This window comes from Schinkia azotoformans LMG 9581, from assembly GCF_000307855.1.
GTDB classification, from domain to species: Bacteria; Bacillota; Bacilli; order Bacillales; family Bacillaceae_J; genus Schinkia; species Schinkia azotoformans.
In genome coordinates this window covers 1-41,227 of record NZ_AJLR01000117.1, presented here as the reverse complement: position 1 = coordinate 41,227, position 41,227 = coordinate 1, and the positions used below count along the sequence as shown (strand labels likewise).

Genomic DNA, 41,227 nt, shown 5'->3' with positions numbered 1-41,227 from the left:
CGGAAGTTAAGCTCTTCAGCGCCGATGGTAGTTGGGGGCTGTCCCCCTGTGAGAGTAGGACGTTGCCAAGCAAACAAAAAGAGTAGCTGAGATGCTGCTCTTTTTTATATTCCTCAAAACCATCCTTTCCTTTTAAACCAAAAAAACATTAATAACGCAATGATACCCATCAATCCTAAAGATATAAAATATCCATATTTCATAGTCAACTCCGGCATATATTCAAAATTCATTCCATATATACCAGCAATAAAGGTTAATGGTGCAAAAATGGAGGTTATAATAGTAAGGATCTTCATAACCTGATTCGCTTGGTGAGAGTTCATAGATATATAACTATCACGAATATCCATTGTAATTTCACGATTTGAGTCCACCATCTCTGACAATTTTAATAAATGATCGTAGATATCAGAGAAGTAAGGTACCTTTCTTTTGATTCCTTCTAAATGCTGTGAGTTTAGCATTCGATATAACAGATCTCGCATCGGGTTGACTGTATGCCTCAAAGTTAATAATTGGTGGCGGATATCGAAAAGTTCATCTAATAAAATATCCATTGATTTATTTTCAGTATTATCTTCAATTTCATTTAGAACATCCTCAATTTTATAAATAATCGGGAAGTATTGGTCCACAATTTTATCCAACACTTCATAAAAACAGTGATACTGATCCCAATCTTTAATAATATCTGTTGAAATAAGCCTATTCCATACTTGGTTGATTTGATTAAAATTTTGATAGTGAAAAGATACTACGAAGTTGCTGCCGACAAAAAAGTTAATTTCCTCTTTTGTGAAATCATCTGGATTAATAACATGGGTTACAAAAAATGTGAAGTCATCATAATAATCTAACTTAGGGCGTTGTAGTCTATGAACACAATCCTCAATCGCTAATGGATGAAAGTGAAAATAATTGTGAAGCTCATCTATCTCTTCATGAGTAGGCATATTGAAATCGATCCAACACCATTTATATAATGTTATATCCAACTCATCGAGATTTGTATAAGTCACCTTTTTAGAGTCATGTGTAACTGCGATTACCTGTATCATTCTATACTCCCTGCATTGTTGGTATTATTCTTTTATCACTTATAGTATTAATTTGCCCTAAGTTGCAATAATTAAAGCAATTCATTCCAACTGATATTTTTATGAATGTTCCTGACCATTTTTCCGCAAAATAGTATCGATTTAAATAAATGTTTAATTAAAACGCGGGAGGGTTTCTCTTATGGTAAAAAGAAATGAAAAAACATCAAATATAGTTAATCAAAAGGCATTGTTAAATGACAAAGTACAAAAAGCAAGAGAAAATAATTTCAAGGGTGACCATATTAGAATGGATACTCTTGTCGGGGGTCAGGGGCAATAGGTTGTAATATATGTGTATCAGGGGTCTCTAAAGTCATGAAAAATTGACTTTTAGATGCCCCTTTTAATTGATTAGGCATTATTTTTTATGTCCTTTCGTTCTCCCTGTTTTATTACAATAATCTATTAATATAGTAAAAAATAATTTGACCTTTCACCCTTTAAAGGTTTAATGTAAAAAATAAATACACTTTGCGAGGGAGATTTGAAATGAAGCATCATTTTGATACAGAAGCTGTACATTTATCTGAAAATAAGTATGTCTCAAGTGCTAGTAAAGTTAATCCCATTTACCAAACCTCTGCCTTTGCCTTTTCAGACTTAGAAGAGCTAGAAGGCTTTTATCAAGGTGAAAGTAAATATTTATACACTCGTACTGGGAATCCAAATACAGATGAACTTGCAGCGGCGGTTGCGAATTTGGAGGGCGCACCTGCTGGGGTAGCGACATCATCAGGTTTATCTGCTATTATGGCCGGTGTTTTAGCTGTTGTAAAAGCAGGAGACCATATTGTCGCAACAAATGATATCTATGGTGGTACATACCAATTGCTTTCAGGGGAACTTAAAGACTTTGGGATTGACGTTTCATTTGTGAATTTTGAAAATGAGGAAGAAATTAAGAAGGCCATCCAGCCCAATACAAAGCTAATTTATACAGAGTCTGTAACCAATCCATTATTAAGGGTTGAAAATATCGGCCAACTTGTACAAATAGCTAAAGAAAACAATCTTTATTCAATGATTGATAATACTTTTGCGACACCCTATTTATTGAACCCATATGCACAAGGTGTTGATATCGTGGCCCATAGTGCGACAAAGTACATTGGCGGTCATAGCGATGTTTCAGCAGGGGTTGTTGTCGGTCATAGTGATTTAATTGCAGAAGCAAGAGCAAAGGTTGTTAATCTTGGCCTTAACTTAAGCCCGTTTGAATCTTGGCTCGGAACCCGTGGTCTGAAAACATTAAGCCTACGGATGGAACGTCATGTTAAAAATGCCCAGAAACTAGCAGACGGTCTAAAGAATCATCAGGGTGTAAGAAAAGTTTACTACCCTGAATTCGTATCAGAAAAAGGGAACGGCGCCATCGTTACAATTGATATTACAGGAAAATGTGATATTTCTAAGTTCTTCAAATCACTTTCTTGGGTAAAAATTGTACCAACATTGGCTGGAGTGGAGACAACCGTATCTTATCCAGTAGGTACCTCACATCGCAATTTATCTAATGAACTGCGAGAAGAGCTAGGCATTACTGAAGGCGTTGTCCGTATTTCAGTAGGTATTGAGGATCCAGAGGATATTCTTGCAGCATTTATCGAAGCATTGGACAAATCTTATTTTGTAAAATAATAGACAGTATGCGAAAATAGAATAGGTTACTGAAAAAATCCTTGGGAGCCATTCCTAAGGGTTTTTTTGGGACAGAGGGTCGGGAACTGTGGCCCACAGAAGTGTTCAATTTGGAGGGAATAAATTTGTCTGTTCAAGATGAATTTTCATTTATAAATAGCATTACACCTAAAAAATATAAGCAGCCCCATTTAGTTGCGGGGGTCGGTGATGATGCCGCTCTATATTCTGGAAATAATGATGTTGAAGAAATCGTTTGTATGGATACAATGATAGAAGAAGTGCATTTTAATCGGCAGACAATGAAGCCATTCCATATTGGTTATAAGGCGCTTGCCAGTAATATAAGTGATATAGCGGCAATGGGCGGTGTGCCGAATTTTTATTTAGTATCGATTGCGATACCGAAGCACTGGCCCGATACTGGACTTTTAGAAATATATAAAGGGATGGAGGCGCTGGCCGACCGTTACCAAATGGATTTAATCGGTGGGGACACGGTTTCATCGAAGCATAGCCTTGTTATTACTGTGACGGTAATAGGACGGGTACTTAAAGGAAGACATCTTTTGCGAAAAAATGCAAAAGCGAATGATATTGTTTTTGCCACAGGAAGTTTAGGAGATTCAATGGCAGGCTTGGAGCTTTTGCTAAAAAGCGGAGTCGATTTTAATTTTTCAAAGGATGAACAGGCATTAATCACAAGACATCAGCTTCCAGAGCCAAGAGTAGAGATCGGGCAAATTCTTGCTAAGTTTCCTCGGGTGGCCTTGAATGATGTTAGTGATGGAATCGCCAGCGAATTGAATGAAATCGCATCAGCAAGCGATGTTACAATTGTGATCGAGGCAGAGAAACTTCCGAAAAGCAGCCAAATTACAAGCTTTAGTGAAGATCAACAGCTTCACTGGATGTTAAATGGCGGGGAAGACTATGAATTGGTCGGAACGGTTTCGGAGGAAGATTGGATTGAGATCAAAAAAGAATGCGAGCAGAAAAATTATTCTATAACTAAAATTGGGTATGTAACGAACGGACCTGCAAAAGTATTGATAAAACAAGGCGACCAAATGAATCTATTACAAATGCTTGGCTTTAATCATTTCAAATAAATAGGGTGATCGTTTAAATGGAGTTTATTTATGATAGCAATTCCGCTGAACAAACAATGGATTTTGCTGAAAAATTAGCACAAAGGCTTGATAAAGGGACAGTAATCACGTTAGAAGGAGACCTTGGTGCTGGTAAAACGACGTTTACTAAAGGATTGGCGCAAGGTTTAGGGGTAACTCGAACCGTAAATAGCCCGACATTCACAATTATTAAGGAGTATATGGACGGGAAATTACCTTTATATCATATGGATGTGTATCGGTTAGAGGAAAGTGACGAGGATTTAGGGTTTGATGAATATTTTCATGGTGGTGGTATTTCTGTGGTAGAGTGGGCCCATTTTATTGAAGATATGCTCCCAGCTGAAATTTTAAAAATAAAAATTAACTATGTAAATGATACCGGTAGAAAAATAATCCTCGAACCTGTTGGGAATAGGTATATAGATTTATGTAAGGAGTTTTTTTCAAATGAAAGCATTAGCAATTGATACATCAAACCAGATCATGGGTGTAGCCGTAATTGATGGGACCACGATTCTTGGCGAATATATTACAAATCTTAGCAAAAATCACTCTGTAAGGCTTATGCCGGCAATCAGTGATTTAATGAAGGAAGTTGGAGTCGAGCCGAAGCAATTAGAGCGCATTATTGTTGCGCATGGACCCGGTTCCTATACAGGGGTAAGGATCGGTGTTACAATCGCGAAAACTTTAGCATGGACTTTAAAAATTCCGATTGTAGGAGTTTCCAGCCTTGAAGTATTGGCCCGGAATGGTCAGCATTTTAACGGAGTTGTATCACCTTTATTTGATGCCCGAAGAGGTCAAGTATATACGGGTCTTTATAAGATGAAGGGCGATAAGTTTCAATCAATAAATGAGGATCAAATTATTATGCTCAAAGATTGGGTTGCTGAATTGAAACAGCAAGATGAGAAAGTATTGTTTGTAGGGAATGATGTCCCTATTCATGAATCTGTTATTAAGGAAGTATTGCAGGATCAGGCGATCATTGCTTCTCCTTCTTTGTTCAACCCGCGGCCGTCTGAACTTGCGATCATTGGAATTGAGAAAGAGCCGCAAGAGGTCCATGCATTTGCTCCTAACTATATCCGCTTAGCTGAGGCAGAAGCAAAATGGATCGAAGCGCAAAAACAAGGATAAATCGGAAACGGGGCACGGGGGCGGGTTCTGCGTCTTAGCTGGGACAGAGTTCCCGACCCTATGTCCCACCGCCGCCCCCGTGACCAAGACAACGAGAATTTTAATACAAGGAGCAACACCGATGGAGGATATTGTTCAATTCCGTTTAATGACAGTGGAAGATGTTGAGCAAGTTTATAATATTGAAATCAGTTCTTTTACCTTGCCGTGGAGCAAGGAAGCATTTTACAACGAAATGGCAACCAATCAATATGCAAAGTATATAGTGATGGAGTTGGACAATCGAGTAATTGGCTACTGCGGTATGTGGGTTATTATTGATGAAGGGCATATCACAAATATTGCTGTATTACCGGAATACAGAGGAAGAAAATTAGGTGACGCCTTATTAAAGCAAGTCATTGAATTTAGTCGTGCTTTAGGCTTAAGAGTTGTAACATTGGAGGTTCGAGTTTCTAATATAGTAGCTCAAAAGCTTTATAAGAAATATGGCTTCCAAGCAGGTGGCATTCGCAAAAATTATTATACGGATAATTATGAAGATGCATTAGTAATGTGGGTGAATTTATATGAAAGATAAAGATCAAATTATATTAGCAATCGAATCAAGCTGTGACGAAACAGCAGTGGCAATCATAAAGAATGGCAGGGAAATTCTTGCGAATGTCGTTGCTTCGCAAATAGAGAGCCATAAACGTTTTGGCGGGGTAGTTCCGGAAATTGCCTCTAGACATCATGTTGAACAAATCACGATAGTTCTAGAGGAGGCTATGAATCAAGCTGCAATTACATATGACGATATCGCTGCTATAGCTGTAACGGAAGGACCTGGTTTAGTAGGGGCTTTATTAATAGGTGTGAACGCTGCAAAGGCGTTGGCTTTTGCCCATAATATTCCGCTCGTACCAGTTCATCATATTGCAGGGCATATTTATGCCAACCGTCTCGTGAAGGAAATGACATTTCCACTCCTAGCATTAGTTGTTTCCGGTGGTCACACGGAGCTTGTTTATATGAAGGGGCATGGCTCTTATGAAGTCATTGGGGAAACGAGAGATGACGCGGCCGGGGAAGCGTATGACAAAGTAGCACGTCAGCTCAATCTTCCATATCCAGGAGGTCCTCATATCGACCGTCTTGCACATGAAGGCAATCCTACCATCGACCTTCCACGAGCATGGTTAGAAAAGGATTCATTTGATTTTAGCTTTAGTGGGTTAAAATCTGCCGTCATTAATATCCTTCATAATGCAAGCCAACGCGGTGAAGAAATAAGGCCTGAAGATCTTGCTGCAAGCTTTCAGGCTAGTGTTATTGAAGTGGTTGTTACGAAGACAAAGTATGCTGCGGAAAAATATAATGTAAAACAAGTCCTTCTAGCTGGCGGTGTCGCCGCAAATAAAGGACTGCGGGCTGCACTTGAAAAAGAATTCGAAAAGACAGATATTGATCTCGTGATTCCACCATTATATTTATGCACGGATAACGCGGCGATGATCGCAGCAGCCGGCAGTATTGAATTTGAAAAAGGCAAAAGAGCAGGGCTGGATTTGAACGGAATTCCAGGGCTGGAATTGCAATAGGAACAAGGTAGGAACAAGATAGGAACACGGGGGATGACTCTCGTGTTCCATATTTTTTACTATGAATTCTTAGATATTTGGTTTATGATAGAAATAACAATTAATTACAAATTATGCCTATCTTTTCTCGATATTTGTCGAGAATTGTAGCATAATAGATTTAAGTACCATTTTATTGATATGTTTATTGTAAGCGGTTTCTGTTAATTTTAGCTATTCGAATTCTTATCAAAAAAAAGAAAGGATTAATTTATGAATATACAGGAAATTATTGATCTTGACTTTTTGCAAAAAGTACAGGATTCATTTGCGAAAGCAACAGGACTTGCAGCAATAACAGTAGACTTTCGCGGGAATCCAGTAACGGAATATAGCAATTTTTCATTATTTTGCAAGAAAATTCGTGAAGATCAACAACTTTACGATAAATGCCTGAAATGCGATGCATATGGTGGATTAGAGGCAGTAAGAAGAGAGAATTTTTTTATGTACCGGTGTCATACTGGATTGGTAGACATTGCTGTCCCCATTATTATCAAAGGGCAATTCATCGGTTCTATGCTTGTTGGTCAGGTAAAATTGAATGAAACGGAAAATGATAGACTTGATTACATAATAAAAGAGTCTTCCAATTGGAAGGAAAATAAAGAAATAGTTGCTGATTTTGACCAAATTCCTATTATCTCCATCGAAAAAATCACTGCAGCGGCAAAAATGATGTTTTATGTTATTAATAATATGGTCGAAAAAGATGTTATTCAATACGTACAGGAAGAGTTAAGAGCGAAAGATCAAGAGCTTATCAATCAACTGAAAATCCAGGCTGATTTGGAGAGGTCATTGTATGCTAAGCAAAAGCAATTCTTTAAACTAATGGTTAATCCAAATTTATTTTTTAATGTTATGAATACAATGTCTTGTTTGGCAGTTCTGGAGAAGGCATCCAGAACACAAGATGTCATCTTAACTTTTTCTGAAATGATGAAATACTTATTAACTAATGATAATACCTTTGTGACAGTTGAGGATGAAATTTCCTATATTTATATGTATGTGAAATTGCAGAAATTAAGATTTGAAGATCGAGTACAAGTGATGATAGATATTCCAAAGGAACTTAGATCTATTAAAATTCCAGCAATGATTTTACAATCTATTTTAGATAATGCGTATATACATGGCATAGAGCCAAAGGATGGAAAAGGATCGATCCAAATAAAAGGTTACATACTTGATGATGATTTTATATGCGAGGTGATAGATGACGGTATAGGTATGACCGCAACTGCAATTGCAAGTATAATGGATAAAAGTGGTGGAACGGAACGAGAAAGCCATTCTAAGGGAATTGGTTTGCACCATGTAAATTTCATTCTGACCTCAAATTATGGCAATGAATATAAACTAAAGATTACCCAGAATGATGCAGGTGGTACAACAGTAAGGTTTAGAGTGCCAAAATAATATTGTTTGGGGGACTCCGAGTGTACAACATTTTGCTAATAGATGACGAAATTATCGTAAGAGAAGCCCTGAAGGTTATCTTAAAAGATATGGAAAATGTTGAGGTGGTTGGAGAAGCTGCTTCCGTCGAAGAAGCTTTGGCCCTTATTGAATCCAATTCTCCAGACATGACCTTCCTTGATATCAAAATTCCTGGGACGGATATTGTATATCTGATAAAATTTATGAAGCGTTTAAAGCCAAAAAATAAAGTTATATTATTAACCGATTACGGCTCTTCTGATTTTGTCTTTAAGGCATTAGAAATGGGTGCAGATGGATACCTTCTGAAGCCGTATCCCCAGAAGGATATATATAAGATTGTAAATCTGTATTTGTCTCAGGTTAGTTCACATACTGAAAACTTAGAGCAAATCGTTGAGCCGTTTATTGACTATATTTATAAAGAAGATTTTAAGAATTCGAAAGAGCAGTTGAAAGCTATTACAGAGCAGCTGACTTTAGTATGTGCAAATAATAGTCATGCGCTCTGTCCTGTTACTAACAGTATTATCAAGGGTTTGGGAACTATTTGTCGTGAAAAACAGTTATTGTTTTCAAAAAGGTTGGAATGGAAGGAAAAAATCCAACATATTAATGCCAATACGTTTGAAAGTACCATGTTATGCATTTTAGAAGATATTTTTAAAACGATGAAAGACACCGAGTCTATTAAAGAGATTAAAGTGATTCAATCGGTACTTAATTACATTGAAAAGAATTTTCAAAAAGGAGTTACATTAGAAGAAGCGGCGGAATTCGTCCACTTAAGCCCTTTCTATCTTAGTAAACTATTTAAAAAAGAATTAAAAATCAACTTTGTCAATTATGTAACGGAACGGAAAATTCAAAAAGCAAAAGACCTTCTTGAATCAACGGATATGCCTGTATTAAACATTGCCTTGGAACTCAATTATCAAGAGGCAAATTACTTTAGTAAAGTATTCAAAAAAATAGTTGGTGTGACTCCGACAGATTATAGAAAAGAAAAAAAGGATAATCCAAATTCCACCGCTCATTTATTAAAAAGAAATAATTATATCCCTAATGGAAATTGGTATGTGTAGAATTGAAATTCCACCTGAATCGAATCGAGCCAGGTGGAATTTTTTTGTCCATTTTTAACAGCTGGACAAAAATTTACCTGTAAAAGACAAAAAGTTATCAGTTTATATACCAAATCTTTGCCTTTATAAGCCAAAATCCTATTGCGAAAAGATTCTGAAAATGATCTAAGATTATTATTGTGGGCATGTTTGAGAAGAAGGTTCACTTAAAAAATTTTATCTGGAGGTTTTTTTATGATTAAAGAGGCATTGGGAATGGTGGAGACAAAAGGCTTAATCGGTGCTATTGAAGCAGCAGATGCAATGGTTAAAGCAGCAAATGTTACACTTATCGGCTATCAAAAAATTGGGTCTGGGTTAATTACCGTTATGGTACGCGGCGATGTCGGCGCAGTCAAGGCAGCGACTGATGCAGGTGCCGCTGCTGCACAAAAAGTCGGAGAGGTCATTTCTATTCATGTTATTCCAAGACCGCACTCAGAAGTGGAAGGGATTTTACCAAAGATCATTCAGGAATAAAAAATTGGAGGTGTTAATACATGGAAGAAAAATTAATTGAAAAAATCATGGAAGAAGTTATCAAAAAGGTTGGTGCTCCAAATATAGAAGTAGCTCGTAAGGAAAAGAAACTCTGTGGTTTAACTGAGTTTGTCGGCACTGGACGCGGAGACACAATTGGCCTTGTGATCGCCAATGTAGATTCAAGTGTTCATGAAGCAATGAAGCTTGACAAGAAATACCGTTCTATTGGTATTATTGGCGGTCGTACAGGGGCTGGTCCACAAATTATGGCAGCAGATGAAGCAGTAAAAGCCACAAATACTGAAATTTTAGCGATTGAATTGCCACGTGATACAAAGGGTGGAGCCGGTCACGGAAGTTTAATTATTTTTGGAGCGGAAGATGTGGCTGATGCCCGACGTGCCGTTGAAGTGGCGCTTAAAGAATTAGAGCGCACATTCGGTGATGTATATGGAAACGAAGCAGGTCATCTTGAATTCCAATATACCGCCCGTGCGAGCCAAGCATGCGAAAAAGCCTTTAATGCAGAACTTGGTAAATCATTCGGTCTACTCGTGGGTGCACCTGCTGCAATCGGCGTTGTCCTTGCGGATACAGCAGTAAAGGCTGCGAATGTAGATGTTATTAGCTATAGCTCACCTGCTAGTGGAACCAGTTTTACAAACGAAGTGATTTTGACATTTAGCGGTGATTCAGGTGCTGTTCGTCAAGCTCTTATAGCAGCTAGAGAAGTAGGAATCAAGTTGTTAGGTACTCTCGGAAGTGAACCTGTGACAGATACAGTTCCTTACATTTAACTTAAGGAGGTAAATCCATGAAATCCAAACGTTTTCAGGTATTAGCAGAGCGGCCAGTGAACCAAGATGGTTTTGTAGCTGAGTGGCCGGAGGTTGGCTTAATGGCGATGGATGGTCCATATGATCCTAAGCCAAGTATAAAGATTGAAAATGGCGTCATTGTTGAATTAGACGGCAAAACGAGGGATGAATTTGATTTCATCGACCGTTTCATCGCTGATTACGCTATTAATATTGAAAAAACTGAAGAAGCAATGGCGATTGATTCCGTACAATTTGCAAGAATGTTAGTAGATATTAACGTGCCAAGAGAAAAAATTGTTCCACTCACCACAGCAATGACCCCGGCAAAGCTATGTGAAGTTGTTGCCGATATGAATGTGGTTGAGTTAATGATGGCACTGCAAAAAATGAGAGCAAGAAAAACGCCTTCAAATCAATGCCATGTTACGAACGTTAAAGATAATCCTGTTCAGATTGCGGCAGATGCGGCAGAAGCTGCCTTGCGTGGTTTTGATGAACAAGAAACAACGGTTGGTATTGTTCGGTATGCTCCTTTTAATGCGCTCGGACTATTAGTTGGCTCGCAAACGGGGCGTGGTGGAATTTTAACACAATGTTCTGTGGAGGAAGCTACCGAACTTGAAATGGGGATGAGAGGACTTACCAGCTACGCCGAAACTGTTTCAGTATATGGAACTGAGCCCGTCTTCGTTGATGGTGATGATACTCCCTATTCAAAGACTTTCTTAGCATCGGCTTATGCATCCCGTGGATTGAAAATGCGCTTTACATCAGGAACTGGTTCAGAAGTGCAAATGGGCTACGCAGAAGGTAAATCTATGCTTTATTTAGAAGCTCGTTGTGTCTATATTGCCAAAGGTGCCGGTTCTCAAGGGCTGCAAAACGGTTCTATCAGCTGTATTGGTGTTCCGGGTGGCGTTCCATCTGGTATTCGTGCGGTGCTTGCAGAAAACTTGTTTACAACGATGCTCGATATGGAAGTTGCTTCTGGTAACGACCAAACCTTCTCTCATTCTGATATCAGAAGAACGGCGCGGACACTGATGCAAATGCTGCCTGGTACAGATTTTATTTTCTCAGGATATAGTTCAGTACCGAACTATGACAATATGTTTGCCGGCGCTAACTTCGATGCAGAAGATTTTGATGATTATAACGTACTACAGCGAGATTTGAAAGTAGATGGCGGCTTACGACCAGTTTCTGAAGAGGAAGTCGTTGCGGTCAGAAATAAAGCGGCAAGAGCAGTTCAATCAGTCTTTGAAGGTTTAGGGCTTCCAACGATCACAGATGAAGAAGTAGAAGCTGCAACATATGCCCATGGAAGCAAGGATATGCCGGACCGTAATATAGTAGAAGACTTAAGAGCAGTAGACAGTATGATGAAACGTGGAGTAACGGGTCTCGATGTTGTGAAGGCATTGAGCAAAGGTGGTTTTGAGGATGTTGCCGAAAACGTCTTGAATATGTTAAAGCAACGTGTTTCTGGCGACTATCTGCATACATCCGCCATCATTAACAAAGACTGGAACGTTATCAGTGCAGTTAATGATCTAAACGATTACCGAGGTCCTGGAACCGGCTATCGCATTAGTGAAGAAAGATGGGAGGAAATCAAGAATATTCCTCGTGCAATCAGACCAGAGGATGTGAACTAACTTTATTCAGCAGAAGTCTCCCACTTCCATAAGTGGCGAGATAATGTAAATTAGTATTTAAATTCAGTAGGGGTACGAACCCCGGCTGAATAAAGTTAAAGCCTCCGGCGGATGCTACAGATTTTTAAAGGTAGTTTTTCGAGCAAGCTCGAAAAAATCTGGGCACAAATACGCCAAGGCGCATTTGATCAAGGAAGGGGTTTAATCTATATGGCTATTAATGAAAAACTAATTCGTGAAGTCATTGAAGAAGTATTATTGAGCTTAAAAGTCGAAAATCAACAACCCGAAATCATTGCCGGTCCAAAACCATCATCTGTAATAAATGCTATCCAAGGATTAGAACTAACGGAAACTGGCATTGCTACAGTAGGAGCAAGAAAAGATGAGGTTGTTGTTGCCCTTGCTCCTGCTTTTGGAATACACCAGACAAAAACGATTGTTAAAGTACCCCACAATGAAGTTCTAAAAGAAGTAATCGCAGGAATTGAAGAAGAAGGCTTAACTGCACGTGTTATTAGAGTGTACCATACATCTGATGTTGGCTTTGTTGCCCACCAAGCAGCCAAGATAAGCGGCTCAGGAATTGGGATTGGTATTCAATCAAAAGGAACAACGGTTATTCATCAAAAGGATTTGCAACCATTAGCTAATTTAGAGCTTTTCCCGCAGGCGCCGTTATTAGATTCAGATACATTCCGGGCGATTGGGAAAAATGCGGCTAAATATGCAAAAGGTGAATCTCCAAACCCAGTTCCGACAAAAAATGATCAAATGGCACGTCCGAAATATCAAGCAATTGCAGCGCTGCTACATATTAAGGAAACAGAGCATGTAGACCGAAATAAGAAACCAGTAGAATTACAGGTTAAATTCAATTAAGCGGAGGTGAACAGTATGAATCAACAACTCATCGAACAAATCGTAAAAGAAGTAATGGCATCAATGACTACTGGCATAGAGAGAAAAATAGCTGCACCACCTAAAACAACGACATGTGCAACAGTAGAGGCTAAGAAGGATTATCCATTAGGTGAAAAAAGACCGGACCTCATTAAAACACCTACCAATAAAAAGTTAGCAGACATCACTTTAAAAGGAGTTTTAGATGGTTCTGTAACCGCTGAGGATGTGCGGATTGCTCCGGAAACATTAATGCTGCAAGCACAAATAGCAGATTCCATGGGAAGGCATCCATTAGCACAAAATTTCCGCAGAGCAGCGGAACTTATCGCTGTGCCGGATGCCCGCATTCTTGAAATCTATAACGCTTTAAGACCCTACCGTTCTACTAAAGAAGAGCTGGAAGCAATTGCTGATGAATTAGAAAAAAAATATAACGCAAAAATGAATGCTGACTTAGTACGTCAAGCTACAGAAGTATACGAACAAAGAGATAGATTAAAAAAGGAATAATAAATTTTTTGTGATTTCAGGAGGCAAAATCAATGAAATTGGTAGCAGGAGTGGATATTGGAAATGCCACGACAGAAGTTGCGATCGCGAATGTAACGGATGATTATCGAGTTACATTTTTAGCCAGTGACTTTGTGAGCACTACAGGGATTAAAGGTACCCGGCAAAATATCCATGGCGTCCTTGTTGCTATTAAACAAGCTCTCAACAAAATTAATCGACAAATTGAAAATTTAGATCTTATTCGTATAAATGAAGCAGCGCCTGTAATTGGGGATGTGGCAATGGAAACAATCACGGAAACCATCATTACCGAGTCAACGATGATTGGCCACAATCCTACTACACCAGGGGGCATGGGTCTAGGCATTGGAACAACCATTAATATTGTTGAATTAGAGAACGCCGATAATGAAGAAGATTATATTGTCCTAATTGATAGCAGCATTGATTTTACTACAGCCGCAGAATTAATTAATGGCGCCTTGGACAAAGGGATTAATATAAATGGTGCTATTGTGCAAAAAGATGATGGCGTGCTTATTAATAATAGAATTAAAACGAAAATTCCAATTGTTGATGAAGTAAATCTTTTGGAGAAGGTACCAATTGGAATGAAAGCAGCCATTGAAGTAGCACCACCGGGTGGTGTTGTAGAGATTCTTGCTAATCCTTATGGAATAGCTACTGTTTTTGAATTATCCAGTGACGAAACAAAAATGATTGTCCCCATTGCCAGGGCACTCATTGGAAATCGTTCGGCTGTTGTTATAAAGACACCTAAAGGAGATGTCAAGGCTAGAAGCATCCCTGCAGGTAAGATTCATGTTATTGGGAAAAGAAGAGTAACAGTTGATGTAGATGAAGGTGCCGAAAAAATGATGCATGCAATGACTAATGCTGCACCAATTGAGGATATCAAAGGTGAGGCAGGAACAAATGCCGGCGGTATGCTTGAACGGGTTAGACAGGTTATGTCTGAGTTAACAAAGCAACAGCCCGATGATATAAAAATCCAGGATCTGTTAGCCGTTAATACCTTTATTCCGCAAAAGGTTAAAGGCGGTCTGGCTGAAGAGTTTTCTATGGAAAACGCAGTTGGAATCGCAGCGATGGTTAAGGCTGATAAATTACAAATGCAAATGATTGCGGATGAACTTCGTTCAAGGATCAATGTCAAAGTAGAGGTTGGCGGCGTTGAGGCTGATATGGCTATTCGTGGTGCTCTTTCCACTCCTGGAACAAATGTGCCAATCGCCATTGTAGACATGGGGGCAGGCTCCACAGATGCATCCATTATCACTAAATCAGGCAAAACGACATCTGTCCATTTGGCCGGTGCAGGGGATATGGTAACAATGCTGATCAACTCCGAATTAGGTCTTGATGACATTGCTTTAGCAGAAGATATCAAAAAATATCCATTGGCAAAAGTTGAAAGCCTATTCCATATTCGTCATGAGGATGGAACGGTGCAATTCTTTGAAAGGCCGCTCGAACCCCATGTGTTTGCCAGAGTTGTGATATTGAAGGAAGGTACCATGATTCCGATACCAGGTCAGCATTCGGTCGAAAAGGTGAAGATTGTTAGACGCGGGTCGAAGGAGAAGGTTTTTGTTACAAATGCACTTCGGGCACTGACTATGGTGGCTCCAACCGGCAATATTCGGGAAATGGAATTTGTTGTGTTAGTTGGCGGATCTGCGTTGGACTTTGAAATTCCGCAACTGGTCACAGATGCTTTGTCACAATATAGCATCGTTGCCGGCAGAGGGAATATAAGAGGGACAGAGGGTCCACGAAATGCGGTTGCAACAGGATTAATTTTAGCTCTAGGCGAAGGGGGAGGACTCCAGTGAAAATAAACAGTGGAAATGAGACGCAGGCAATTCATGTTTATTTTAATGAACAGCTGAATGACCCTTTCCTATTTCAATCATTACTGAATGGAGTCGAAGAAGAAGGGGTCCCCTCTTTTGTAAAGGAAAAGCTTGAAAAATCAGCGTTGGAATTGAGTTATCAAGCTGCTTTAGAATCCACCTTGGGTGTTGGAATCGGCATTGGTGAGGATAGCCAAGTCATTCTTCATTATACAAAGCTGGCCAAAAGCCAACCGCTTTTTAATATAAATCTCAAGGAAACATACAAGCAAAGGGTTTTAGGAGCCAATGCTGCAAGACTGGTAAAAGGAATTCCATTTAAGTCATTTGAAGAAGCCAAAGAAGAAATAAACGAACGTATTCATATACAGGAAGAGGCAATAACAAAAGAAGATATAGCTACTATTGTCGCTATAGTTGTTAAACTGCTCCAGGAAATGAAATAGAGGGGGTGAACGATTCGTGCAAGCATTAGGAATGATTGAAACGGTTGGTTTAGCAGCAGCAATTGAAGCTGCAGACACTGCGGTGAAATCAGCCAACGTTGCTCTAGTTGGATATGAACTGACCAAGGGTGGAGGAATGGTAACAGTTAAGTTCGAAGGTGATGTTGGTGCTGTGAAAGCCGCTGTTGAAGCAGGGGTAATCGCTGCGGAGAGGATTGGAAAGGTCTTTAGCAAACATATCATCCCCAGACCAGGCAATGGGGTCGATAAGGTTGTTTATTCAAACGAAACAGTCGGCCAAGGTAATCCATATAAAGAACATAAGCCAAATACGGTTGAACATTCCACTTCGTTGGGGCTGGCTGAAGTAAAGGGGGTACCCTCACTGGAAGATACCGCATCTGATTTTAATGCTGAAGTTCCTGAAGAAGCTCTATTAACTGATAAGCAAATCATGGAAGAGAATCAGAGTTTCCTTGAGGATGCCGGTGAAGCGGATGAAGAGCGAAATGGTTTAATAGAAGTATGCAATATTTGTAATGATCCTAAATGTCCGCGAAGAAAAGGGGACTTAAAGTCAACTTGTATTCATTATAAAAAACTAAGGAGGAATGCCCAATGAATGATGCACTAGGAATGATAGAAACGAAAGGATTAGTAGCTGCGATTGAGGGAGCTGATGCTATGACTAAAGCTGCAAATGTAACCCTAATCGGCTATCAACAAATTGGCTCGGGTCTTATTACTGTGATGGTAAGAGGCGATGTGGGTGCTGTAAAAGCAGCTGTAGATGCCGGTGCTGCTGCTGCCGAAAGAGTCGGCAAAGTTGTATCTGTTCATGTAATTGCTAGACCGCATTCAGATGTTGAAAGAATACTCCCATCTATATCTGAAAAATAGTTAGTAAACAGGGAGGACTTAAAATGTATGACCAGGCTACACAAGAAAAGATTATTAAGGAAGTTCTGACCAGGCTGCTAGTGTTTGAAGAACAACCCTATGTACCTATCGGAGTCTCCAATCGCCATATTCATTTAAGTCAACAAGACTTAGAAACTCTTTTTGGAAAAGGCTATCAGTTAACGAAAATGAAAGAGTTGATGCAACCGGGACAATTCGCAGCAGAGGAAACAGTTACGATTGTTGGTCCTAAAGGTGAAATAAAAAATGTCAGGATATTGGGACCCGTTCGAAAAAACACCCAAGTGGAGGTATCCTTAACAGACGGCTATAAGCTTGGTGTTCGGGCTCCGATTAGGGAGTCTGGAAGAACTGTTGGTACACCAGGTATTCTTTTAAAGGGACCAATAGGTGACGTGGAATTAAAAGAAGGAGTCATTGGGGCGCTTCGTCATATCCATGTACCGCCAGAATTTGCGCGGAAATTCCAACTGAAAGATAAGGATATGGTAGAAGTAGAAGTGGGGAGAGAAAGAAAAACCATTTTTAGCAACGTTTTAATCCGTGTTTCGGACAAATACAAATTGGAAATGCATGTCGATACGGACGAAGCAAATGCAGCCGGTATTAGTAATGGGGAATTAGGGAAAATACGGAAGGGCCAAGATGAACAATGTCCATAGATGCGGAGAAAATCAACAACTATATTAATAGCTTTGCAAAACTAATAAATGAGCAGCAGGCAAAGAAATATAACGGGGATTTAAAAGTTGGCGTTGACCTTGGAACGGCCAATATTGTTCTATCTGTTATAGACGAAGAGGGCAACCCGGTCGCCGGAGCTTCTTATCCTGCATCTGTTGTCAAGGATGGACTCGTTGTCGATTATGTGGGCGCAGTGAAAATCGTGAAAGAGCTTAAAAATCGAGTAGAGGATTTGCTTGATACGACACTGACCCATGCTGCAACAGCTGTGCCACCCGGAACAATTGGAGGCAACATGAAGGCGATTTCTAATGTAGTGGAAGCCGCTGAGCTGGAAGTTACGAATGTAATTGATGAACCTACTGCTGCAGCAACGGTACTAGGTGTCACTGACGGAGCTGTGGTTGATGTTGGTGGAGGGACAACGGGCATAAGTATTTTAAAGAATGGAGAAGTCATCTATACAGCCGACGAGCCTACGGGAGGAACTCATATGAGCTTAGTGGTGGCTGGTCATTATAAGGTTTCTTTTGCTGAGGGAGATGCATTAAAAATGGACCCAGCCAGACAGGGTGAAGTTTTTTCCATTATTAAACCTGTTGTTGAAAAAATGGCTTCGATTGTCAAAAGACATACTCGAGACTTTGATGTAGATAAAATCTATGTGGTAGGGGGAGCAAGTTGCTTTGATGAATTTGAAGACGTTTTTTTCAAAGAAATTGGCATTGAAACGATAAAGCCTGCACATCCTCTCCTTATCACTCCGTTAGGCATTGCACTAAACAGTTTGAAATGAGGTGAAAGATTTGAACGCTGAGGAATGGCTGAACAGCATAGTGGAAGAAGTGCTTAAGCGTTTGCAGAAAAGAATGAAAAGGGCAACCGTCCTTTTTACAGGCGGAGCTATTGGCTTTCCCGAGGCTTTGCAGCAAATAAAGCTATTGCAGGACAATGGCTGGGACTTAAACATTTTGCTATCCAATAGCGCTGAGTATGTTCTTACACCTCATTTGATAAAGGAACAGCTTGGAACTTCTAGAGTGTATGTTGAAAAAGAAATAAAGGAATTAAGTTCATTTTACGAGGGAGTCAGTGCCTTCATTGTACCCACATTAACGTTAAATACGGCGGTAAAGATAGCATTGGGCATCGCTGATACGATGGCGACCAATCTTGCTTCGAACATGATTATGCAGGGGATTCCGTTCATTGCAGCAAAGGATTCCTGTGATTTGCAAAATCCAATCAGATCGGATTTAGGATTAAATAAAGCACCAAAGGCATATTTAGATAAAATGGGTGAACACCTTCGAACTTTGGAAAGCTACGGCGTAAAGCTAGTAGACGCAAAAAATTTATACCAAGCTGTTCAGATGAATGTCTTTACTTTCTCCAATCAAAAAAATCAAGCACCGGAATCGAATAAGCAAATCTATGAAGATAAGAAAAAAGTTCTTACAAGAAATGATATTGTCGAAGCAAGGCAGAAGGAAATGATTTTAAAAATTCCATCTACAACCATATTAAGTCCTCTTGCTCTTGAGGCAGCTAGGGAGCTTAGAGTAAAGATCATTCGAGAATAATGGGGCTGGTGATAAAGATGTACATCGGAATAGTTGTTGGTAGTGTCGTCGCTACGCGAAAAAGTGATGAACTGGTAGGGAAAAAGCTTCTTATTGTACAAAAGGTGAATCCAAAAGATGAGAGCCTCGGAACACTTGAAGTTGCTGTGGACTCTGTTGGTGCAGGAAAAGGGGAATATGTTCTTGTAACACAAGGAGAACCGGCAATGTATGTATTCGAAACCTCTACTTCCTGCATAGATGCCGCCATTATTGGCATTGTTGACTCAATGGAAGTTAGTTAAGGGGGGACGTTGAATGGCGATTTACACAAAAAAAGGTGATAAAGGTGAAACAGGGCTTCTTGGTGGAAGCCGAATTTCCAAGGATAGCCTAAAGGTATCTTGCTATGGAACTTTAGATGAAGCAAATGCTGCCCTAGGCATTGCGTACTCACAAATAGACAATAGTGAAATTAAGGGTATTATTAGGAAAATTCAAAAGCAGCTTTTTGTTGTAGGGGCGGAGTTAGCCAGTGATGAAAGAGGCAAGAACCTCTTGCAGGATAAAGTAAGTAAAAGCGACATTGCCGGACTTGAAGAAGTCATTGATAAGTTCGAACAAAAACTTGGTCCACTTCATGAATTTATTATTCCGGGTGATACTATTGCTTCGGCTAACCTTCACTTGTCAAGAGCGATTATTCGTAGAGCGGAGAGATTGATTGTTGAGCTTGCTAAGGACTCCTCAATCCGCGATGAGGTTATGCAATATGTAAACCGCTTATCAGATAGCTTGTTTATGCTAGCTCGAGCCGAGGTTCATTATAGTCTTCTTGAAGACATCAAAAATACGGTAATAGAGAAATTAGTGGCTCAAAAAGGAAAGGCCACAAGTATGACACTGGAATTAGCCTTTAAAATGGCTCAGGCTGCAGAAAGAAAGGCGGCGGAAATGGGCGTACCCATTGTTTTTTCTGTAGTAGATGCAGCAGGTAATATTATTTTATTACATCGTATGGAAGAGTCTTTATTAGCAAGTTTGGAGCTTTCACCAAACAAGGCCTATACAGCAGTGGCACTAAAAATGGCGACACATGAACTTGTTCCCGCCATTCAGCCTGGAGCAGAACTTTACGGAATTCAACTGTCAAACCAAAACAAAATAGTTACTTTCGGGGGAGGATATCCGCTTAAAATCAATCAGCATATTATCGGTGGTATCGGCGTTAGCGGAGGAACTGTTACAGAAGATATGCTCATTGCTACAGAAGCGTTAAAATTATTTGAGAAAGAGGGAACTTACATTGGCTGTTGAAGCGAAAGCAATTGAAGAAATCGTTAAAAAAATTTTAGAAGAAATGATGATAAAAAAAGATGCATGTATTACTGGATATGGAATATTCGAGGATATGAACGAGGCAATAGAAGCGGCGACTATCGCGCAAAAGGAGCTTTTGAAATTGTCGCTCGAGCAAAGAGGAAACCTTATTACCGCCATTCGAAAAGCTGCAAAGGATAATGCAGAAACCTTTGCGCAGATGGCAGTGGATGAAACTGGTATGGGCAATTATGGGGATAAAGTCATTAAAAACTTAATCGCCGCAGAGAAAACACCTGGAATCGAAGACTTAACAACGGAGGCATTTTCTGGGGACCACGGCTTAACTTTAGTCGAGCTTTCTCCGTACGGCGTTATTGGTTCGATTACGCCGACGACCAATCCTACGGAAACCGTTATTTGTAATTCAATCGGGATGATTGCGGCAGGAAATGCGGTTGTTTTTAGCCCCCATCCAACAGCAAAAAATACATCGCTCAAAGCAATTGAAGTAATTAATAAAGCGATTATCAAAGCCGGTGGTCCGCCGAACTTAATTACATCTGTTGCGAATCCAACGATCGATCAAGCAAATATCATGATGAAGCATAAAAAAATAAAATTGCTTGTTGCTACCGGTGGTCCAGGAGTTGTAAAAGCAGTGCTTTCAAGTGGGAAAAAGGCAATTGGAGCTGGTGCCGGTAATCCACCAGCGGTTGTTGATGAAACGGCTAACCTCGAAAAAGCAGCAAGGGATATCATTGATGGTTGCAGTTTCGATAATAATCTCCCTTGTACCGCTGAAAAGGAAGTCATTGTTGTTGATTCTGTTGCTGATTATTTAGTTTCTTATATGAAAAAACACGGGGCATTTCTTATTACGGATAAAGAGCAAATTCAGAAATTGACTGAACTGGTTGTTGACAACGGACACGCAAATAAGGAACTTGTAGGTAAAAGTGTTGCGCATATCCTACAGCGAATTGGCATTGAGGTACCTAGTGATGCCCGTGTTGCAATTTTAAATGTGGAAAGAAATCATCCTTTAGTAAAGGCGGAACTAATGATGCCGATTCTGCCGGTAGTACGGGTAGAAAACGTCGATGCTGCGATTGAATTAGCAGTGGAAGCCGAGCAGGGATTCCGTCATACAGCAATTATGCACTCTACAAATATTGATAATTTGACAAAGTTCTCCAAAGAAATTCAAACAACGATATTTGTAAAAAATGGACCATCTTATGCGGGAATAGGAATTGGCGGAGAAGGTTATGCAACATTTACAATTGCCGGACCTACCGGGGAGGGCTTAACCTCAGCAAAGGACTTTGCAAGAAGAAGAAAATGTGTGCTTGTAGACGGTTTATCGATCAGATAACTCGGTAGGAGGTAAACAATAAATGGATTCATTTTTTGTCGGACCAAAAGTTTACTATGGCAGTCATGCCTTAGACTTTCTGAAAGAATTACATGTCAAAAGAGCCTACATTATTACAGATAAAATGATGGTACAGCTCGGAATGGTAGACATGATCATGAATCTATTACAAGGAACGTCTTGTAAGGTGTTTGCTGATGTTGAGCCGGATCCTTCTATAGAAACAGTGAAAGCGGGTTTAAACATTTTTCTGGAATATGAGCCTGAGTTGATTATTGCTCTTGGTGGTGGCTCGCCAATTGATGCGGCAAAAGCTATTCTGCTTTTTTCTTATAAAGTAAGGGAAAAGATTTCAAGTAATCATAGTATAAAACAACCATTGTTTATAGCGATTCCAACAACAAGTGGGACCGGCTCTGAAGTAACCTCTTATTCTGTCATTACTGATATTGAAAATAATGTAAAAATTCCACTTAGAGATGAGAGATTGCTCCCGGATGTTGTGATTCTGGATGAACAGTTGACAAAAACAGTACCCCCTACCGTTACGGCAGATACCGGCATGGATACACTTACCCATGCAATAGAAGCATATGTATCTTCAGCAGCGACAGAGTTTACTGATATATTTTGCGAGAAGGCAATAAAGAATGTATTCACGTATTTATTAAGAGCTTATCGATATGGCGATGATCTTGAAGCGAGGAGGAAATTACATCTTGCTTCTTGTATGGCAGGAGTTGGGTTTACAAATGCATCTTTAGGTGTAAACCATAGCTTGGCTCATGCTGTGGGAGCCCAATTTCATCTATCACACGGCAGAAGCAATGCGATTTTACTTCCTTATGTAATTCAATTTAATGGAGGATTATGTGATGGAGGCTATCAAACTTCTAGAGCTGCTGAGCGTTATACAGAGATTTCTAGATTTCTTGGTCTGCCTTGTTCAACTCGTGAAGAGGGGGTGGTTAGTCTTTCAACGGCTATTAGGGTCTTAAATAGTAAATTGGGTATTCCGCTGACTTTTCAGGCTTTAAACATTGAAGAACGCTTATATGTGGGAAAAATCCCCGAACTAGTAGAAAGTGCACTGCAAGATATTTGCACCGGCGGGAACCCTACAGCAGTTAGTGAGGCGGACCTTGCGAACCTCCTAACCTGGGCTTATAAGGGATAAAAGCTCTAATAGCATCTGGCGATTATGTATTAAATTTAATCATAAATAATTAAAGGGAATGGAGAGATGAAAATGTCAGTTATTTGTTTTGCTGCACCAAGCAGGTATATTCAAGGAAAAGGTACACTAAATGATATTGGTCAATATGTAAAAGTACTAGGTCAAAAACCACTTATAATTTCTGGCGGTACTTCATGGAAAGTCACTGGGGAGACTATCCGCGAAAGTTTAAAATCAGTGGGCCTTGATTTCCATTATGATCAGTTTAACGGTGAGTCTTCTATGAATGAAATCAATCGTTACGTGGAAATGGGGAAAGCAAATTTGGTAGATTTGGTCATTGGTGTTGGTGGGGGTAAAGTTCTAGATACAGCTAAAGCTGTTGCCGATGGACTGAATGTAAAAGTAGTCATCGTTCCTAGTTTAGCTTCTACTGATGCACCAACAAGTGCGTTATCAGTAATATATACTGATGAGGGAGTTTTTGAAGCCTATAAATTCTATAACAAAAACCCTGATCTTGTGCTTGTCGATACTGCGGTTGTGGCAAAAGCGCCTGCGAGATTATTTGCATCAGGTATTGCAGACGCCATGGCCACTTGGGTTGAAGCAAGAGCAACATTAAACAGTAACAGTTCAGCAATGGCTGGTGGCAAAGTAAGTATTGCAGCAAGGTCAATTGCACAGGCTTGTGAAGAAACATTGTTTAAGTATGGGATACCTGCCTACAAAGCTGTACAAAAAGGCGTCGTGACAAGTGCTGTTGAAGCAGTTGTTGAGGCGAATACATTGCTATCAGGCATCGGTTTTGAAAGTGGTGGCTTAGCAGGAGCCCATGCCATTCATAACGGTTTTACAGTGCTGAATGGGGATATTCATCATTTAACACATGGTGAAAAGGTTGCTTATGGTACTCTTGTTCAGCTAGTATTAGAGTTACATCCAGCAGAAGAGCTATATAAGTATATTAACTTCTATAAAGAATTAGGGCTACCAACAACATTAAGAGAATTACATTTAGATAATGTATCGTATGAAGAGTTACTAAAGGTGGGAAAAGCTGCAACACAAGAAGGCGAAACAATGGGTAACCTTTCGCCGGAAATTACAGCCGAGGACGTTGCAAATGCGATTATAGCTGTGGATCAATTGAGTAAATAAGTAGGGAAACTATAAAAAGGAAGGGTATCCATACCCTTCCTTTTTAACTTCTTCGATAGAGGTTTTTTCTTATTCCTCCTACAAAATCAGCTTGAGATTGCTTATAATTGAAAAGTTAAACTTAAACTTAGGAGTTGGATCTGTAACTATGAATAAAAAAGATGTAGCAGATATTCGAAAACAATTTAAGCTTAATAATAATCGAATGAAAATCAAAGATATCTTTAATGTATATGTTATGAAGGAAAGCAGTGAGATTTATCATCAAGAAAGTAAGCCGTTTCAAATGCTGGAGCAAGAACAGCAGGAGTTATTCCTGAGCAACTTCAAAAAGGTTCTTACAGGACAATTGGATGTGAAATTGTTTGAATTAAAGTTTCAACGTGAAGCCGAGGACCATACACAGCTTCTTCTTTATGATGGTTTGCAAGCGGGTGATGTAGAGGACTGGAAGGCACAAATGCTAGTAATCGTCGAGAAAATGTTTAAAAGTGCACAGCATACGGAAGATATGGTTGCAACCTTCATTCGCTGCGAATATTTTAAACCTACGAAAAAGAAAAATGAAGAAGCAGAAGTGAGTGAACAGGACGAAGTTTACTCTCATCAATTCATTCTCTGCAGCATCAATAAAACGATGCAGCCGAAAAAGACGCTTATGTTTGATTATGTGGAGAGAGTATTTAAATATAGTGTAATCGTAGATCCAATCATTAACCTTGCTTCACCAGTCGCAGGCTTTTTGTTTCCATGCTTCACTGATAATTCAGCAGATGTCAATCACATTTTGTACTGTGCTGAAAAAGCAAATCAACCTGATGAGGATTTTATCGAGAATGTATTGAATGGTGAAGAGATTATAACCGCGCAAGAGGATAAAGCGATTTTCGAAGAAATCGTCAAACAAGTCGTCGGGGACCAAGTTGACGCGTCAACCCTTGCAAATGTTTATGAAGAAATTAACCGCATCATTGATGAAAATGAAGAGGAAGAAACGCCAAAATTGGACTACAAAGACGTTGAACGCGTTTTAAAGGTGAGTGGAGTAGAGGATGTTAATACGGAAAAAGTAGAAACAGCTTTTCAAAAAGTCATTGATGATGAAAAGCACGAATTTAAAGCAAGCAGTATCGTCCCAAATTATAATACGAAATCGATTAAAATCCAGACTAAGGTCGCAAATATTTCAATCAGCCCTCAAGATTTGAAGTATGTTAAACAAGTCAACTATAGCGGTAAGCGTTGTTTACTAATTGAAGTGGATGAAGATACGGTGATTGAGGGCTTTACATTGATTCCGGAAACATTTTAAAAGTTGTTCAATGGCCCATTGAACGTGCCCGAAACACGAGAAAAAACCTAAAATGGGCATGTTTCATTATAGACAGCCCCTATTGAGCCAATTGTTGTTCAAACTCAGCGTCTTGCTCAAATGCTTGAAGTATTTTATTTTTAATTTCCTCATACAAAATAGGAGCATAAAGGGACCCAACTGTGAGAAATCTGTCTTTTCGAGAATCATACACAGCGATGGATCGAATGGTCCAATCGCTTTCCTTTTCTAAAGTAGCTTTAAATAAACGACAATACTTCGGCTCAAGCATATTTTCGAAGCAAACCTCAAGTATTGTCCGTTGTTCGTCCTTTTGAACCTTTGTAATAAATATATTTTTCATTTCTATGTATGTAGACATGGCTAAGAATCTCCTTTATCAGCGAGGATATTCCTACTATTTCCATGTGCACTGCTAAATATAGCATCTTGAATAGATCATCTTCAAAATAGTTATCTTAAGACTAAGGAGATGATCAATATGTCACGTAATAGTGAAAGTCAACGTACGCAGGCAACTCCACATTTTGATGGGGAAGCGGAAAGCATCATTAACGGTCCTTTAAGAAGTGCTTCCATTGATCCGTTTGCACCGTTTTATAGAAAACATCATCCCAGTACTGAATCTCAGCTTTTGCCAAGTTAAAACTTCAAAGACGATTACAATAATGCACATACTATTTTTAAAAAAATCTAGACTTATTTTGGATGTGGACAGAGTTTATCCACAGCTCAGAGATGTGGTGGATAACTTCAACAAATTCCGACATAATGGGTTCCGTAGGTGTTCATAAAAATTGTGGATAATTCGATATTTTTCTGTGGATAATGTTAATAACTTTGTGGAGTGCCTGAAAAAAGTGAGTTTATCTGTGAATAACACTGTGGATAGTGTGAATACATAAAAAAAATACCCACATCTGGAAGAAATGGATTTGACAAAATTCCACAAGAAAAAACGTCCAGAAGAATTTTCTCTGAACGTTAATCCTGTAGAGTTTCCCATTCTTCCATCAAGAGTTCGAGATGGTCATGATATTTTTCGTTTTCACTAGTTAACTTGGCTGCCTTCTCATAGTCTTGATAAACTTCAGGGTCACATAATAGTTCATCATTTTCAACGACTTTCATTTCAATTTGTTCAATTTGTTGTTCGATCTCTTCAATTCGACGTAGGCGCTGGCGATCTTTTCTTTTCTGTTCTTTGTCTTGTTCATATTTTGCCTTGTCCGATTCCGGTGGAGTTGTTTGCACCACTTTTGATGAGGATTGTCCTTCATTTTCAAGCTGTGCCAATTCTTCCATTTCCGCTTTTTTATTCACATAATAATCATAATCACCCAAGTACGACTCCAGTCCTTCTGTGGATAACTCAATCACTCTTGTAGCCAACCGATTTATAAAATAACGGTCATGAGATACAAACAGAATCGTTCCAGGGTAATCGATTAAAGCATTTTCTAGTATTTCTTTGCTATCCAAATCCAAGTGGTTCGTCGGCTCGTCGAGAATTAATAGATTTGCCTTCTGCATCATCAGTTTGGCGAGTGCTAATCTTGCCTTTTCACCGCCACTTAGCGAAGAGACTATTTTTAAAACGTCATCACCACTAAATAAAAAATTCCCTAATATCGTTCGAATTTCTTTTTCCTGTCTTAATGGATATTCATCCCATAGTTCATGTAAGACTGTTTTATTGGAAGTCAAGTTTGCCTGCTGCTGGTCATAATAGCCAATCGTAACATTGGACCCGTAGTTGATCGTGCCAGTAAGGATCTCAAGCTGCTTAGTAATCGCCTTAAGCAATGTGGACTTTCCAATTCCATTCGGCCCAACTAAGGCAACACTTTCTTCACGCTTAAGCCCGAAGGATACGTTTGTAAGAATCGGCTCCTTTCCTTGATAGGAAACGGTTAAAGAATCCACCATTAACACATCGTTGCCGCTTTGTCTTTCAATATCAAAGGAAAATGAGGCTGACTTTTCATCTCCAAGTGGGCGGTCCATTACTTTCATTCTTTCAAGCTGCTTCCTACGGCTTTGTGCCCGTTTTGTTGTTGACGCTCTTGCAATATTTTTTTGGACGAAATCCTTTAATTTTGCAATTTCCTCTTGTTGCTTTTCGAAAGACTTTAGTTCCTGCTCGTAAACGGCTGCACTTTGCTCTAAATATTTACTATAGTTTCCTACATAGCGGCGACAATTCGTCCGTGATAATTCATAGACCTGAGTCACAACTTTATCTAGAAAATAGCGGTCATGGGAGACGATTAGTAGAGCACCAGGATAACCTTGCAAATATTGTTCAAGCCAGCCCAGCGTTTCAATATCCAAATGGTTCGTCGGTTCATCAAGAATTAATAAATCCGGCTTTGTTAAAAGCAGCTTAGCCATTGCCAAGCGGGTTTTTTGACCGCCGCTTAAGGTTGCAATCGCTGTCGAATAATCAAAATCACCGAAATTAAGCCCATGTAAAACCGTTCGGATGTCAGCTTCATACTGATAGCCGCCTTCATCCTTGAAGGTTACTTGCAGTTCGTCGTATTCTTTTAATAATTTTTCGTATTTTTCGGTATCATCTAAATAGGAAGGATCACCCATTTTTGTTTCCAGTTCACGCAGCTTCTTTTCTTTTATTTGAAGATGGTGAAAAACAGTCAACATTTCATCCCAAATAGAAAGACTAGATTCCAAGCCGGTATCTTGAGCAAGATAACCGATCATTAAATTTTTTGGCTTAATGATTTCGCCGCCATCATACGACATTTGTTCTGAGATAATTTTCAATAAAGTAGATTTCCCTGCTCCATTTCTTCCAACTAGAGCAATTCTATCTTTTGATTGTACTTCTAATTTAATATTAGATAAAATAAGATCAGCACCATAATATTTCGTAAGTTGGTTGACTTGAAGTAGTATCATATCGGTTCACCTCTTCAAATCATAGTTTAGCTTATACAATGTCAAACGAGCAACAAATCTCCTTTTTTGACAAAAATAAATATCATCCTAAACTTTTTTGTATTAAAATATGTGTAAGTCGGGAGATGAATGAAGAATGTCCTTTACTCATTTTAATGAAGAAGGCCGTGCGAAAATGGTCGATATCACTGAAAAAAATGAAACTACTCGTACTGCCATTGCCCATTCTAGCATACAAGTAAATGAAGAAATCTATACAAAAATAAAAGAAAATAAAATGAAAAAGGGCGATGTATTAGCTGTTGCTCAAGTAGCCGGAGTGATGGCAGCCAAGAAAACATCCGAATGGATTCCGATGTGTCATCCATTGATGCTAAAGGGTGTGGATATTTCTTTTTCATGGGAAGAGAAAGCCCCTGAGTATATTTTACATATCGAAACAACTGTTAAAACAAAGGGAAGCACAGGTGTCGAGATGGAGGCTTTAACAGCAGCAACTGCTACAGCGTTAACGGTTTATGATATGTGTAAAGCCGTAGATAAAGGAATGATTATTGGCCGAACATATTTAGTTGAGAAAACTGGAGGAAAAAGCGGAGATTTTCGGAGAAAGGAAAATATTGATTAAGGAGAACGGGGGTATGGTATGTCTTTTGATAAAAACAAAATACCGCAAGCGACTGCTAAACGCTTGCCGTTATATTACCGGTTTATAGCGAATTTACATGCTTCAGGGAAACAGCGTGTTTCCTCAAAAGAATTAAGTGATGCGGTAAAAGTAGACTCAGCCACAATTCGCCGTGATTTTTCTTATTTTGGTGCCCTTGGTAAAAAGGGTTATGGGTACAATGTCAATTATTTATTGTCCTTCTTTAGGCAGACGTTAAGCCAAGATGAAGTGGTGAAGGTGTGCTTAATCGGGGTAGGAAATTTAGGAACCGCCTTTTTGCATTATAATTTTATGAAAAACAATAATTCCAAAATTGTGATGGCATTTGATGTTGACCCAGCGAAAGTCGGCACAGATATCGGAGGTGTTCCAGTTTATCATTTAGATGATTTAGAAAGCAAAATCACAGGTGAATTGGAAGTTGCCATTTTAACCGTTCCTGTACAGGTATCCCAGCCAATAACGGACCGCCTCGTTACGTCAGGAATAAAAGGAATTTTGAATTTTACACCAGCAAGACTGAATGTCCCGGAAGATATTAGAATTCATCATATTGATTTAGCAGTTGAGTTGCAGTCATTAATTTATTTTTTAAAACATTACCCATTAAGTTAATAATTTTATGGGTTGCCCCGGAAAGTTTGCTCAAAAGTACACATGGAAAAACGGCTATCTCTATTTTGAGGCAGCCGTTTTATGATTTTCTTTTTTTAATCATTCTTTTATATAAAATAAATCGAATAGCTGTTGAAAAGTCGAAGGTTGCAATCATCATTAACAGTATCGTAGAAAAGTTCCAAATTGTCTCCTTAGCGCTTTGGATCGCTAAATATGTAAAGAGAGCACCCATCGCCCCATAAATGAGTGCCATTGTATAAGGTGAAGTTCTCATTGTAAAAACCCTCCAACGAAGCTTTGCACCTGTTCATATTGCTTCTGCAGCTTCTCCATATCATCTGCAAATAGGATGCGTACCAACACAACAAAGGTATTCATGGAGACGTGGGCAACAATCGGAACCAGAATTCTTTTTGTTTTAACATAAAGAAAGGAAAACACAAGCCCCATTGCTGTATAGATGATGATATGTGTAAAGTCAAAATGGACAGCTGCAAAAATTAAAGAACTAATGATAGCGGCAATCCAAAAGTTAAATCTTGTATATAAACTGCCAAAGATAATCTGCCGAAAAATAATTTCTTCGAAAATGGGCCCCACTACTGAAGTAACAATAATAAAAATCGGTGTTTGCATCGCGATTTCTACTAAAATCTCTGTGTTTTCAGAGCCCATTTTGATTCCAAGCATCATTTCAATTTGTGCAGCAATAACCTGTGCTAAAAACGCTAAAAAGATCCCGGAAATCGCCCAGCCTGCTGCACGAGTTCTTGATACTCGATTGTTAGTATTATGACGGGCTTTGATGTCTGGCAATAACAACAAAATAACTACTAATAAACCGCCACTAAAGCTTATGACCGTCCAAATGGCCACCGCATCATCCTTTGAGATCCCATTTCGAAGCAGCAAGTTCACACCAAACAAGATCCCCGAAAATTGTACAAAAATATACATTAATATAGTAAGCAAGTATCTGCTTTTCAATGTTATACCCCTTTATGTTTAATCAGATGAATCACTCTTGTATTTTAACATAATTATTTTAAAACCAATAAAAAGATGATTGGTTTTTCAACATTTCGTTAATAATGTTCAGGGAGGTTAATTTTTACAAAAAAAATATAGTTTTTACTTGCAAAAATCTAGTTAATTATTTATTATAATAAATGTGTTAGCACTCAGCATTAATGAGTGCTAATAATTAAAATACTTAAAATTTATCTTAGGAGGGTGTTTCACTTGTTAAAACCATTAGGTGATCGTGTTGTTATTGAGCTTGTTGAAGCAGAAGAAAAGACTGCAAGCGGTATTGTTTTACCAGACACTGCGAAGGAAAAGCCGCAAGAAGGTCGTGTTGTAGCTGTAGGAACTGGCCGTGTATTAGATAACGGTGAGAAAGTTGCTTTAGAAGTTAAAGAAGGCGACCGCATCATTTTTTCTAAATACGCTGGTACAGAAGTGAAATATGAAGGTAAAGAATATTTAATTATTCGCGAGAATGATGTTTTAGCAATTGTTGGCTAAGTGGTCTTGAACGCGGAATGATAGAGTTACGAAGTGTGCAAAGACCCACTTTACTTTCATTTTTCGTGAGATAGATCTACTAGTCTTTTTACATAGTAGATCACCCTTGTCTAATAGAATTAATAAAACAAAATCAGAATCCTGCTGATTAATAATTTTGAGGAGGTACTACTTAAATGGCAAAAGAAATTCAATTTAGTGAAGATGCACGTCGTGCGATGCTACGTGGTGTAGATGCATTAGCAAACGCAGTTAAAGTAACACTTGGACCAAAAGGACGTAATGTTGTATTAGAGAAAAAATTCGGTTCTCCATTAATTACAAATGATGGTGTAACAATCGCAAAAGAAATCGAATTACCAGATCCATTCGAAAATATGGGTGCAAAATTAGTTGCTGAAGTAGCTAGCAAAACAAACGACATTGCTGGTGACGGTACTACGACTGCAACTGTTCTTGCTCAAGCTTTAATCCGTGAAGGTTTAAAGAACGTAACTGCTGGTGCTAACCCAATGGGCATCAAAAAAGGTATTGAAAAAGCAACTCAAGCTGCTGTTGAAGAATTAAAAGCGATCTCTAAGCCAATCCAAGGTAAAGAATCCATCGCTCAAGTTGCAGCGATTTCTGCTGACAATGATGAAGTAGGTCAATTAATTGCTGAAGCAATGGAGCGCGTTGGAAACGATGGTGTTATCACAATCGAAGAATCAAAAGGCTTCACAACTGAATTAGAAGTAGTAGAAGGTATGCAATTTGACCGTGGCTACTCTTCACCTTACATGGTAACAAATTCAGAAAAAATGGAAGCTGTTCTTGAAAACCCATATATCTTAATCACTGATAAGAAAATTGCAAGCATTCAAGAAATCTTACCAGTATTAGAACAAGTCGTTCAACAAGGCAAGCCATTATTAATGATTGCTGAAGATGTTGAAGGTGAAGCACTTGCAACTCTAGTAGTTAACAAGCTTCGTGGAACATTCAATGCAGTAGCTGTTAAAGCTCCTGGCTTTGGTGACCGTCGTAAAGCAATGCTAGAAGATATCGCTATCTTAACTGGTGGTCAAGTCATCACAGAAGATATCGGTCTAGATCTTAAAGCTGCAACTATTGAACAATTAGGTCGTGCTTCAAAAGTTGTTGTTACTAAAGAAAACACAACAATCGTAGAAGGTGCTGGCGACTCTGCTAATATTTCTGGTCGTGTAAACCAAATCCGCAAACAAATGGAAGAAACAACTTCTGAGTTTGATAAGGAAAAATTACAAGAGCGCTTAGCTAAACTTGCTGGCGGTGTAGCTGTAATCAAAGTTGGTGCTGCTACTGAAACAGAATTAAAAGAGAAGAAGCTTCGCATCGAAGACGCATTAAACGCTACTCGTGCTGCAGTTGAAGAAGGTATCGTTGCTGGTGGTGGTACAGCTCTAGTTAACGTATACAATAAAGTATCTGCTCTTGAATTAGCAGGCGACGAAGAAACTGGTAAAAACATCGTATTACGTGCATTAGAAGAGCCAGTTCGTCAAATCGCTGCAAACGCTGGTTTAGAAGGCTCAGTAATCGTAGAGCGCCTTAAAAATGAAGCAGTTGGCATTGGTTTCAATGCTGCTACTAACCAATGGGTAAACATGGTTGAAGCTGGTATCGTTGACCCAACTAAGGTTACTCGTTCAGCATTACAAAACGCTACATCTGTAGCTGCTATGTTCTTAACAACAGAAGCAGTAGTGGCTGACATCCCTGAAAAAGAAGCTCCTGGAATGCCTGACATGGGCGGAATGGGCGGCATGGGGATGATGTAATCCCTGCATAGCCGGGCATGAAGTTTTATAAAAAAGTAAAGACTACTCCCTATTTGGTTATAGGGAGTAGTCTGTTTTGTTGTAAATGTGCTTATTGAATAAAACTTGTAGAAAAAAGTTAAAGCCGATTCAAAATGAGGTTTAGCAAGGCGGTTAAGGAAAGCACTATATACATAGCGGATATTGTTAACCACACGGCATGTTTTTCGATATCTGCATTTGGGTCTTTAGCGACTTTTTTTATTAACAATATTAGATTTATACAAAAAACAATTGCGAAAATTGGATTTATTAGGAAACTGAATTGAATCAAAAATAATATCATAAATCACCAACTTCCCCCAAAAGTTTTACCGTTTATCTATCCTCTTAATCATCCTGAAGAGGACCAAGTCTTTATGATTGAAAATTTTTTAGCTTTTGCTTATTGCGTAAATATTTTTTACTTCAATCTAGAAAAAACATAGAATCAAATTTTTTTTGGTAGTTGATTGTATTGAATGTTTCGGTCGTTATATAGTGAGCGCCTCTTCTGTATGATAGTGATTTTTCGAGAATCACACGATACCTACGAACGAGACGCCTTCCGTTTTTACAAAAATTAAATTGTCAAGCGGGATAACAGATAGATGGATCTTAATCTCATTAAGTTCAACAAATAGTACTTGTTTTATTGGAGCGAAAGTTGAACAATTATTATAAAGGTTGCCACTTTTATATTTTGGTTTCTTGCAAGAGCCTTAAAAGCTAAGTTTAATAATTATACATTCTTTTACCACGTTTTACTTTGATAATCAGTAGTTTCATTATATTCCGTGCCAAAATAGAAGTTCATTGGTTTTAATTTACCATTATTTCTTGATAATTCAAAAACAGGGTTACTAATGTTTATTGTAAGTACCTGGTGTCCATATGTTCCATAAAGGGCTTCTGCTGGTTCATTAGATTTAGTAAATTGGAATTTTATGAACATATAATCGGAATTTACCGGATAGTCTGGTTTTGCGAGATTTTGTACTTTAGTTACACCACCTAAGAAATAATTAAATCCAGAAGACCAATTTGTAGTAGTTGCACCCTGAGATGTTGTATAGGTGTAAAAACCAGTTGCAGTACCATTAGTTACTACACCATTTTGTATAACAATACCAACAACGTCCTTCATTCTCAAAGACGGACTAGTCAGCCATGTAAAAGTTCCAGAAGCTTCAGCTGTTTTCCCGTCGCTTTTTATTTAAAGACTCGCCAAAGACGGGTATCGTGTTCACCAATCTTACGTGCAACTGCCGCAACTGGCATTTCACCCATCAACGACAGTAGATGGTGTTCAAAAAGCATGGAAAATCCAGCACCTGGGCGTGCCCAATCAATGATAACGGTGCGTATTTTTCCACATGATTCACATTTAACCCTTGGCATTCTTGCATGTAGTATGGTTTGATATTGCCAGAAATCTAGGTGCCTCCAAGTACGGTCCTGATCTTGAATGTCATGAACTTTACAACCTGAGGTCCCACAATTAGGGCACGAAAATTCGGCACCTTTTCTATATTCAATATAAATGTGTAGTGTTTTCTCATCTTTAGTTAGCTCATGGTGGAAAACATACCATGGCTCAGGTATTTCCAAGGCGATTTCAAACACATTGTAATCTTCATGAAAATCTTTCATATAACTATCAGCTCCTAGGTATTTTAATAGATTAATACCCAGTATTGACAGTTATATAAGATTTTAGACTAAATACTAAATAGCGAGGAAGCAACCCATACCGCAAAAATTCCTCTTCCTCAACATAACCGCTTGCAATAGCTAGTTTTCTAGCAAACAACTGAGAAATTCTCGTAATCAACAATTATCACCTTCCACCTATTTTCCAATTTGTATTAATTCTACAACATTCAACATATTATTCAATAGATTTGGGATAAACCCCCCGAAATCGGGGATAAATTCCTGTATTTGCGGGATGAATTTGAAAAACAATTAATCTGAGAATCTGAATCGGCATTTATCCCGGAAATGTGGGGATTTATCCCGATTTTTGATGAGTTTGTCGCAAAAATATTGTAATTATTGGAATATTTTATATGATTGCAGTTGAAAGGAGGGAAATAATAAATGTTTAAATAACATACACACGTAGTTAACTACTGAATAAATTTAATTGGATTTTTGAAACAATAATTTTAATTTTTAGGGAGGATTTTATGTTTAAAAAGAAGAATGTGTTATCATTATTTATGATTTTATTTTTTGTACTAGGATTTAATAATTTATTCGCTGATGCAGCAGCAATAGAGGGCTTAAAAGAATCGCAAAAAGAACATTTGAAACAATTAGGTTTTACAGAGGAAAACATAGCATCAATGACAATTGATGAATATCAAGATTTTAAATATGCTATTCCAGCGGAGCCGTTTGTTCAAGAAGAAACATTTTATAAAGTTATTTCAAATCTCGAAGGTGAAGTAACAGGTGTTGAAGAATATAATGAAAAAGATGCTCTAAAATTGATGGAGCTGGAAGAAAGAATGATAACACCTTTTGCAATAAACACCGAAGAAACTAGTTGGATGTCTATGACTACAACTAGTACGAAACTTACGAATGGTAGAACTCTGTTGCATAATAATTTTACATGGTTAAAGAATCCTAATGTTAGTTTATCTGACATGGTTGGATTAACTTACAATGATAGTGTTGTAATCGAACCTAATACTATTAAATTCTCTTATAAATATACAGACGGTTTAGGTGAGCACACATTGGGCTATAAATCTTTGTCTAAAAATGCCCAAGGTATAGCTGCAATATTTAACTTAAAAGGAATTGGAACAAATGCGGGTACAAGTAATCATCATGGTTATATAGCAGTAGAAGTATCTAAGGGTAATACTAATGATATATCAGCGAATGCCTTTGGTCATTACACACATACAACATTAACTTTTAGTATAGATGTGTCCATTAAAACAGGGGATATTGGGCTAGGTATGGCAACAGCTGAAACAAAAATGACTAATACCGCAATTAAATTTAATTTCTAAGATTTCTTATTTTAGGGTGATTATATGATTGATTTTATTATAGCAGCATCATTCTTATTGAATCCATTATTAGCTTTTGTCTTCAGTTTAAATTTATGTATTTTGATTATTAGAGTCTCTAAAGATGAATATTCGAAAGTTAAAGCAAATATTATTTGGATTTGTATTTCAAGTGTGTATATTATTTTTACCTTGACTTGGATGTTTGGGAATATTAGTATTGCTTCTTCTTAAAGTATTTCTAAAAGGTGCCCGGGTCTTTGACAGTTACATAAATATCCAAATTTCGAAAAGCCTTGATAACAGGGCTTTTTTTGTTAGAAAAGTGGTATTTTTACCACTTTTTATATTGAGTACTTTTGGGTAATGTGTTATAATATAGGGAAACGGAGGTGATGGTTATGAGATTAAAAATTACTAAATCTAAAAATTCTTCATCACTTTATGTCATTAAATCCACTTATAAAAACGGGAAACATTCCTCCAAGATTGTTGAAAAGCTTGGTACATATGATGAACTTCTAAAAAAATTGGACGGTCAAGACCCCATTGAATGGGCGAAACAATATATTGCCGAACTCAATAAGAAAGATAAAGAAGATAATCGTAAGATTATGGTTCAATACTCTCCTACTAAGTTGATCGAAAAAGATGAGCAACGTTGTTTTAATGGCGGTTATCTTTTTCTTCAACAGATTTACCATGATTTACAGCTTCATAAAATCTGCAGTCAAATCTCTGACAAATACAAGTTTTCATTTAATCTGAACTCGATTTTGCCACGCTTACTATACGGAAGAATCATTTTCCCGTCTTCCAAACTTGCTACCCATCACCTTTCTTCTAAGCTCATCGAACAACCAGACTTTGAAATCCAACATGTATATAGAGCCCTTGAAGTCATTGCTAAAGAAACGGATTTTATTCAATCGGAGCTGTATAAAAATAGTCTGAAGTTATCCAAAAGAAATAGCGGCATCCTTTATTATGACTGCACGAATTATTTTTTTGAGATTGAACAGGAGGAAGGTCTGAAGCAATACGGTTATTCTAAGGAACACCGCCCTAACCCTATTGTCCAGATGGGGCTCTTTATGGATGGGGATGGGATCCCCCTTGCTTTCAGTATCCATAAAGGGAATACAAATGAGCAGATTACGTTAAAACCTTTAGAAGAAAAAATATTAAAAGATTTCGAGTTATCTAAGTTCGTTGTTTGCACGGATGCGGGACTTGCCTCAACCGATAACAGGAAGTTTAATGATAAAAAAGATCGTGCTTTTATTACAACTCAATCCATCAAGAAGTTAAAAAAGCATTTAAAAGAATGGACTCTTTCTTCAGAAGGTTGGAGGCTTGGTGAGAATCATAAGACCTATGACATTACGAAGTTAGACGATAATACTAAGTTTGCCGATCAAACGTTTTATAAGGAGCGTTGGATAAAAGAGGATGGATTAGAACAAAAGTTGATTGTCACTTATTCTATCAAGTACAGGGATTATCAACGGAAAATTCGTCAATCGCAGATCGAACGTGCGGTAAAAGTAATAGACACTAATCCTGCAAAGATAAAAAAACACAACCAAAATGATTATAAGCGCTTCATTGAAAAGACAAGTATAACTCCTGACGGAGAAATTGTGGACAAAGAGTTATATAGCATTAATGCGGATATCATCTCAAAAGAGGAATTATTCGATGGGTTTTATGCCGTATGTACGAATTTAGAAGATCAGGCTTCTGACATTATAAAGATTAATCACAGACGTTGGGAAATTGAAGAGTGTTTTCGCATCATGAAAAGCGAATTTAAAGCGAGACCCATATACCTAAGCCGGGACGATAGGATCGAGGCTCATTTCACTACCTGCTTTCTATCAATAGTAATATTCAGGTATCTAGAGAAGAAACTTGGTGAACAATTCACATGCAGCGAAATTATACACGGTTTGAGAGATATGAATTTTTACGAAATTATTGGAGATGGTTATATCCCGATCTATACACGAACTGATTTCACAGATGCTTTACATGAGGCATTTGGCTTTAGAACAGATTATCAAATCATTAGTAATAGGCAGATGAAAAAAATTTTTAGAGACACAAAAAAATAAAAAAAGTACTCAACTTTTACAATATACAAAAAGGCTTGAAAAGCCCTATCTATAAGGGTTTTCAAGCCTTTTCTATTCTCCAAGTGTCAAAAACAGGAACATATTACAATTATAGAAGTTAATATGAAAATGAAAAACTTTTTGTTCACCATTTTAGCTGTATTCAGTTTGTCACTTCTCTTTGGAATAGGAAACGCTTCAGCGAACTCACTAACAGAAGATGATCTTCTTTCAGAGGTAAAAGTGTTTGATGAGAATGGTGATGAAATTCCTTATACGAAGGAAGAACTTAAACAATTTATCAAGTTTAATTCGGATAAAAACACCAATTTATCCCTGTTTAAAAGCTTCCCGTACAATTATGGACCAATAGAATTTTCCAGTAATTTCTGGATAGGTGGAGGATGGAGAGGTATAGCATTTTACAATCCTGTTGATACAATAATAAGAGTCAATGGGATTGCAGAGAGATTTACAATTCATGCTTATTATGATGATAATGGTGGAGCGGGAAGTGAAGCTAAATCAATTTCATTACCTGGTGGATGGACTGGAGATGTTCATGTAAGTGCTTGGTCTACAATGCCAAGAGGATATGATTATCGTTTTAAAGTTGTAAACACGGATGGAAAAAAATTCACAATTGATAACATTCAAGTTTGGTATGATTGATTTATTTTTCAAAGATAAGAAAGTCTACCACAGCTAATAGGCTGTGGTATTTTCATATTATGGAGACTAACATTCTTTGACACATACTTTTTATTAACCGTTTTTCGCTATCAAATAAGGAAGAATTTCAATAACTAACTAAGATTCTATAAACAGTGCCACTCGAAAGCTAGTAGTACCTTCATCAGAATTAACCGTAATTTCCCCATTATAACTTTCAACTATCCCCTTAACGGTGGGTAGCCCCATGCCTTGGTGCTTACCTTCTGATTTTGTTGATATGCCTTTGGTAAATATTTTTTCTCTCATGTCTGATGGAATCTGGGGGCCATTGTTCGTAATTTCTAATAGACAAATATTTAGCACCTTTTTATAACCAATTTCAATTTGTTTTAATTGTTGATTAGAATCATGCAGAACGTCGATTGCATTATCAATAATATTTCCCAAAATTAAAACAATGTCATAACTCTTCATTTGCGGAAAGATAAGCATTTCCTCACTTTTTACCGCTAATTGAATACCTTTTTCTTCTGCTTGGACCATTTTTGCTTTTAATAATGCTTGTACAGCCGGTTGTTTAAAAGGAAATAAACTTTGTGATTCAATGACTTTTTTATGCAAATTAGTCATATACTGTTTAGCTTCAGCATACTTTTCTTCCTCTAGTAATACATATAGAACTTCGATATGATTATGAAAATCGTGCCGATAACTGCGCCATTGTGCTATCATTTTTTCCAATTCATCGATAAGAGGTGTTTCTGCGTAAGTAATGTGATCGTGAATCTCTTTTTGCTGGATATGGTTTACATAGATGAAAAATATAATGGATACGAGTACCATCGCTATTGTTAAAAAAGGGAATCGAATGAAAAACGTATAATAGCTATTATTTGGTATAAAATACAATGCATGAATCATCAATCCCAGCACTAATTGTAAACTAATAAGAGGCAGGCCCCATTTATATTTATGGTTGACCCACCTTTCCTTTATGTGGAAATGGTGCCTTTTAAAATAAAAGGCCAGTAAAAGTAATGGTACTAAATATAGATAGGGAAGTCCAATTCTATAAGTAAGTGATTGTTGTACCTGAATTAGTGATAGGTTAAAAATAGAATTAGCCAAGTATAAAATAATAAATTCTCCAATTAACTGAACGATATATGAAACCGTATTCAGCAAAAGAGAAAGATACCAAGAAATAGGGAAACTAAACCGGGCAATTATTATGGACAGAAAAAATAGTACAACTATCCATAATTCCATTTGTAAATTAAAATATCTAAAGATATATGAAATAATGGAAGTGCTAATTGAATAAATAACCAACCCTCTCCAGTTTGCTGGCAAGAGGGTTGGCTTCAATAGACATATCGCGAAAAATAGTTTAATAAAAGCTTCAGGGACGGATTGGAAAATGAAAGCAAAGAAATTATCCATAAAATAGACTCCTACTACTTTACTTGTTGAATTAATTCAGATAATTTAGGCCTATTTAATAGTGCGTATTCATCTGTATGTTTTAACTTAAGTTTATATGTCTCAGATGCAAAAGGAATCACTTCGTAGATCCATTTGATATTAACAATATAGCTGTTATGTGTTCTTATAAAGAGATTTTGATCAAGCCGCTGATGAATATCCTTCATGCTTTCTCTTGTAGTATAGATATTTTCTTTCACCTTATTTTGATGATTTTCAATTGTAAGAATGGAAGTCATTCTGCCATCCTTTTTTATACAAACGATTTGGTCTATCTCTAAAAAGAGAAGATTAGCCTCAACTTTTATGGCAATTTTTCCGGGACCAAGTAGCAATGATTCAATCCGACTTAAAGTGGTATCTGTAACATCTAAACGTTTTTTCACTTTTTCGAGAGCGATATGAATACGTGACGGGTCGATAGGCTTCAGTAGGTAATCAGTTGCTTCTACTTCATAGCTTTCCAATGCATAGTCCACATGTCCTGTAAGGAAAATAATTGGAAAGTCCGGTCTAAATTCGTGTATTTTTTTGGCTAGTTCAATCCCGTTGAGGTCAGGAAGATCAATATCCAAGACGGCAAAATCATGGGGCTCTTTATTAATTGAATTTATATATTCTTGTCCTGTTTGAAATTCATTAACAACAACAACTTCATTTGTTTGCTCCAATAACTTTTTTAAACGCCTTATAATAATAGGGTCATCATCAACAATAATCGCCCGTAGCATTTTTAATCAAGTTTCTTTCTGGATGGTTTTTTAGGTTGATAAAAAAATATTGCGCTTTGTGTTGAAACCTCTCCCTTCACAAACGTTAACATGGCAACAGCAATAAATGTTAAACCCTTTTTCAGCATTTTAAAAAACCCCTTTCTACTAATCTATCAATATATACAGTATCGGTAAA

General features: G+C 38.0%; 46 protein-coding genes and 1 rRNA gene. 36 read left to right on the top strand and 11 right to left on the bottom strand.

All coding sequences use genetic code 11. The annotated features are described in order from the left end of the window. Positions 1 to 71 (top strand): 5S ribosomal RNA (gene rrf / locus BAZO_RS23455); the annotation flags it as partial. A gap of 42 nt (positions 72 to 113) precedes the next feature. Here the strand turns inward: rrf and corA are convergent. Next, positions 114 to 1,061, bottom strand: a complete 948-nt coding sequence (gene corA / locus BAZO_RS13400) for a magnesium/cobalt transporter CorA (RefSeq protein ID WP_003332124.1) — start codon at positions 1,059 to 1,061, stop codon at positions 114 to 116. A gap of 181 nt (positions 1,062 to 1,242) precedes the next feature. Between corA and BAZO_RS22695 the strand changes: the two genes are divergently transcribed. The 27 genes from BAZO_RS22695 to BAZO_RS13270 all read left to right on the top strand — a co-directional run bounded on the left by BAZO_RS22695 (position 1,243) and on the right by BAZO_RS13270 (position 25,431). Continuing rightward, positions 1,243 to 1,383 carry a hypothetical protein gene (locus BAZO_RS22695; protein ID WP_169315877.1) on the top strand — a complete coding sequence of 47 codons (141 nt, stop codon included), beginning with the start codon at positions 1,243 to 1,245 and terminating at the stop codon, positions 1,381 to 1,383. 209 nt (positions 1,384 to 1,592) lie between these two features. Next, the gene (locus BAZO_RS13395) at positions 1,593 to 2,741 is read left to right on the top strand and encodes a trans-sulfuration enzyme family protein (RefSeq protein WP_003332123.1); all 1,149 of its coding nucleotides are present in this window, start codon (positions 1,593 to 1,595) and stop codon (positions 2,739 to 2,741) included. A 125-nt stretch (positions 2,742 to 2,866) separates the two neighbouring features. After that, the gene (gene thiL, locus BAZO_RS13390; RefSeq protein WP_003332122.1) at positions 2,867 to 3,853 is read left to right on the top strand and encodes a thiamine-phosphate kinase; all 987 of its coding nucleotides are present in this window, start codon (positions 2,867 to 2,869) and stop codon (positions 3,851 to 3,853) included. A gap of 17 nt (positions 3,854 to 3,870) precedes the next feature. Beyond that, positions 3,871 to 4,344, top strand: coding sequence for a tRNA (adenosine(37)-N6)-threonylcarbamoyltransferase complex ATPase subunit type 1 TsaE (gene tsaE, locus BAZO_RS13385; protein ID WP_003332121.1), 474 nt, complete (start codon positions 3,871 to 3,873; stop codon positions 4,342 to 4,344). Then, positions 4,325 to 5,020 (top strand): tRNA (adenosine(37)-N6)-threonylcarbamoyltransferase complex dimerization subunit type 1 TsaB, encoded by a 696-nt coding sequence (gene tsaB, locus BAZO_RS13380; RefSeq protein WP_003332120.1) that lies wholly within the window; start codon positions 4,325 to 4,327, stop codon positions 5,018 to 5,020. The genes tsaE and tsaB overlap by 20 nt, the downstream gene beginning before the upstream one ends. 121 nt (positions 5,021 to 5,141) lie before the next feature. After that, positions 5,142 to 5,600: a ribosomal protein S18-alanine N-acetyltransferase gene (gene rimI / locus BAZO_RS13375; protein ID WP_003332119.1), complete on the top strand. Its 459-nt coding sequence runs from the start codon at positions 5,142 to 5,144 to the stop codon at positions 5,598 to 5,600. Continuing rightward, positions 5,590 to 6,603: a tRNA (adenosine(37)-N6)-threonylcarbamoyltransferase complex transferase subunit TsaD gene (gene tsaD, locus BAZO_RS13370; RefSeq protein ID WP_003332118.1), complete on the top strand. Its 1,014-nt coding sequence runs from the start codon at positions 5,590 to 5,592 to the stop codon at positions 6,601 to 6,603. Before rimI ends, tsaD begins: the two co-directional genes overlap by 11 nt. A 252-nt stretch (positions 6,604 to 6,855) precedes the next feature. Then, positions 6,856 to 8,067, top strand: a complete 1,212-nt coding sequence (locus BAZO_RS13365; RefSeq protein ID WP_003332115.1) for a PocR ligand-binding domain-containing protein — start codon at positions 6,856 to 6,858, stop codon at positions 8,065 to 8,067. Positions 8,068 to 8,087: 20 nt separating this feature from the next. After that, positions 8,088 to 9,173, top strand: coding sequence for a response regulator (locus tag BAZO_RS13360; RefSeq protein ID WP_003332114.1), 1,086 nt, complete (start codon positions 8,088 to 8,090; stop codon positions 9,171 to 9,173). A gap of 234 nt (positions 9,174 to 9,407) precedes the next feature. Beyond that, positions 9,408 to 9,692 carry a BMC domain-containing protein gene (locus BAZO_RS13355; RefSeq protein ID WP_003332113.1) on the top strand — a complete coding sequence of 95 codons (285 nt, stop codon included), beginning with the start codon at positions 9,408 to 9,410 and terminating at the stop codon, positions 9,690 to 9,692. 20 nt (positions 9,693 to 9,712) lie between these two features. Continuing rightward, positions 9,713 to 10,492 (top strand): propanediol utilization microcompartment protein PduB, encoded by a 780-nt coding sequence (gene pduB / locus BAZO_RS13350; protein ID WP_003332112.1) that lies wholly within the window; start codon positions 9,713 to 9,715, stop codon positions 10,490 to 10,492. Positions 10,493 to 10,509: 17 nt separating this feature from the next. Further along, positions 10,510 to 12,174 (top strand): propanediol/glycerol family dehydratase large subunit, encoded by a 1,665-nt coding sequence (locus BAZO_RS13345; protein ID WP_003332111.1) that lies wholly within the window; start codon positions 10,510 to 10,512, stop codon positions 12,172 to 12,174. A 210-nt stretch (positions 12,175 to 12,384) separates the two neighbouring features. Then, a complete protein-coding gene (locus BAZO_RS13340) occupies positions 12,385 to 13,056 on the top strand; it encodes a propanediol/glycerol family dehydratase medium subunit (RefSeq protein WP_003332110.1) in 672 nt (223 codons plus the stop codon). 15 nt (positions 13,057 to 13,071) lie between these two features. After that, a complete protein-coding gene (locus tag BAZO_RS13335; RefSeq protein ID WP_003332109.1) occupies positions 13,072 to 13,590 on the top strand; it encodes a diol dehydratase small subunit in 519 nt (172 codons plus the stop codon). 32 nt (positions 13,591 to 13,622) lie between these two features. After that, complete coding sequence (locus BAZO_RS13330; RefSeq protein ID WP_003332108.1) at positions 13,623 to 15,449, top strand: diol dehydratase reactivase subunit alpha; 1,827 nt, start codon at positions 13,623 to 13,625, stop codon at positions 15,447 to 15,449. After that, positions 15,446 to 15,916 carry a glycerol dehydratase reactivase beta/small subunit family protein gene (locus tag BAZO_RS13325; RefSeq protein ID WP_003332107.1) on the top strand — a complete coding sequence of 157 codons (471 nt, stop codon included), beginning with the start codon at positions 15,446 to 15,448 and terminating at the stop codon, positions 15,914 to 15,916. The genes BAZO_RS13330 and BAZO_RS13325 overlap by 4 nt, the downstream gene beginning before the upstream one ends. Positions 15,917 to 15,932: 16 nt before the next feature. Next, entirely contained in the window at positions 15,933 to 16,538 is a 606-nt protein-coding gene (locus BAZO_RS23260) for a BMC domain-containing protein (RefSeq protein WP_003332106.1), read from the top strand. Beyond that, positions 16,535 to 16,816: a BMC domain-containing protein gene (locus BAZO_RS13315; RefSeq protein ID WP_003332105.1), complete on the top strand. Its 282-nt coding sequence runs from the start codon at positions 16,535 to 16,537 to the stop codon at positions 16,814 to 16,816. The genes BAZO_RS23260 and BAZO_RS13315 overlap by 4 nt, the downstream gene beginning before the upstream one ends. 23 nt (positions 16,817 to 16,839) lie before the next feature. Beyond that, on the top strand, positions 16,840 to 17,499 hold the full coding sequence (locus BAZO_RS13310) for a phosphate propanoyltransferase (RefSeq protein WP_003332104.1): 660 nt from the start codon (positions 16,840 to 16,842) through the stop codon (positions 17,497 to 17,499). Beyond that, a complete protein-coding gene (eutJ, locus tag BAZO_RS13305) occupies positions 17,490 to 18,317 on the top strand; it encodes an ethanolamine utilization protein EutJ (RefSeq protein WP_003332102.1) in 828 nt (275 codons plus the stop codon). Before BAZO_RS13310 ends, eutJ begins: the two co-directional genes overlap by 10 nt. 1 nt (position 18,318) lies before the next feature. Further along, positions 18,319 to 19,104, top strand: a complete 786-nt coding sequence (locus tag BAZO_RS13300; protein ID WP_235786736.1) for a flavoprotein — start codon at positions 18,319 to 18,321, stop codon at positions 19,102 to 19,104. Positions 19,105 to 19,121: 17 nt separating this feature from the next. Continuing rightward, entirely contained in the window at positions 19,122 to 19,388 is a 267-nt protein-coding gene (locus tag BAZO_RS13295) for a EutN/CcmL family microcompartment protein (RefSeq protein ID WP_003332100.1), read from the top strand. 13 nt (positions 19,389 to 19,401) lie between these two features. Continuing rightward, the gene (locus BAZO_RS13290; RefSeq protein WP_003332099.1) at positions 19,402 to 20,400 is read left to right on the top strand and encodes a cob(I)yrinic acid a,c-diamide adenosyltransferase; all 999 of its coding nucleotides are present in this window, start codon (positions 19,402 to 19,404) and stop codon (positions 20,398 to 20,400) included. Further along, positions 20,390 to 21,781 carry an aldehyde dehydrogenase family protein gene (locus BAZO_RS13285; RefSeq protein ID WP_003332098.1) on the top strand — a complete coding sequence of 464 codons (1,392 nt, stop codon included), beginning with the start codon at positions 20,390 to 20,392 and terminating at the stop codon, positions 21,779 to 21,781. The genes BAZO_RS13290 and BAZO_RS13285 overlap by 11 nt, the downstream gene beginning before the upstream one ends. Before the next feature lie 22 nt (positions 21,782 to 21,803). Then, positions 21,804 to 22,958, top strand: a complete 1,155-nt coding sequence (locus BAZO_RS13280; RefSeq protein ID WP_003332097.1) for a 1-propanol dehydrogenase PduQ — start codon at positions 21,804 to 21,806, stop codon at positions 22,956 to 22,958. A gap of 72 nt (positions 22,959 to 23,030) precedes the next feature. Beyond that, positions 23,031 to 24,119: a glycerol dehydrogenase gene (locus BAZO_RS13275; protein WP_003332096.1), complete on the top strand. Its 1,089-nt coding sequence runs from the start codon at positions 23,031 to 23,033 to the stop codon at positions 24,117 to 24,119. 148 nt (positions 24,120 to 24,267) lie between these two features. Further along, on the top strand, positions 24,268 to 25,431 hold the full coding sequence (locus tag BAZO_RS13270; protein ID WP_003332095.1) for a DUF4317 domain-containing protein: 1,164 nt from the start codon (positions 24,268 to 24,270) through the stop codon (positions 25,429 to 25,431). A gap of 79 nt (positions 25,432 to 25,510) precedes the next feature. Here the strand turns inward: BAZO_RS13270 and BAZO_RS13265 are convergent, their stop codons facing one another. Further along, complete coding sequence (locus BAZO_RS13265) at positions 25,511 to 25,813, bottom strand: hypothetical protein (RefSeq protein ID WP_003332094.1); 303 nt, start codon at positions 25,811 to 25,813, stop codon at positions 25,511 to 25,513. Positions 25,814 to 25,933: 120 nt separating this feature from the next. Between BAZO_RS13265 and BAZO_RS22465 the strand changes: the two genes are divergently transcribed. Then, the gene (locus BAZO_RS22465) at positions 25,934 to 26,098 is read left to right on the top strand and encodes a hypothetical protein (RefSeq protein ID WP_157382148.1); all 165 of its coding nucleotides are present in this window, start codon (positions 25,934 to 25,936) and stop codon (positions 26,096 to 26,098) included. Positions 26,099 to 26,436: 338 nt separating this feature from the next. On the opposite strand, the gene BAZO_RS13260 is transcribed toward BAZO_RS22465, so the two are convergent. Next, positions 26,437 to 28,374 carry an ABC-F family ATP-binding cassette domain-containing protein gene (locus tag BAZO_RS13260; RefSeq protein WP_003332093.1) on the bottom strand — a complete coding sequence of 646 codons (1,938 nt, stop codon included), beginning with the start codon at positions 28,372 to 28,374 and terminating at the stop codon, positions 26,437 to 26,439. A 136-nt stretch (positions 28,375 to 28,510) separates the two neighbouring features. Here BAZO_RS13260 and moaC point away from each other — a divergent pair, with 136 nt between their 5' ends. Both moaC and BAZO_RS13250 read left to right on the top strand, forming a co-directional pair. Beyond that, positions 28,511 to 29,002 (top strand): cyclic pyranopterin monophosphate synthase MoaC, encoded by a 492-nt coding sequence (gene moaC / locus BAZO_RS13255; protein ID WP_003332092.1) that lies wholly within the window; start codon positions 28,511 to 28,513, stop codon positions 29,000 to 29,002. A gap of 18 nt (positions 29,003 to 29,020) precedes the next feature. Beyond that, positions 29,021 to 29,659: a redox-sensing transcriptional repressor Rex gene (locus BAZO_RS13250; protein ID WP_003332091.1), complete on the top strand. Its 639-nt coding sequence runs from the start codon at positions 29,021 to 29,023 to the stop codon at positions 29,657 to 29,659. Between the two features lie 79 nt (positions 29,660 to 29,738). On the opposite strand, the gene BAZO_RS13245 is transcribed toward BAZO_RS13250, so the two are convergent. Both BAZO_RS13245 and BAZO_RS13240 read right to left on the bottom strand, forming a co-directional pair. Beyond that, on the bottom strand, positions 29,739 to 29,936 hold the full coding sequence (locus tag BAZO_RS13245) for a YdiK family protein (protein ID WP_003332090.1): 198 nt from the start codon (positions 29,934 to 29,936) through the stop codon (positions 29,739 to 29,741). Beyond that, a complete protein-coding gene (locus tag BAZO_RS13240; protein ID WP_003332089.1) occupies positions 29,933 to 30,649 on the bottom strand; it encodes a CPBP family intramembrane glutamic endopeptidase in 717 nt (238 codons plus the stop codon). Before BAZO_RS13240 ends, BAZO_RS13245 begins: the two co-directional genes overlap by 4 nt. A 255-nt stretch (positions 30,650 to 30,904) precedes the next feature. Between BAZO_RS13240 and groES the strand changes: the two genes are divergently transcribed. Together groES and groL are read left to right on the top strand one after the other, a co-directional pair. After that, complete coding sequence (gene groES, locus BAZO_RS13235; protein WP_003332088.1) at positions 30,905 to 31,189, top strand: co-chaperone GroES; 285 nt, start codon at positions 30,905 to 30,907, stop codon at positions 31,187 to 31,189. Positions 31,190 to 31,365: 176 nt separating this feature from the next. After that, positions 31,366 to 32,991, top strand: coding sequence for a chaperonin GroEL (gene groL / locus BAZO_RS13230; RefSeq protein WP_003332087.1), 1,626 nt, complete (start codon positions 31,366 to 31,368; stop codon positions 32,989 to 32,991). Positions 32,992 to 33,763: 772 nt separating this feature from the next. Here the strand turns inward: groL and BAZO_RS13220 are convergent. Genes BAZO_RS13220 through BAZO_RS22460 form a run of 3 tightly spaced genes read right to left on the bottom strand, consistent with a single transcriptional unit; the run spans position 33,764 to position 34,846 of the window. Next, positions 33,764 to 34,162 (bottom strand): hypothetical protein, encoded by a 399-nt coding sequence (locus BAZO_RS13220; protein WP_157382147.1) that lies wholly within the window; start codon positions 34,160 to 34,162, stop codon positions 33,764 to 33,766. Positions 34,163 to 34,221: 59 nt separating this feature from the next. Then, a complete protein-coding gene (locus BAZO_RS13215) occupies positions 34,222 to 34,662 on the bottom strand; it encodes a helix-turn-helix domain-containing protein (RefSeq protein ID WP_003332083.1) in 441 nt (146 codons plus the stop codon). Between the two features lie 31 nt (positions 34,663 to 34,693). Further along, positions 34,694 to 34,846, bottom strand: a complete 153-nt coding sequence (locus BAZO_RS22460) for a hypothetical protein (RefSeq protein WP_157382146.1) — start codon at positions 34,844 to 34,846, stop codon at positions 34,694 to 34,696. A 355-nt stretch (positions 34,847 to 35,201) separates the two neighbouring features. Between BAZO_RS22460 and BAZO_RS13210 the strand changes: the two genes are divergently transcribed. The 3 genes from BAZO_RS13210 (at position 35,202) to BAZO_RS13195 (ending at position 38,830) form a co-directional block, all read left to right on the top strand. Further along, positions 35,202 to 36,041: a hypothetical protein gene (locus BAZO_RS13210; RefSeq protein ID WP_003332082.1), complete on the top strand. Its 840-nt coding sequence runs from the start codon at positions 35,202 to 35,204 to the stop codon at positions 36,039 to 36,041. 401 nt (positions 36,042 to 36,442) lie between these two features. Further along, the gene (locus BAZO_RS13200) at positions 36,443 to 38,158 is read left to right on the top strand and encodes an IS1634 family transposase (protein ID WP_003332080.1); all 1,716 of its coding nucleotides are present in this window, start codon (positions 36,443 to 36,445) and stop codon (positions 38,156 to 38,158) included. Between the two features lie 129 nt (positions 38,159 to 38,287). Continuing rightward, positions 38,288 to 38,830, top strand: coding sequence for a hypothetical protein (locus BAZO_RS13195; RefSeq protein ID WP_003332079.1), 543 nt, complete (start codon positions 38,288 to 38,290; stop codon positions 38,828 to 38,830). A gap of 138 nt (positions 38,831 to 38,968) precedes the next feature. Here the strand turns inward: BAZO_RS13195 and BAZO_RS13190 are convergent, their stop codons facing one another. Genes BAZO_RS13190 through BAZO_RS22455 form a run of 3 tightly spaced genes read right to left on the bottom strand, consistent with a single transcriptional unit; the run spans position 38,969 to position 41,177 of the window. Further along, a complete protein-coding gene (locus tag BAZO_RS13190) occupies positions 38,969 to 40,276 on the bottom strand; it encodes a sensor histidine kinase (RefSeq protein WP_003332078.1) in 1,308 nt (435 codons plus the stop codon). Between the two features lie 14 nt (positions 40,277 to 40,290). Then, a complete protein-coding gene (locus tag BAZO_RS13185; RefSeq protein WP_003332077.1) occupies positions 40,291 to 41,049 on the bottom strand; it encodes a LytR/AlgR family response regulator transcription factor in 759 nt (252 codons plus the stop codon). A 2-nt stretch (positions 41,050 to 41,051) separates the two neighbouring features. Beyond that, entirely contained in the window at positions 41,052 to 41,177 is a 126-nt protein-coding gene (locus BAZO_RS22455) for an AgrD family cyclic lactone autoinducer peptide (protein WP_157382145.1), read from the bottom strand. Positions 41,178 to 41,227 lie beyond the last annotated feature (50 nt).

What these genes read in the sequence shown, in the direction of transcription:
- corA (WP_003332124.1), bottom strand. Translation starts at nt 1,061, where the DNA reads ATGATACAGGTAATCGCAGTTACACATGACTCTAAAAAGGTGACTTAT.
- BAZO_RS22695 (WP_169315877.1), top strand. Translation starts at nt 1,243, where the DNA reads ATGGTAAAAAGAAATGAAAAAACATCAAATATAGTTAATCAAAAGGCA.
- BAZO_RS13395 (WP_003332123.1), top strand. Translation starts at nt 1,593, where the DNA reads ATGAAGCATCATTTTGATACAGAAGCTGTACATTTATCTGAAAATAAG.
- tsaE (WP_003332121.1), top strand. Translation starts at nt 3,871, where the DNA reads ATGGAGTTTATTTATGATAGCAATTCCGCTGAACAAACAATGGATTTT.
- tsaB (WP_003332120.1), top strand. Translation starts at nt 4,325, where the DNA reads ATGAAAGCATTAGCAATTGATACATCAAACCAGATCATGGGTGTAGCC.
- rimI (WP_003332119.1), top strand. Translation starts at nt 5,142, where the DNA reads ATGGAGGATATTGTTCAATTCCGTTTAATGACAGTGGAAGATGTTGAG.
- tsaD (WP_003332118.1), top strand. Translation starts at nt 5,590, where the DNA reads ATGAAAGATAAAGATCAAATTATATTAGCAATCGAATCAAGCTGTGAC.
- BAZO_RS13365 (WP_003332115.1), top strand. Translation starts at nt 6,856, where the DNA reads ATGAATATACAGGAAATTATTGATCTTGACTTTTTGCAAAAAGTACAG.
- BAZO_RS13355 (WP_003332113.1), top strand. Translation starts at nt 9,408, where the DNA reads ATGATTAAAGAGGCATTGGGAATGGTGGAGACAAAAGGCTTAATCGGT.
- pduB (WP_003332112.1), top strand. Translation starts at nt 9,713, where the DNA reads ATGGAAGAAAAATTAATTGAAAAAATCATGGAAGAAGTTATCAAAAAG.
- BAZO_RS13345 (WP_003332111.1), top strand. Translation starts at nt 10,510, where the DNA reads ATGAAATCCAAACGTTTTCAGGTATTAGCAGAGCGGCCAGTGAACCAA.
- BAZO_RS13340 (WP_003332110.1), top strand. Translation starts at nt 12,385, where the DNA reads ATGGCTATTAATGAAAAACTAATTCGTGAAGTCATTGAAGAAGTATTA.
- BAZO_RS13335 (WP_003332109.1), top strand. Translation starts at nt 13,072, where the DNA reads ATGAATCAACAACTCATCGAACAAATCGTAAAAGAAGTAATGGCATCA.
- BAZO_RS13330 (WP_003332108.1), top strand. Translation starts at nt 13,623, where the DNA reads ATGAAATTGGTAGCAGGAGTGGATATTGGAAATGCCACGACAGAAGTT.
- BAZO_RS13315 (WP_003332105.1), top strand. Translation starts at nt 16,535, where the DNA reads ATGAATGATGCACTAGGAATGATAGAAACGAAAGGATTAGTAGCTGCG.
- BAZO_RS13310 (WP_003332104.1), top strand. Translation starts at nt 16,840, where the DNA reads ATGTATGACCAGGCTACACAAGAAAAGATTATTAAGGAAGTTCTGACC.
- eutJ (WP_003332102.1), top strand. Translation starts at nt 17,490, where the DNA reads ATGTCCATAGATGCGGAGAAAATCAACAACTATATTAATAGCTTTGCA.
- BAZO_RS13295 (WP_003332100.1), top strand. Translation starts at nt 19,122, where the DNA reads ATGTACATCGGAATAGTTGTTGGTAGTGTCGTCGCTACGCGAAAAAGT.
- BAZO_RS13290 (WP_003332099.1), top strand. Translation starts at nt 19,402, where the DNA reads ATGGCGATTTACACAAAAAAAGGTGATAAAGGTGAAACAGGGCTTCTT.
- BAZO_RS13280 (WP_003332097.1), top strand. Translation starts at nt 21,804, where the DNA reads ATGGATTCATTTTTTGTCGGACCAAAAGTTTACTATGGCAGTCATGCC.
- BAZO_RS13275 (WP_003332096.1), top strand. Translation starts at nt 23,031, where the DNA reads ATGTCAGTTATTTGTTTTGCTGCACCAAGCAGGTATATTCAAGGAAAA.
- BAZO_RS13270 (WP_003332095.1), top strand. Translation starts at nt 24,268, where the DNA reads ATGAATAAAAAAGATGTAGCAGATATTCGAAAACAATTTAAGCTTAAT.
- BAZO_RS13265 (WP_003332094.1), bottom strand. Translation starts at nt 25,813, where the DNA reads ATGTCTACATACATAGAAATGAAAAATATATTTATTACAAAGGTTCAA.
- BAZO_RS22465 (WP_157382148.1), top strand. Translation starts at nt 25,934, where the DNA reads ATGTCACGTAATAGTGAAAGTCAACGTACGCAGGCAACTCCACATTTT.
- BAZO_RS13260 (WP_003332093.1), bottom strand. Translation starts at nt 28,374, where the DNA reads ATGATACTACTTCAAGTCAACCAACTTACGAAATATTATGGTGCTGAT.
- moaC (WP_003332092.1), top strand. Translation starts at nt 28,511, where the DNA reads ATGTCCTTTACTCATTTTAATGAAGAAGGCCGTGCGAAAATGGTCGAT.
- BAZO_RS13250 (WP_003332091.1), top strand. Translation starts at nt 29,021, where the DNA reads ATGTCTTTTGATAAAAACAAAATACCGCAAGCGACTGCTAAACGCTTG.
- BAZO_RS13245 (WP_003332090.1), bottom strand. Translation starts at nt 29,936, where the DNA reads ATGAGAACTTCACCTTATACAATGGCACTCATTTATGGGGCGATGGGT.
- groL (WP_003332087.1), top strand. Translation starts at nt 31,366, where the DNA reads ATGGCAAAAGAAATTCAATTTAGTGAAGATGCACGTCGTGCGATGCTA.
- BAZO_RS13215 (WP_003332083.1), bottom strand. Translation starts at nt 34,662, where the DNA reads ATGAAAGATTTTCATGAAGATTACAATGTGTTTGAAATCGCCTTGGAA.
- BAZO_RS13210 (WP_003332082.1), top strand. Translation starts at nt 35,202, where the DNA reads ATGTTTAAAAAGAAGAATGTGTTATCATTATTTATGATTTTATTTTTT.
- BAZO_RS13200 (WP_003332080.1), top strand. Translation starts at nt 36,443, where the DNA reads ATGAGATTAAAAATTACTAAATCTAAAAATTCTTCATCACTTTATGTC.
- BAZO_RS13195 (WP_003332079.1), top strand. Translation starts at nt 38,288, where the DNA reads ATGAAAAACTTTTTGTTCACCATTTTAGCTGTATTCAGTTTGTCACTT.
- BAZO_RS13190 (WP_003332078.1), bottom strand. Translation starts at nt 40,276, where the DNA reads ATGGATAATTTCTTTGCTTTCATTTTCCAATCCGTCCCTGAAGCTTTT.
- BAZO_RS13185 (WP_003332077.1), bottom strand. Translation starts at nt 41,049, where the DNA reads ATGCTACGGGCGATTATTGTTGATGATGACCCTATTATTATAAGGCGT.
- BAZO_RS22455 (WP_157382145.1), bottom strand. Translation starts at nt 41,177, where the DNA reads ATGCTGAAAAAGGGTTTAACATTTATTGCTGTTGCCATGTTAACGTTT.